The organism is Brassicibacter mesophilus, from assembly GCF_050433385.1.
In the GTDB taxonomy this organism is placed as follows: domain Bacteria; phylum Bacillota; class Clostridia; order Tissierellales; family Proteiniboraceae; genus Brassicibacter; species Brassicibacter mesophilus.
Genome location: NZ_JBNPXI010000013.1, coordinates 57,672 through 115,342 on the forward strand (window position 1 = coordinate 57,672; position 57,671 = coordinate 115,342).

General features: G+C 34.1%; 55 protein-coding genes (2 of these 55 cut by a window edge). 5 read left to right on the plus strand and 50 right to left on the minus strand.

Features of this window, described 5'->3' with window-relative positions:
- The 21 genes from HNR33_RS13760 to HNR33_RS13860 form a co-directional block, all read right to left on the minus strand.
- Positions 1-146, minus strand: the beginning of a protein-coding gene (locus tag HNR33_RS13760) for a hypothetical protein (RefSeq protein WP_429084348.1). Its footprint begins 484 nt before the window's first position; the window shows 146 of its 630 coding nt (coding positions 1-146); it begins with the start codon at positions 144-146; its stop codon lies off the left edge, out of view.
- A gap of 91 nt (positions 147-237) precedes the next feature.
- Positions 238-855 (minus strand): NUDIX hydrolase, encoded by a 618-nt coding sequence (locus tag HNR33_RS13765; RefSeq protein WP_429084350.1) that lies wholly within the window; start codon positions 853-855, stop codon positions 238-240.
- Between the two features lie 21 nt (positions 856-876).
- On the minus strand, positions 877-1,779 hold the full coding sequence (locus tag HNR33_RS13770; protein ID WP_429084352.1) for an aminoglycoside phosphotransferase family protein: 903 nt from the start codon (positions 1,777-1,779) through the stop codon (positions 877-879).
- A gap of 127 nt (positions 1,780-1,906) precedes the next feature.
- Positions 1,907-2,557, minus strand: coding sequence for an HAD family hydrolase (locus HNR33_RS13775; RefSeq protein WP_429084354.1), 651 nt, complete (start codon positions 2,555-2,557; stop codon positions 1,907-1,909).
- A 194-nt stretch (positions 2,558-2,751) separates the two neighbouring features.
- Positions 2,752-3,231, minus strand: coding sequence for an NUDIX hydrolase (locus tag HNR33_RS13780; RefSeq protein WP_429084356.1), 480 nt, complete (start codon positions 3,229-3,231; stop codon positions 2,752-2,754).
- A 61-nt stretch (positions 3,232-3,292) separates the two neighbouring features.
- Positions 3,293-4,324, minus strand: coding sequence for a DUF5700 domain-containing putative Zn-dependent protease (locus HNR33_RS13785; RefSeq protein WP_429084358.1), 1,032 nt, complete (start codon positions 4,322-4,324; stop codon positions 3,293-3,295).
- 98 nt (positions 4,325-4,422) lie between these two features.
- Entirely contained in the window at positions 4,423-4,545 is a 123-nt protein-coding gene (locus HNR33_RS13790) for a hypothetical protein (protein WP_429084360.1), read from the minus strand.
- 127 nt (positions 4,546-4,672) lie between these two features.
- Positions 4,673-5,191 carry a hypothetical protein gene (locus HNR33_RS13795; RefSeq protein WP_429084362.1) on the minus strand — a complete coding sequence of 173 codons (519 nt, stop codon included), beginning with the start codon at positions 5,189-5,191 and terminating at the stop codon, positions 4,673-4,675.
- 230 nt (positions 5,192-5,421) lie between these two features.
- Positions 5,422-6,180, minus strand: a complete 759-nt coding sequence (locus HNR33_RS13800) for a class I SAM-dependent methyltransferase (RefSeq protein WP_429084363.1) — start codon at positions 6,178-6,180, stop codon at positions 5,422-5,424.
- A 106-nt stretch (positions 6,181-6,286) separates the two neighbouring features.
- On the minus strand, positions 6,287-6,967 hold the full coding sequence (locus tag HNR33_RS13805) for an HAD family hydrolase (protein WP_429084365.1): 681 nt from the start codon (positions 6,965-6,967) through the stop codon (positions 6,287-6,289).
- Between the two features lie 244 nt (positions 6,968-7,211).
- Entirely contained in the window at positions 7,212-7,961 is a 750-nt protein-coding gene (locus HNR33_RS13810; protein WP_429084367.1) for an aminoglycoside adenylyltransferase domain-containing protein, read from the minus strand.
- 9 nt (positions 7,962-7,970) lie between these two features.
- The gene (locus HNR33_RS13815) at positions 7,971-8,744 is read right to left on the minus strand and encodes a hypothetical protein (protein ID WP_429084369.1); all 774 of its coding nucleotides are present in this window, start codon (positions 8,742-8,744) and stop codon (positions 7,971-7,973) included.
- A gap of 177 nt (positions 8,745-8,921) precedes the next feature.
- The gene (locus tag HNR33_RS13820) at positions 8,922-9,491 is read right to left on the minus strand and encodes a class I SAM-dependent methyltransferase (RefSeq protein ID WP_429084371.1); all 570 of its coding nucleotides are present in this window, start codon (positions 9,489-9,491) and stop codon (positions 8,922-8,924) included.
- Between the two features lie 91 nt (positions 9,492-9,582).
- Positions 9,583-10,152, minus strand: a complete 570-nt coding sequence (locus HNR33_RS13825) for a GNAT family N-acetyltransferase (protein ID WP_429084373.1) — start codon at positions 10,150-10,152, stop codon at positions 9,583-9,585.
- A 160-nt stretch (positions 10,153-10,312) separates the two neighbouring features.
- Positions 10,313-11,050 carry a GNAT family N-acetyltransferase gene (locus HNR33_RS13830; RefSeq protein ID WP_429084375.1) on the minus strand — a complete coding sequence of 246 codons (738 nt, stop codon included), beginning with the start codon at positions 11,048-11,050 and terminating at the stop codon, positions 10,313-10,315.
- Between the two features lie 166 nt (positions 11,051-11,216).
- Positions 11,217-11,819: a nitroreductase family protein gene (locus tag HNR33_RS13835; RefSeq protein ID WP_429084376.1), complete on the minus strand. Its 603-nt coding sequence runs from the start codon at positions 11,817-11,819 to the stop codon at positions 11,217-11,219.
- Between the two features lie 76 nt (positions 11,820-11,895).
- A complete protein-coding gene (locus HNR33_RS13840) occupies positions 11,896-12,495 on the minus strand; it encodes a non-canonical purine NTP pyrophosphatase (protein WP_429084377.1) in 600 nt (199 codons plus the stop codon).
- 242 nt (positions 12,496-12,737) lie between these two features.
- Positions 12,738-13,487 carry a class I SAM-dependent methyltransferase gene (locus HNR33_RS13845; protein ID WP_429084379.1) on the minus strand — a complete coding sequence of 250 codons (750 nt, stop codon included), beginning with the start codon at positions 13,485-13,487 and terminating at the stop codon, positions 12,738-12,740.
- A 136-nt stretch (positions 13,488-13,623) separates the two neighbouring features.
- Positions 13,624-14,160 (minus strand): 2'-5' RNA ligase family protein, encoded by a 537-nt coding sequence (locus HNR33_RS13850; protein ID WP_429084381.1) that lies wholly within the window; start codon positions 14,158-14,160, stop codon positions 13,624-13,626.
- A 225-nt stretch (positions 14,161-14,385) separates the two neighbouring features.
- The gene (locus HNR33_RS13855) at positions 14,386-14,844 is read right to left on the minus strand and encodes a bactofilin family protein (protein WP_429084383.1); all 459 of its coding nucleotides are present in this window, start codon (positions 14,842-14,844) and stop codon (positions 14,386-14,388) included.
- Positions 14,845-15,065: 221 nt separating this feature from the next.
- On the minus strand, positions 15,066-16,682 hold the full coding sequence (locus tag HNR33_RS13860; RefSeq protein WP_429084385.1) for an ABC-F family ATP-binding cassette domain-containing protein: 1,617 nt from the start codon (positions 16,680-16,682) through the stop codon (positions 15,066-15,068).
- Between the two features lie 185 nt (positions 16,683-16,867).
- On the opposite strand from HNR33_RS13860, the gene HNR33_RS13865 reads away from it, so the two are divergent.
- A complete protein-coding gene (locus tag HNR33_RS13865) occupies positions 16,868-17,983 on the plus strand; it encodes a YibE/F family protein (protein ID WP_429084386.1) in 1,116 nt (371 codons plus the stop codon).
- A 534-nt stretch (positions 17,984-18,517) separates the two neighbouring features.
- On the opposite strand, the gene HNR33_RS13870 is transcribed toward HNR33_RS13865, so the two are convergent.
- On the minus strand, positions 18,518-25,801 hold the full coding sequence (locus HNR33_RS13870) for an S-layer homology domain-containing protein (RefSeq protein ID WP_429084388.1): 7,284 nt from the start codon (positions 25,799-25,801) through the stop codon (positions 18,518-18,520).
- Positions 25,802-26,039: 238 nt separating this feature from the next.
- Between HNR33_RS13870 and HNR33_RS13875 the strand changes: the two genes are divergently transcribed.
- Complete coding sequence (locus HNR33_RS13875) at positions 26,040-26,672, plus strand: TetR/AcrR family transcriptional regulator (protein WP_429084390.1); 633 nt, start codon at positions 26,040-26,042, stop codon at positions 26,670-26,672.
- Positions 26,673-26,874: 202 nt separating this feature from the next.
- Here the strand turns inward: HNR33_RS13875 and HNR33_RS13880 are convergent, their stop codons facing one another.
- From HNR33_RS13880 to HNR33_RS13945, 14 genes are all read right to left on the minus strand, one after another.
- Positions 26,875-27,426: a hypothetical protein gene (locus HNR33_RS13880; RefSeq protein WP_429084392.1), complete on the minus strand. Its 552-nt coding sequence runs from the start codon at positions 27,424-27,426 to the stop codon at positions 26,875-26,877.
- 197 nt (positions 27,427-27,623) lie between these two features.
- Positions 27,624-28,817, minus strand: a complete 1,194-nt coding sequence (locus HNR33_RS13885; protein WP_429084394.1) for an NAD(P)/FAD-dependent oxidoreductase — start codon at positions 28,815-28,817, stop codon at positions 27,624-27,626.
- 126 nt (positions 28,818-28,943) lie between these two features.
- The gene (locus tag HNR33_RS13890) at positions 28,944-29,987 is read right to left on the minus strand and encodes an ABC transporter substrate-binding protein (RefSeq protein ID WP_429084453.1); all 1,044 of its coding nucleotides are present in this window, start codon (positions 29,985-29,987) and stop codon (positions 28,944-28,946) included.
- Entirely contained in the window at positions 29,987-30,778 is a 792-nt protein-coding gene (locus HNR33_RS13895; protein WP_429084396.1) for an ABC transporter permease, read from the minus strand. The genes HNR33_RS13890 and HNR33_RS13895 overlap by 1 nt, the downstream gene beginning before the upstream one ends.
- Complete coding sequence (locus tag HNR33_RS13900) at positions 30,772-31,605, minus strand: ABC transporter permease (protein WP_429084398.1); 834 nt, start codon at positions 31,603-31,605, stop codon at positions 30,772-30,774. The genes HNR33_RS13895 and HNR33_RS13900 overlap by 7 nt, the downstream gene beginning before the upstream one ends.
- Complete coding sequence (potA, locus tag HNR33_RS13905) at positions 31,605-32,651, minus strand: spermidine/putrescine ABC transporter ATP-binding protein (protein WP_429084400.1); 1,047 nt, start codon at positions 32,649-32,651, stop codon at positions 31,605-31,607. The genes HNR33_RS13900 and potA overlap by 1 nt, the downstream gene beginning before the upstream one ends.
- A gap of 20 nt (positions 32,652-32,671) precedes the next feature.
- Positions 32,672-33,211 (minus strand): helix-turn-helix domain-containing protein, encoded by a 540-nt coding sequence (locus HNR33_RS13910; protein WP_429084401.1) that lies wholly within the window; start codon positions 33,209-33,211, stop codon positions 32,672-32,674.
- A 220-nt stretch (positions 33,212-33,431) separates the two neighbouring features.
- Positions 33,432-34,712, minus strand: a complete 1,281-nt coding sequence (locus tag HNR33_RS13915) for a glycosyl hydrolase family 18 protein (RefSeq protein ID WP_429084402.1) — start codon at positions 34,710-34,712, stop codon at positions 33,432-33,434.
- 68 nt (positions 34,713-34,780) lie between these two features.
- Positions 34,781-35,221, minus strand: a complete 441-nt coding sequence (locus HNR33_RS13920) for a Fur family transcriptional regulator (RefSeq protein WP_429084403.1) — start codon at positions 35,219-35,221, stop codon at positions 34,781-34,783.
- The gene (locus tag HNR33_RS13925) at positions 35,214-36,041 is read right to left on the minus strand and encodes a metal ABC transporter permease (RefSeq protein ID WP_429084404.1); all 828 of its coding nucleotides are present in this window, start codon (positions 36,039-36,041) and stop codon (positions 35,214-35,216) included. The genes HNR33_RS13920 and HNR33_RS13925 overlap by 8 nt, the downstream gene beginning before the upstream one ends.
- A 43-nt stretch (positions 36,042-36,084) precedes the next feature.
- Entirely contained in the window at positions 36,085-36,834 is a 750-nt protein-coding gene (locus tag HNR33_RS13930; RefSeq protein WP_429084406.1) for a metal ABC transporter ATP-binding protein, read from the minus strand.
- Position 36,835: 1 nt separating this feature from the next.
- The gene (locus tag HNR33_RS13935; protein ID WP_429084408.1) at positions 36,836-37,792 is read right to left on the minus strand and encodes a metal ABC transporter solute-binding protein, Zn/Mn family; all 957 of its coding nucleotides are present in this window, start codon (positions 37,790-37,792) and stop codon (positions 36,836-36,838) included.
- Positions 37,793-37,999: 207 nt separating this feature from the next.
- A complete protein-coding gene (locus tag HNR33_RS13940) occupies positions 38,000-38,779 on the minus strand; it encodes a TPM domain-containing protein (RefSeq protein WP_429084410.1) in 780 nt (259 codons plus the stop codon).
- Between the two features lie 14 nt (positions 38,780-38,793).
- Positions 38,794-39,357 carry a LemA family protein gene (locus HNR33_RS13945; protein ID WP_429084412.1) on the minus strand — a complete coding sequence of 188 codons (564 nt, stop codon included), beginning with the start codon at positions 39,355-39,357 and terminating at the stop codon, positions 38,794-38,796.
- Between the two features lie 219 nt (positions 39,358-39,576).
- Here HNR33_RS13945 and HNR33_RS13950 point away from each other — a divergent pair, with 219 nt between their 5' ends.
- A complete protein-coding gene (locus HNR33_RS13950; RefSeq protein ID WP_429084414.1) occupies positions 39,577-40,443 on the plus strand; it encodes a DMT family transporter in 867 nt (288 codons plus the stop codon).
- A 72-nt stretch (positions 40,444-40,515) separates the two neighbouring features.
- Here HNR33_RS13950 and HNR33_RS13955 read toward each other — a convergent pair whose 3' ends face one another.
- The 5 genes from HNR33_RS13955 to HNR33_RS13975 all read right to left on the minus strand — a co-directional run bounded on the left by HNR33_RS13955 (position 40,516) and on the right by HNR33_RS13975 (position 46,571).
- A complete protein-coding gene (locus HNR33_RS13955; protein WP_429084416.1) occupies positions 40,516-41,862 on the minus strand; it encodes a radical SAM/SPASM domain-containing protein in 1,347 nt (448 codons plus the stop codon).
- A gap of 76 nt (positions 41,863-41,938) precedes the next feature.
- A complete protein-coding gene (locus HNR33_RS13960; RefSeq protein ID WP_429084418.1) occupies positions 41,939-42,529 on the minus strand; it encodes a TetR/AcrR family transcriptional regulator in 591 nt (196 codons plus the stop codon).
- 172 nt (positions 42,530-42,701) lie between these two features.
- Entirely contained in the window at positions 42,702-44,087 is a 1,386-nt protein-coding gene (locus tag HNR33_RS13965; RefSeq protein WP_429084420.1) for a sodium-dependent transporter, read from the minus strand.
- A gap of 151 nt (positions 44,088-44,238) precedes the next feature.
- Positions 44,239-45,408: a tRNA uracil 4-sulfurtransferase ThiI gene (gene thiI / locus HNR33_RS13970; protein ID WP_429084421.1), complete on the minus strand. Its 1,170-nt coding sequence runs from the start codon at positions 45,406-45,408 to the stop codon at positions 44,239-44,241.
- 5 nt (positions 45,409-45,413) lie between these two features.
- Positions 45,414-46,571 carry a cysteine desulfurase family protein gene (locus tag HNR33_RS13975; protein WP_429084422.1) on the minus strand — a complete coding sequence of 386 codons (1,158 nt, stop codon included), beginning with the start codon at positions 46,569-46,571 and terminating at the stop codon, positions 45,414-45,416.
- Positions 46,572-47,068: 497 nt separating this feature from the next.
- Between HNR33_RS13975 and HNR33_RS13980 the strand changes: the two genes are divergently transcribed.
- Positions 47,069-48,070 (plus strand): asparaginase, encoded by a 1,002-nt coding sequence (locus tag HNR33_RS13980; protein ID WP_429084423.1) that lies wholly within the window; start codon positions 47,069-47,071, stop codon positions 48,068-48,070.
- A gap of 32 nt (positions 48,071-48,102) precedes the next feature.
- Here HNR33_RS13980 and HNR33_RS13985 read toward each other — a convergent pair whose 3' ends face one another.
- Positions 48,103-49,464, minus strand: coding sequence for a hypothetical protein (locus HNR33_RS13985; RefSeq protein WP_429084425.1), 1,362 nt, complete (start codon positions 49,462-49,464; stop codon positions 48,103-48,105).
- A gap of 216 nt (positions 49,465-49,680) precedes the next feature.
- Between HNR33_RS13985 and HNR33_RS13990 the strand changes: the two genes are divergently transcribed.
- Positions 49,681-50,628, plus strand: coding sequence for a hypothetical protein (locus tag HNR33_RS13990; protein WP_429084427.1), 948 nt, complete (start codon positions 49,681-49,683; stop codon positions 50,626-50,628).
- 45 nt (positions 50,629-50,673) lie between these two features.
- On the opposite strand, the gene HNR33_RS13995 is transcribed toward HNR33_RS13990, so the two are convergent.
- The 8 genes from HNR33_RS13995 to HNR33_RS14030 form a co-directional block, all read right to left on the minus strand.
- Positions 50,674-51,717 (minus strand): HD-GYP domain-containing protein, encoded by a 1,044-nt coding sequence (locus tag HNR33_RS13995; protein WP_429084428.1) that lies wholly within the window; start codon positions 51,715-51,717, stop codon positions 50,674-50,676.
- 89 nt (positions 51,718-51,806) lie between these two features.
- Complete coding sequence (locus HNR33_RS14000) at positions 51,807-52,250, minus strand: nucleoside recognition domain-containing protein (RefSeq protein WP_429084455.1); 444 nt, start codon at positions 52,248-52,250, stop codon at positions 51,807-51,809.
- Positions 52,251-52,273: 23 nt separating this feature from the next.
- Positions 52,274-52,750 carry a nucleoside recognition domain-containing protein gene (locus HNR33_RS14005; protein WP_429084430.1) on the minus strand — a complete coding sequence of 159 codons (477 nt, stop codon included), beginning with the start codon at positions 52,748-52,750 and terminating at the stop codon, positions 52,274-52,276.
- Positions 52,751-52,852: 102 nt separating this feature from the next.
- The gene (locus tag HNR33_RS14010) at positions 52,853-53,833 is read right to left on the minus strand and encodes an acyl-CoA dehydratase activase (protein ID WP_429084432.1); all 981 of its coding nucleotides are present in this window, start codon (positions 53,831-53,833) and stop codon (positions 52,853-52,855) included.
- Complete coding sequence (locus tag HNR33_RS14015) at positions 53,808-54,917, minus strand: acyl-CoA dehydratase activase-related protein (RefSeq protein WP_429084434.1); 1,110 nt, start codon at positions 54,915-54,917, stop codon at positions 53,808-53,810. Before HNR33_RS14015 ends, HNR33_RS14010 begins: the two co-directional genes overlap by 26 nt.
- Positions 54,889-55,887, minus strand: a complete 999-nt coding sequence (locus HNR33_RS14020; protein ID WP_429084436.1) for an acyl-CoA dehydratase activase-related protein — start codon at positions 55,885-55,887, stop codon at positions 54,889-54,891. Before HNR33_RS14020 ends, HNR33_RS14015 begins: the two co-directional genes overlap by 29 nt.
- An 87-nt stretch (positions 55,888-55,974) precedes the next feature.
- Positions 55,975-56,994: a nucleoid-associated protein gene (locus tag HNR33_RS14025; RefSeq protein ID WP_429084438.1), complete on the minus strand. Its 1,020-nt coding sequence runs from the start codon at positions 56,992-56,994 to the stop codon at positions 55,975-55,977.
- Positions 56,995-56,996: 2 nt separating this feature from the next.
- A protein-coding gene (locus HNR33_RS14030) for a hypothetical protein (RefSeq protein ID WP_429084439.1) crosses the window boundary here: on the minus strand, positions 56,997-57,671 show its final stretch. Its footprint extends 792 nt past the window's final position; only the last 675 of its 1,467 coding nucleotides appear in the window; its start codon lies beyond the right edge, outside the window; it ends in the stop codon at positions 56,997-56,999.

The following is a 57,671-nucleotide window of genomic DNA, read 5'->3' on the forward strand; positions in this document are numbered from 1 at the left end:
TTCTTCAATTCAGCAGTTTCAAATAATGAAGTGGGCGTTACTATGAATGTCCCCTTTGCTAACCCTTCATCCTCTATTGTTTGAATAGAAGTGCTACATCCTACAAGAAGTATACACATAAAAACTAGTAGACAAATCTTCTTCATGCCATCTCCTCCTCGTAACTCTTAATATTCTACTGTCACAATTATTTTGTCCTCAATGAAATATTGAGGATACGTGCTAGTTCAATATATATTAGTCAAATACAGTTTCGAACTTGTCTTCTTGCCTTGCTTGAAAGCATAATTCTATTTGTTCTTTAGAATTTCTTCCTTCAGATAATTCTGGCAGGCTTTCTATCTTAAAGAAACCACATGTACTTGTCTCTATGTTGTCTCCATACTCGCCTTGGATATAATCACACTCTACAAATATGTTATATACTGAATACGGATAATTATCTGTTCTGTGTTTTTGCCTGTCGAATATTGCTATTATTCTCTTTGGTTGTACTTCTGCACCTGCTTCTTCCATAGCTTCTTTCTTTACATTCTCATAAACTGACTTATCGATATCAGCCCATCCCCCAGGAAGTGCCCATTTATTATCTGATTTTTCTTTAACAAGCAATATCTCTCCATCTTTAAATATTGCTGCTCTGATAGCAACCTTTGGAGTTTGGTATCCTGATTCATTCCCAAACAGATCTTTAAGCTTTGAATGATCAATTTCAGTATATTTACTCATGATTTCTAAACTTATCTCTCTAATTTGTTGGAATCGCTCTATATCAAATATATCCTTTGAATATTCTAACCCTGCTTGTGAAGTTGATTGTAACTGTTTCGCCCATTTTAACCATTGTCTTTCCATCAAATTTCTCCTTTAACCTTATTACTTTAACCTGTCGAGTAATTTTCTTCCTAATGAAAAAAATCTATCATCACCAATACTTGCTCCATATGTTATATCTGCTATAGCCATTTTCACACTCACAATTTTAAGCTGAAGCTGCTTTTCTAAGCTGTCATCTAATCCATATCCTTCAAATAATGCTTTCCTCAATCTAAGTCTATCTTGAGTGTACCTTTCAATTACTACTCCAAAACTATCAACATCAATTCCCCAAAGCATATTCTCGAAATCTATAAACCCGGTAAACATACCATTTTCATCTACCATCCAGTTATTTTGCGAAAAATCCCAGTTTGTAGGGACTGACCTACTGTTTGTAAAAACATCACTTTGCTTCATACACCATTCAACTAGTTTCTTATCGCTATTATTAAGCAATTCTTTATCATATCCTGATTTTAAAATATCTTCTAAGGCTGAATTAATATAATGAACTGGGTCTGTTTTCACATTGTTTTCAAGAGGCAAGCCATCAATTCCTAGAATTCCAAAAAATGTTCCTTCAAAATTATCATGTAGCCGTCTGAGTAATTCTCCTGCTTTATAGTAAGCTGTTTCCAATATAGTTTCGTCATTAATTTGATATTCATTTATTGTTCTGCCATAGATGGGAGTAGTTATTATTCCATAAAAGTTATCATCACAAAAATAGTGTATCAGTATAGGTGCATATTCTTTAAATATATGAGTCCAGTTTTTATATGCATAAACTTCAGGACTCCAATGGCTCAGTCTGTTATATACCTTAACAAACATTCTCTCATTCTTAGCATTGATTTCTAATACTCCTGTCCTATTACTACTATTCCTATGATCTCTAATAATTTCAAATTCTCCTACAAATGAATTAATCGTATTAGCAGCTTTTTCATTAATAATCATTTTCATTCTCCTCACCTACTACTATATAAACCTCCAATAATGTAAAAAATAAACATAAACAGGGTTTAGTCTTACTGATTTTCAAGTCTCATACTACAAATCAGATTCATAAAATTGATATAGTTTATTATCTAATTTGCAGAATATCTCGTAAATTGATTTCTTTAATTGAGTCTACAACAATATCTGCATGTGATAAGTTTTGATTACCAGAGTTAATATTTCTATATCCTATACATCTCATCCCGGCATTTTTTGCAGCCAAAACTCCATTTGTAGAGTCTTCAATTACAATACATGCTTCAGCTTTAACTCCTAATTGATTAGCTGCCTCAATATAAACATCAGGTGCTGGCTTCCCCCTAGGCACTTCTTCTCCACTTACTATACACGAAAAATAGCCTAGTAAATCAAACTTCTTAAGTACCTCTTCTATAAATCTTCTTGGTGATGAGGAAGCAATTCCAACTGGTACAGAGTGTTTTTTCAGTTGAAATAGTAACTCTGTAATACCTTGTATAGGTGAGATGTCTAATTCTCTTATAATTCTAATTTTATTTTCTAATTGATAGTTAATAATTTCATCAATTGATTGGATTAAGCTGTACTCATCCTTTATTAAAGACCACATTTCAGGATTTGTCATACCAACATACTTCTCCAGCTCTTTACTTGAGATGCTAAATCCAAAATAGTCCATAGTTTTAATATCTACGTCAAAATGAATTGGCTCACTATCTATGATTACTCCATCCATATCGAATATAACTGTATTCACATTTTATTCCTCCAATTTTTATTTATCAATTAATCAATATTCATAAAACAAAATATAATTCCTTGATATTAACATCTGGCTTAAATAAGAATACTATTTTATTATGATTTCTGTAACTGCTCAGTAGCTCCTAATGCTCTAATACTATTTGTAAGATTTTTATAATCATATATGGTACGCTGTTTATAACATTCCTATATTACCTCTTGCTTTTTTAGTTCATCATATCTTGATACAAATTCTTCAACTATTGGCTTTATTGTTGAACTTAAATTTGAAGGTATGTCGGTTAATGAAAAAAACTTTGCATCTCGTCCTTCTGAAGGGTCAACAATAATTTCTCCAGAGTAGTCTTTACATAAATATGTAGCAGTTACGTTATAAACTTCATTCCCATCTGGGTACTTATAATATAACTCCTCACCTGAATAAACATTAAAAAGTCTCATTTTACCACAAACTAATCCCACTTCTTCAAATACTTCACGACTAGCGGTTTGTTCGAGACTTTCACCAAGTTCCATCGCTCCACCTGGTAACCCCCACCAATCTCTATCTATACGATGATGTAATAAAATATCATCTTTTTCATTTAACAATATAACGTTAGCTCCACACATAATTATTGGCTTTGTTCCTATGTATTTTCTTAAATCACCTATATAATCTCCCAAATCTATCCCTCCAAGTTTTTGCAAAGACATTCTTCTTATTGCATAAAAAAGAAATAAATGATTAAATCTGAAGTTCTATTCTTCCAATATTTTGTAGTGCTTTATTATATACAGATGGAAAGTTTTGTGGATTTTTCAATGTTTCATAAACTACACCTTTCCCGAAGCAATCGTGGATAACTCCCCAAATGTCATTTCCTAAAGAATATAATCTAAAATGCTTTAATTTTGGTATATCACCAGGTTTTTGTTCTTTTGTAAGTGGATTCATCCAGTACTCTTCAATATGTGTTACTAATTCCTCTGTAGTTCTTATTTCATTGTTTCTAATTCTTCTAATAGTGGCTTTAAATTGTTTCATTGTATCGTTAAAGTCACTGTTTAAATATTCCCAAGTAAAACTATCTAATCCAATATTTTTAGGTCCATCATTTATTGGTTTTGATAAAACTCCTTCGGCATTATTACAATATTTAACCGCTAACCCTTCACCTGAAAAGTATAAATAAAATAGTGATTCTAGAGTTAAAGCATTAATATCAATACTTTCATGGATTAAATTCATGCCTACATGGTGTACTTCATGAGCAATTGTCGAACAGAAATCTTCTAATGTTTTTTCTTTAATAAGCTGCAAAAAGTCAAAGTGCATTCCATTTCCATGAACATACCCAAAACTTTGACCTATTCCTATTGTGAAAATAAATTTTAATTCAGGAAGATTTAGATCATCGGGTAGTCCTTTTAAAGCATAATTAATTTGCGCCTCAAAAACATCTCTCTTAAACCATTTGTGTATCTCTTTCTCCTTGTCTAAAAATAAATCCAAATTATCTAATAAATACACATAATATTTGTGGTGAATCTTTAGATCATTATTATCAATACTCTCTTCGTTCAACTTAGGTAGATTAAGAAAATAATCAATGAACTCTTCTCTAGATACCCTATTCTTATATCGCGAAAGCTCAAACATATAGTCTTCATGATTTAACAATTCCTTAATTTCTCTTTCTTTAATATTCCCGTTTTTTAACTCAGCACATAATTTAAGCATAGTACGAATGCTTGAAAAATTGATACTAAATTGCATATAAAATCCCCCTAAATTATTATATTAAAATGGTGATTATAGACAAATTATTATATCTGGCTTATCTAAACAAATCTCATGATCACTATTTTTAGATATTACCAATTTACCTTTATTAGAAAACGTCGAAGTCCTAACAGTTTCTGTATTTTATCATGTACTTTAGCTACCCAGCTTCCTATACTAATATACACTTCATCTTCTCCCCATTTGACTAACATTAATAAAGCTCTTTTTTCAATCGTCTCACAGTTCTATAATCTATCGCATAATATCGTGAATAAGTGTTAACAACAATATAGATTATTCTCATTTTATTTAATGCATTTGCTTAATAGTATTCTTTTATCATTCTAAATCATGAGAGTATATTATATTAAAATCATTTTCATTCACAACAGATAGTTCCATCCTGATAATTTTTCCGCTAAATTGAGCAAATCTTTTTGACATTTCAGCAATAATAGCACCTAAGTCTTCTATTTCACTGTGATAAAGAGAAATATGAGGAAGCCATAACCCACTATCAGCTCTTGTCCAAGTATTGCAATAAGAATCAAACTCATGATGATATTCATTATAATATTCTAACAATTTTCCTGAAGTAGAAGGTATGCATGCTATACAGTTAGTTGTTAAAAATCCTATCGCTGAGCAATTAATTTCAAATGATTTTTTTCCTTCTGCAAATTTCTTGGTATATTGCAGAATTTTATCTATATCAGCATCAATAAAACTTGCAAATGTAATATGCCCATATATCGGATTATATTCAATATCGAATATTTCCAAAGCTTTTCTAATATCATCTAATTTTCGATTAGTCATTTCATCTAATATCCAAATAGCACATATTTTTCTGCCCATTTGAATCTCCCCTCATTATATAAATAACACCCTCTATAATAGCCTATAAATCCTATATCTAGTATAGAAAAATACTTTTTCTTGTTAAAAAATTAATTTATCTTCAAAGATTCATATTTTGTTGTTAGGATAGGTAAAGAATACGTTTTTAGTCCATAATCTTTTGCCATCAATATGAACCTTCTCATGTGCAATGGCTCACTTACTACTACCAATCTGTATTATAAATACTACCTTTTAGTAGCAACAAAGAAAATTTCTGCAAAGTCATTTACGACTTCTACTTGTGGGTCTTTCTTAATCATATTTTCCATCATTTTTACCCCACTATTAAATTCATCATCACTAATAAGTGTAAGTACAGAAATATCCCGATTATATACATAACCCATGAAATCAGCTATTTTACCTGCCTCCATTTTATATTCCATGTGTATCTTTACATCAAAATCTCTAATACTGAGTTCCTTAAAGATTAATTCCTTGTTCCAAAATCTCTTTAGATCTTCAGAATATGCAGAAGGGAAAAACTCATATATCCACCATTTCTTCATATCATGTATTGAAATATTATGCATTTTAAAAATACCATTTCTTTTCACTACTCTAGCTACCTCATCCAAGACCTTTGGTTTTTCCTGATAGTGCTGAAAAGCATAATTATTTACAATAAAATCAAAATACTCACTATCATATGGAAGGTATTCTGCTAGCCCTCTTTTTAATAAAGCCTTACTCGTCTTATCTTTTGCTTTGTCAAGCATGTCTTGAGATGCATCAAGCCCATGCCACTCAATATATTCTTCATTAAAGTATTGGATTTGTTTAGATAAATATATGCCTGTTCCACAAGATAGGTCAAGAAACTTCAATTTTTGATTATCCGACCCCTCAATAATCTTTTTAATATCAATATCAAGCTCAATATTATGTCTGAATTTATTTTTATCGTATTTCTTTGCAATCTTACTATAGTTAGTCTCCTTCATTCATATAACCTCCTAAAGAATCAGTTTCAAAAATATTACACCTTAGCAATATATGTCCTATATCTATAGGAATCGTTCCTTAGTTGCCATGTAAATTCCTGTTTCATTATGTAATTAATTCAACTGCTTCAATTAAAGATTTAATTGTATAGTCAGGTTTCTCATCATACTCCCACTTTATGCCATTACGATTTATCCAGCAACTCTTTATTCCTACTTTATTTGCTCCAACAATATCTGATGCTGAATCCCCAATATGCAATATCATTTCAGGTTTAACATGATAATGCTCTAGAACTTTAAGAAATATCCTACTTTCACGATCATTTTTGTAAGAGCCAATTCTTTCAGAAATAAATATAGTATCAAATTTAAATTTCTCTAGCAGAGGTTCAACCATAATTTCATCAGCATCACTGACTAAGCAAATTGGTACTTGTCCATTAATTAATTGAAAAAATTGAATAGTATCATCATAGAAGCTTGAATTCCCATGCTCACATAAAAATATTTCAACCGCATTATGTGGGTTAAAGTCCAGTTTTGTTTCAGATGAAATTTCTTCAAACCATGGCGTAAATATTGTCTTAAGATTTTGAAAATCACCTATTTTACTTACAGTATTGTAATATTCTCTATGGAATTTACGACTCACGAGTTTCACACATTTTTCTTTTGCTTCAGATGTATATCTATCTTTCAAAATCCTCTTCCAAATAAATGGTATTCTTGTATTTACATCTACCAATGTTTGAAACATATCTATACATATTAGCTTATATTCCATATAATCCACCTCACATTACTTAATTATTTAGCTTCTTTAAGTAAAAGTCCAATCAAAAATATTAGTCATGTATGCAATTGTATTGTACAAAACTGTGCTAACATACAAAAAGATATTTATGTATATCAATCCACTGATTAAAACTACATATAAAGACTGATATCACTGTTCATTAAGAAGAAATGTCCTTTTAGTCTTGTCTCAGCCATTGTGATTTGTCTCATTGTCATCTTCCTATATCAATTTATCTATATGTGTTTATCTCTTTCAGCATATAATCTGCATACTCAACTAGCCTATCTTTGTCATAGTTTATGTCCTTTAATTCATTCGTATATATTTTTACAGCATCCTCTATAATCTTTCTATATGGTTGAGGCACTACTTCTTTACCCCAATTTCCACCTTCAAGCTTTGAACAGATAGCTTCTTCCTTCAGATAGCATAGTACTCGACATAGGTTCAAAGTAATATATACTGGATTTTTTATTATTTCTTCCTTTGCATTTTCTATATCATACAAGATAGAGTCTATGTAATCCTCTTTAGGTACGCCGCCAAATGTCTCTTCGATTTCTTTGCCATACAAACATATGCCCCTATGCTTAACTATTGTCAGATGGGCCGCTAAATCCCGGTCTGTCATACCTCCACAAATATATTTTTCATCTGATAAATACCTATCCCTATGATAATCTGAATAGTGTAATTCAAAGGGGGTAGGATAGACGAATTTTCTTGCGTATTTTTCTAGGATAATACTCATCTCTATACCTTTCTTAGGTAAATTTTCTAAGTATATGATTGAATGAATAAGATTTTTCTTTTCATTCATATCAATAGGCTCTCTTACTACAACAAGAATATCTATGTCGCTTGTATTTGTATAACATCCCATCGCTAGTGAACCATGCAAATATATGCCAACAAGATTTTCATCTAGTTCTTTTCTGTATCTTTCAACTACAATATCTAAAATATTTATGGGCTCCATCTTATCACCTCATTCAAATAATAGCCTCATAACTGACCTTTGCTCCTCTTCCACATTTTTTCCATCTGGTGTTACATGAAATAAAACCTCATCCCTTGACCATAGTTCTCCAATAGGTTGAAGTATGAGACCTGCACACCTTTTTAGCATTTCAAATTGTATATTAACGTCATTTGAGTTATACATCTCATTAATAATATTAAATAATATTGGATTATTATTTTCAATAAATTTAAGATGTGCTTTTGGCTTTCCTATTTCAAGGTTTTCTATTCTGGCATAACATTGCAAAAACCAATCAAATGAGGAAAAGATAAAATACTTAGAATATAATTCGTTATCATGTAATCGATGGTCTAATTTATCTATAACATGTTGAAAAGTGAATCTAAAAGTATTGATCTCACAATCAGACAAATACTCTGGAACCTTCCAAGTTGTTTTTATTCTATCTATAATATTTTGGATTATATTATCTCTATCGAAAATTATTCTACAATTCAAATGAGCTAATAGAAACTCATTTGATGGAGCATCAGATAAAAAATCTTCAACAGATAAAAGCATACAGTCTATTGGTATACCTCCTATATGAAAGTGTACACCACTAAAATTATGGGATATTGGCTTATTGAATATAATAGTTAAATCATAATCACCACCAGTACTCATGTCTTTATATGTTCTGCCTCCATACTCAACTATTCCTACAATATCATCTTTCTTCTTCAAGTGTTCAATAAAACAATCAATATCCTCAAATTGGTTAGTATCCTTCAACACGTATTTACCTCCTTCTTCATGATATTATTTATATTTTACGTTTTGGTTGTATTTAAAATAAGTATGAACTATGTTAGAAGCATATAGGCTTGATACCATAAGTAAAGAATAGGTTGATTCATGATTATTGCAAGTTTCAAATTTAACGTAGAGGTACTCTAGATAGAGCATTATTGATTATTTTTGAAATATGATCTTAAATGTATGGTCATGTATTTCCTCTTTTATCACTTTAAAACCAGTCCTTAATCCCATATTAATAAAATATTGAATATCTTGCTCTTTATCCTTTCTTAAAACGCCATAACCTGTTTCTATTCGTTTATCAGGTGTACTTACTTCAAGATGTATAACAAAAATATCTTTGGTACTATTATCATATTTAGGGATGGTAGCATCCCATAGAATAAATTTGCCACATTCGTTTAATACTCTGTAAATTTCATTGAAAATCTTTTCATGTTCAGCTATGCTAATATACATTAATGTAAAAAAAGAAGTTACAGCATCAAATGAATTCTCTAAAAAAGATAATTTGCTTGCATCCATCACTATTTTTAATGGTCCATCTGGAGATTCCTCCAACTCATCTTTACTTCGGTCAATAGCGATTACTTTGTCTCCGTAGCATAACCCAATTACACCTTCACCACCGCCACCAATATCTAAGATTCTATTTACATCTAGTTCTTTTTCTATTACTATTTTTTGGTTTTTGATAACATACATTCGTTCATCCTGATTCATAATTATTCACATCCTTTTAAAAATTATTCGTCAAAATGGCCATTTACAAAACATATATGGGCTTCTGAGCCATAAAAAAGCTATAATATTTCTATAATTGTTTCGGAATATCTATTAGATCAAATTCTTCAGAAGTCATACCAAAATAAATCTCATCATAAAAACTACCGTTGGTATAAACCATCCTTCGTAACCTACCTTCTTGTTGAAACCCTAAAGATTCATGCAGTTTTAATGACCTTTCATTGAAGGAATAGACGTATGCATTAACCTTCTGGTATCTCAATTCCCGAAAATAGTATCTTAGTACAATTTTGATTGCTTCCTTTGCATACCCATTTCCCCAATAGGACTTTTCCAAGCCTATCCCATATTTAAATGTGCCAACTCTTTTATTGCATTCAAATGTATTTATATTACCTATGGAATTGCCTTTTTTATCCTCAATAATCCATCGGAACTCATCATTTCTAGGCTCCTTCTTAATAGCATTTTCTTTCCTTTCTCGCATTTTTTCTCTCGATTGCGGAAAATGAATCTCATCACAGAACCTATCTAAATCTGTATCTGCCTCAAGGCCTGCTTTAAAAAATTCGTCAATGTCTTTTAATTCTACTGCACGAAGACTTACTTTTTCACCAACCCAAAAATTACTAGTCATTTGATTTCAACCCTTCTTTCATTCATTGTTTACACACCCTTACAAATGATAATGAAAAACTTCTTGTAAATCTGTCCCTTTTCGTCAATAAAACGAACACGTTCTTCACCTTTAATCTCATTTGATGATTTAAATGTGATATTAAGTATTGACTTAACAACTAAATTGTTTTTGAAACAACAATTTCTTCAGATTTAATTTTAAACCCTAAACTCTTAGCCAAACTAATCGACGCAATGTTTTCTGAATCTACCCAATATATAGGAAGAATATTATTGCTAAAACACCATTTCACTGCTTCAGCTACAACCTGCTTTCCCAAGCCTTTGTTTCTACAATCTGACTCAGTCCATACAGCAATGTTTCCTCCACCAAAATCTATATCAGAAATTTTGCATGCTGATGTGATTTTATTACCTTCTAGTACAACAAATTTCCTGCCTTCCAAAACTTCATGCTTTTTCCTTTCCCAAATCTCCATTTTTTGAGCATTATCTATATGGCCTAAATTATCCATAAAAATTTCTTTTGTTAATCTTACAGCACATGAATTTAACGAATCTAAAATATCATTATCTTTGCTAAGGGTTAATCTGTACATTTTTCTAACATTAAAGCTTTCTATTTTATTGCTGAAAAATTTTCGAAATATATTAATGACTTCATCTACATTGTTAATAACTTGTCCTTGGAGAAACTCAAATAAATCATCGAAATATTGAGGAGCTACTGAAAAAATCAGACTTCCCTCTACATGAGTTGATATTAAGTACTGAACAAATTGTCCGTTTAATGGTTTATTTCTTTGATCAGTGTTAAATATTCTTTTCCCTTTATTTAATTCTTTTTGGTCTATACCTAAGTATTCATAGAAATAGTCTTGAAATCTGAAACTCAAATAGTCGTCCTCCCCTATTATCTTAGATTTAAGTTTTTGAATTACAATGTTAGATAATGTCCTAACTATGCCTTCTTATAAAGTAACTTTTTGTTAGCCCATTACATATAAATCCATTTCTAATATAAAACTTTTGAGCTATTTTATATAATAAATTGCTAATCTATTATTTCCATTTATCATAGAAGAACATATCATTTCTGTTCTCGTTGCTTTTTTGTATAGGAGTCTCATCTGCATACCCCATAGGAACAAGAAGCTGACATGTGATATGATCTGGTAACCCTAGTATTTTATTTATTTTTTCTATATCAATAAAGTCAACTAAACAACCACGCAAATTATGGGAAACAGCAGTGAGAATCATATGCTGAGCAGCTATGTAGACAGGTGTGCTCTGCATTAAAGTTTTACATGCCTTACGATTTTTATATTCCCTAAGAAAATTGACAATGTCTTCTCCATATCTAAGCTTATTTCCAATTACTCCGTAATCATCTTTAGTTTGCTCTCTAATGTCCCAACTAATATCACAGCAACATGCAAAAATAACAGGTGCTTTTGCAACCCACTCTGCCCATAATGTTGCATGTGAAATTTTTTCCTTTACTTTAGCATCTTTTATTACTCCAAAATAATAATTACAGGTATCTGTTTCAGGAGCAAGCTTTGCACTTTCTAAAATATCATTAATGACATTATTGCTTATATCTATATCTTTAAATTTCCTTACTGATCTTCTATTTCTCATTACCTCTAATAATTCCATAATATCCTCCTTTTTTAACAACTAGATTCTCACTTATATAACCACAGTTTATCTAGTTTAAGGTATTTTGTACTCTTTATAGTATGGTACGTTCAAAGAAATTTCTAAATCCTTCTGTAATTTCTCTTTCATTTTTGTTACTTCTCTCTAAGTCTATGAGATACTTTTTTGTTTCTATATCTAACGAAATAGAATCCATTGGAAACCCTGTTTTTCTTCTATGATGTGCTTTTGATGTTATTATAAAATGATCTGCTATATCATCTCCATCATATTCAATAACATTATTTTCATCTATAACCAAGCTTATGGCGTTCTTAAATTTAGCTTTAGGTTCTTTTCCTAACTTTTGAACAAGATTTGAGTAATATTCTATAAACTCTTCATCACTTAAATATTTATTATTTACCCTCCTAGCATGAACACCTGGCTGGTTTTCTTCTTCCAGTCCTTGTATATATAACCCTGAATCACAGGAAAAAGTAGGTATTCCAGTAGTCTTATAATACGTTGTGGCCTTTATTCTAGCATTCTCTAATGGCGTACCCCCGCTTTCATCAATATCAATATCTAAATCTATGTCATATAATCCAATAATTTCAATGTTTAACCCATGAAGCATTTCTTTCATGTGCTTAAGTTTACTAGGATTTGATGTCCCATATAATAGCCGCATTAATCTACCTCCAATCAAGTAATGACTCTATTTATTTTCTCAATATTATGAATCAGACCTTCTGAATCTACACAATTAAAATAAATAATTGAGAATATACTTTCTAGCATGTCCTGGCAAGATCTTTAAAGCTTTTAAACTATACTTCAGGTCCACAATTATAAACATACATAGTTTTCCTTACTTTTATAGCATACTTAGATTCATGCATAAAAATTAATATTAGTATTTATGAGATTTCATCAAATATCACACCTCTTATTTTTAAACCAAACTAAGGTTCCTCCTGCTGTCGTAAGCTCTAGCATCTCATTTTTTACATCATTTTTTAGTTGTTGCAGTCCTTGTATATATTCATCATCTCCAATTAAATGAAACATTGAGTATCCTTTCTTCTCAACAAGTTCAACAAATTCTTGTCCGACCTTTACTAATTTATCGTCACAGTATGCTACACTCTTAAGATATTCTAAGCCTTCATTTTGTCCAGCCAATATTATCCTTTCAATATCAGGATATCTTTCTTTATCAACTTTAGCTGTTGCTGGAAAATATTTTACGTAAAATCTTTTTTCAATTTGCTTATGAGATTGAGTTGCTATGCAAATTTTTCCATTAATTTTCAATATTCTTTTTAGCTCATTAAACATTGTTTCTATATTTGGAACATGATGTATTACATCAGTCATATATATAAAATCAAAAAAATCATTTTCAAAAGGAATTTTTTCATGATTTCCTTTTAAAATATTAATATTAGGGTTTTTTATTTTTGCCTTTTTTCTCATACCATCTGAAGGTTCAACTCCAAATATTTTAGCCCCTGTAACTCTTCGTAATTTATCTGTATAATTTCCTGTTCCACAACCAAAATCCAATATCCTAGTTCCATCACTTATTTTAACTTCATCAAGAAACAAGTTTATCAGCTTCAAATCTGCAGTTCTTACATCATCATACTTTTTAGAGATTTCATTATAATCTACCTTCACACAATAACCTCCTTTTAGACATGTACAGACAAGAATTAAAAAATGATATTTTTTCCATATAAAAAAATACACTCATAAAATCTAAGTGTTAAGTTTAAACGTAGTAATACTTATGCAAGTGCTGTACTGTATAAGGTCATTTGAAATTAAATCTATACTTTAGCTCACCCACTTGCCCATCTAGCTCATAAATAAAAGAAATATTATCTACTTCAAAGCTCCAGTTAAAATCCACAAAGGATAGTTCTTTTATTACTCTTCCAATATTTTCTTTTGTAACATCCCCATAAGCTAAGCTAATATGTGGAACCCATGATTGTGGGCTATAATATTCACTTATTTTTTCTCCAACTTGTCTTAATCTTTCCCAAACAGAGTAATGAAACTTTAATAGTTCTTTATCTTTAACCACTGGTATAAAAACAACTGGACATTTTCCAGTAAACAGCCCTACTCCTGTTGTTTTAACTCTAAATGGCTTTGTAGACATGGCAATATCATTAAATATACTTTTCAATCTATTTAAATCATAGTTTTCTCCAATTTGCCATGAAAAGTGTGGGTACGGTGTAACTTTAATTCCTGTTAATCCTATTTCTTTTTCTAATTCATTCCATATATCCTTAACCTCTTTGTAATATGGTTGAGGTAACAGTGATACTATCCCATGCATATTTACACCCCTTTCAAAATCTTACTATAATCAACTCAGTTCCTAAAAATATTACACTAACGCTCTAAGTCCTTAGATATGCATTAAATTAGTAAATTTTTTCTTGTATTTACAGTATTACTATTCTATTTTTTTATATATTTTCCTTTAATATTTTACCTATATTTCATGATGAATAGTTTAAAACAAAAAACCGAGCTTCTGCTCGGCAATTAATATATACTACTAATCAGTCTTATTAATTAAATTATTCAGTCTTATTTTAGCTTCTTTGGAAGTACTAACGTCCTTACCCCACCTTATCTTTACTCCACCAGTACCAGCTCTCCCTGTTTGTCCTTTTTCAGATGCCTTGAAAGTACCTTTTAATATTGCTCCGTCTTCCACTAATATACTTCCAAATTCTATGTCTCCAGTTATCACTGCATCTTTATCCACATATACTAAACCTGAAGATATTATATTGCCATATATTCTACCGTTTATAGCTATATCCATTCCAGTTATATTTCCTTTAACAGTGCCTATAACAGTAACTTTTCCAGTAGCATCTATATTGCCTTCTACGAATCCTAATATGTCAACATCTTTTGCCGCTATATCACCATTTATTTTAGCTTCTTTATCTATTATTGTTCTATTGCTCAAGTTCTCTTGTGTTAAATTGGTAACTTTTTTAAACAACCCATATACCCCCAAGTTTCGAATTGCATCTTATTAGTCAGTTTATATTATCCTCTTTATCAGTGTAAATTATTCTATTTAAGTATATTTTTCCTTTAACCTAATTAAATTTTGCATTAAAAAAACTGTGAAAACATTCACAGCTTTTGTCAATTATTATATTTTATTAAAACAATACTCACAGCTTAACCTGCTCAAAAATCTAATAATTAATGTTCTTTTTATCTATACATAATTTCTAGTTGTTTTTGAATATCTTCGTTCTCAATATACTCATCAAATGTCATCTGTCTATCCATTATTCCATTTGGAGTTATTTCAATAATTCGATTAGCTATTGTATGAACAAATTGATGATCTTGAGATACGAACAAAATAGTTCCTGGGAAACTAATCAGCCCATTATTTAATGCAGTAATAGATTCAAGATCTAAATGGTTAGTAGGCTCATCAAGTAGTAATACATTAGCACTGCTTAACATCATTTTAGATAACATACAGCGAACCTTCTCTCCTCCTGAAAGAACACTAGCTTTTTTAAGTGCCTCTTCCCCTGAAAATAGCATTCTTGCTAAAAAGCCTCTAATGAATATTTCTGATTTTTCCTCTGAAAATTGACGTAACCAATCAACAAGATTTAGGTCTACATCATCAAAAAACGATGAGTTGTCTTTAGGGAAATATGATTGAGAAGTAGTAATTCCCCATTTATAACTCCCATTATCTGGCTCCATCTCTCCCATTAATATCTTGAAAAGAGTAGTTTTTGCAATCTCATTATTACCTGCAAATGCTATCTTATCTCCTTTATTAACAACAAAGCTGATGTTGTCTAAAACTTTTTCACCATCAATAGTCTTACTTAAATTTTCAACGAAAAGCAAATCATTACCTGCCTCCCTCTCTGGCTTAAATCCTACGAATGGATATCTACGAGAAGATGGTTTTATATCCTCTAGCGTCAATTTGTCTAATTGCTTCTTCCTTGAAGTAGCTTGTTTTGCCTTAGATGCATTTGAGCTAAATCTTGCAATAAATGCCTGTAGCTCTTTAATTTTTTCTTCTTTCTTTTTATTCTGATCTTTAGCCATCTTAAGTGCTAACTGGCTTGATTCATACCAAAAATCATAGTTCCCAACATATAACTGAACCTTGCTAAAATCTATGTCTACCATATGAGTACACACTTTATTTAAGAAATGTCTATCATGAGATACTACGATAATGGTACTTTCAAAATCAATTAGAAAGTTTTCAAGCCATGATTTAGATTTTAGATCCAAATGGTTTGTAGGCTCATCTAATAATAGTATATCTGGATGCCCGAATAATGCTTGAGCTAAAAGAACTTTTACTTTCTCTGCTCCATTGAGCTCTTGCATTTTTTTGTGGTGTAACTCTTCAACTATACCTAAACCCATCAATAGCATTGCTGCTTCTGCTTCAGCTTCCCAACCATTTAGCTCAGAAAATTCACCTTCTAGTTCTGCAGCTTTTATTCCATCTTCATCAGTAAAGTCAGGTTTAGCATATAGTGCATCCTTCTCTTTCATTATTTGATATAGCCTTGAATGCCCCATTATAACAGTTTCTAAAACTTCAAACTCATCAAATTGAAAATGATCCTGCTTTAACACTGCAAGTCTTTCTCCAGGAGTTATATTTACTTCTCCTGTATTAGGCTCTATTTCACCAGAAAGTATTTTTAAAAATGTCGATTTGCCTGCACCATTTGCTCCTATTACCCCATAACAATTTCCTGGAGTAAATTTTATATTCACATCATCGAATAATTTTCTTCCACTATAGCTTAAACTAACATTGCTTGTACTAATCATATCTACTTACATCCTCCATTGCATTTATTGTCATTGAAACTCTCGCATATTATATCATAAAGTAACCAACTAAGCTATAGTATATTAGCTAGGTTTATTTTGTACTAATTGATAATCAATGTTATAATATTAAAGAATTTATTATTATCAAGGAATATTATACTTAAGAAATGGAGGTATATTTAGTGAGAAAAAGAATAGCAATTTTTCTTATTATAGTATTATTAAGTACTCTAATTGTGTTTGCTACTGGATTTAAACAAGAGACTGAAGACAATACTATTGACGCACGCGGGAAAGTAATTGAAGTAATATCTGATGTTGAGAACAATAATGGAGAACAAGGAAGCTTAGAACTTTCTACACAAGTGGTAAAAGTAAAAGTATTGAATGGCAAATATAAAGATGAAGAATTTGTTATTGAAAACAATATAAGTGGTAATCCAGCTTTTGATATAATAGTAAAAGAAGGTGACAAAGTTTTACTTGGTATTGAGGAAAGTCCTAATGAAGCTCCTCAAATCTATATCACTGATTATATAAGAGATACATATTTATTTATACTTTTAGCAACTTTTATTATTTTACTGATAGCAATTGGTGGAATAAAAGGAATAAAGTCTGTAGTAACACTAACGATAACTGCGACTACTATCCTTAAGCTTATGTTACCATTAATACTTAAAGGATATAACCCTATCTGGGTAGCAATATTAGCAGCAGTAATCATTACAGTTTTAACGTTTATAATAATTGCTGGATTAAATATAAAGTCGATTTCAGCAATTGTAGGTACTGTTGGCGGAGTAATATTTGCAGGTATTCTAGCTTACATAATAGGTTCTCTAGTAAAATTAACTGGATTAAGTAGTGAAGAAGCTAGTATGCTCATGTTTATTCCACAGCAAATTACTTTCGATTTTAGAGGATTACTTTTTGCTGGAATAATTATAGGTACTTTAGGGGCAGTTATGGATATTGGTATGTCAATTTCATCAGCTATGTATGAAATGAGAATGATACACCCAGAAATCAGCCCAAAAGAATTAATAAAATCTGGGCTCAATATTGGTAAAGATGTTATGGGTACTATGTCAAATACTTTGATATTAGCATATACTGGTAGCTCCATCCCATTGCTGTTACTATTTATGGCTTATGAAGCCTCAATAGTGAAAATATTAAATCTAGATTTAATAGCAACTGAAGTTGTAAGAGCTTTAGTTGGGAGCATTGGACTTATCGTCGCGATACCAATAACAGCTCTATCAACTGGATTAATTTTAAAACTTAAAAAATAACAGAGTAGAATTATTCTACTCTGTTATTTTTTTGCATGATACATTTTGTATATTTAATTATTTGGTTTATTTTTTTATATGTTTTAATATCAAAATTAATTATTTTAATAAATATATTAATTATTTTAATTTCGACATTGACTTTTTGTTTTTATATCAATATAATTAAGTTAAAGATAATAATATTTAATTTAATTAAGGTGTTTTATTAACTTTCAAAAGGAGGTTTTTAAAAATGATGTATCAGCAATATTATATTTTATATCTAGGCGAAAAGCAAAGCACATATATAAAAGATCTAGGTTTAGAAATATATAAAAAGCTTGAATATCGCTAACAACTCTACGATAAAATAAAAACTTATAAAAAAAAACAGATGCTTAAATTACTTAAATATACAGTATATAAAAAGACAAAGTCACTTAAAGGCCACGGTTTCATAGGAACAATTTAAGAAAAGCAAACTGAATACGGTCAAAAAGAAATAAGCGAGGTGCCGATGCACCTCGCTTATTTCTTTTAAATAGCCGTTCTTTACTTCTCCGGCACCCGGAGCACCTCGCTGGGGAAGATCAGAGAGAACCGGCTTTTGTTGTTCAGCCGTTCCAGCTCGCTCATGGTGCAGCCCAGCTTACGGGCAATGCGCCAGAAGCTGTCGCCTTTTTCTACGGTGTATGTGGTGTACCGCAGATTTTTCGGTATATCCGCTGTCACGCCATATTGGTCGAAGGTGTAGGTCGAGCCGTCAATGTCCTTTTTCCCGGTGACAGGCTTGCCGTTCTCATAGTACATCCATTTCCCAGAATCGTTCATCGTCCAGCCCTGTGCCGTGTCACTGGAAATCGCCAGCTCCACAAAGCGGCGCAGCACAGCGGATACCTCGGCTCTTGTGGCCGTACCCTGCGGGTCAAAGAGATTGCCATTTTTGCCGCTTATGGCTCCTGCCATCTGCATCTGCTTTACGGCCTCCTTGGCGTAGGCGCTGATTTTAGCATTATCGGCAAAGGTGTTTTCTGCATGAACCTTTGGCAGGGTATAGCCGATGGTCTTGGCGTAATTGCTCATTATGACCGCCATCTGCTCACGGGTGATGGACTGATCCGGGGCAAACTGCTTGTTGCCAACGCCGTTTACGATGCTATTCTTACTTGCCCACTCGATATAGCCCATATAGTAGGCGTCGTTCTTCACATCGGTGAAGCTGCTTTTCTTATAGACGCTCTCATCGGCATCTGCAAGCCGTCCCAAAGCAGTGACGAACATCCCCCTTGTCATGGCGGTATTCGGGCTGAAGGTGGTCTTAGAGGTACCGCTGAACAATCCACGGTTTACTACAAAAGCAATGTCATCCTTGGCCCAATGGTTGCCCACATCGGTAAAGGTGGGCGTATCCTTTTTGTAGCCAACGCCATAGACGGAGAAGTGGGAGGTAGAAAAACGAAGCACCTCGTTCACGCTGTCATAAACAGAACTGAGCAGCCACTGCACCTTGCCGTTTTTATCCGCATAGACCGCCTGTACGTTGCCGACCTGCTCGTTTATACCGAGGGGATATGGAATTGCTACCGATACACTGCCTGCACCGAAATTCTCAATCAGCTTTCCGTTTCCGTAGCTGGCTTCCAGATTAAATACCGGACGGGAGCCGATGACAGCCTTGGCATTGCCGGTGAGGTTGCCGTTATTCACGCGGGTGACGGTGATGTTCACATCCGCATTTGACTGCCTGTTGATTTCTCTCACTGTCGCCAAATCCATACTGATGGTAATATCAGGATTTTTCACCACCACAACGGTATTGACGATTTTCTTGCCAATGATATAGTCCTGTACCGTTTTCGGCAGATTGAAGGTAATGTTGTTTACGGTTTGCTTACCGGTGTTTACCCTCAGCACGAGGGTGATGCCGTTTTGCTCGCTGCCGTTTTTCTTTGCCTCAGCAAGTGCCTTTTCATAGGCATACTTCATAGATTTTTTTGTAATGGTTACCGCCGCGCTGCCATTGCTGACTTTGCCATCCACCTTGATTTCGCCCTGTGTGGGGGTGTTGGGCTTATCCGGTGCCGGTGATGTGACAATGACAGAGCTGCTGCCGCTGTCGTCAGAGGAACCCCCGCCACCGCCGCCTTTGCGACTCCAACCTGCCGTAACCGTCAGGTTGGAAGTCACATAATCAAAGGCTTTATCCCAGCCGGTGAAGTTGTAGCCGCTGCGGGTAACGGTGGGAGCCGTTGCCGAACCGCCCTCAGCGACAGTCTGCGTTAACTCACCACCACCTGTATGAGTGCCGCCGTTCAAGTTAAAGGTGATGGTATAGGTCTGCTTCGTAACGATGAGCGTGCCGCCGGTGCGCCCTGTAATTGTGTAATTGTCCGCCGCGGCGCCGCCGGTGAGATATATCTCATAGTTCCCCGGCGTATTGCTGTCAAAAGTCGGGCAGAGCAGCGTGGGGGCGGTGGTCAACGCATCCAACTCGATTTCACCAGGGGCAAGATTGCCCACTGTATAGGTCAATGCCGGTAGACTGTCTCCTTTGACGACCGTCTTATTGTCTGCGTTAAGGGTTATTTTCCGCTTTTCGATGATGAAATGGAATTCCTCCCTGCCTGCGTAGTTGGCGTTACTCTCCGGCACAGAAATGGTCAGTTTGTATGTTCCCGCATCTATGGGGGCAGTGCTGCTGTTGTAGCCTGCGCCGTCGGTGGATTCATACAACCATTCCAATTGACTCACGTGAAAGCCGTCGCTGGCGGTCACTGTGCCATCGGGTGCATAGACTGTGCCGTCATAGACTTTGTTTGTGGTCGTAATCCCACCGATGGTGACCGGTGTTTTATCCGTAACCGTCACCTTACGGCTAACGGCGAAACTACCCGGCAGGGTCAGCCATGCCGGAGGGGAGGCATAGCTGATGGCTCCGGTAAAAGTCTGCTCGTTGCCTACTATGGTTCTGTCCAGCGTCTGTCCACCATTCCAGTGGATGGTATAGGCAACGCTTTCACCCTCGACGGTAATGCTGCCGCCCGCTGGAAGGATGGTTTCACCCAATTCAGCCGCCGTAGCAGAGCTGTCGCTGTTTACGAGTACCAGCATGTCGCCGAAACTGGGGTTCGCCGCCGTAACTGGGGTAACCGTGACGGTTACGCTCTTGGTTATGCTATTTGCGTCAATGTTTTCGTTACCAGTGAGCGTTCCGAGTACCTCATATACAGCACCCTTGGGATTGTAGGCGGTGGCAGTCGACCATGTGATGGGCAGCATTGCCGTACCGCCATCGGTGATGACACTCACACTTGACGGCAGACCCGCCCAACCCAACACCGCCTGTGCGGTTGCTGCATTGCGCATTTCATAGGCGGTTTTGTTTACATTGTCCACGATCACGGTGATCTCTGTCACCTGGGCTTGTTCAATGGTGAATTTGACCGTGCCCGGAGCAAGGGAAAGCACGTAGTTGCCGCCCGCACTTAAGCTTCCGAGGGCAATGGCGTAGGTTCCTACATTTTGGTTCACCCCACGGCTGAGTTTGCCTTCGAAGGCTCCAGGAACCAAACCGCCGTCATTGTCAAAGGTCAACACCGGGTCGATTGCGCCGTATTTCTTGCTTTGTCCTGAGTGAGGTGTGATGATAACCGATTTTTTGTCTATAGTGTAGGTAAGATTTTTTGTGCCGGCAAAGCTGCCCATACCGGTAAGGGTCAGCGTCACCTCTCCGACATTGGTGCCTGCACTGGCACCGCCGCCGTCCGTACTGGTGACTGCCACGGTATAATCCGTATCCTTGACCAGCGTTTCACCGTCAAAGGTAACAGTCAGGGTCGGGCGTTGCTCACTGCCGTTATAGGTAAAGCTGCTTTCATCCGGCGTAACACTGGCATATTGTATATCCCGCGCCGTCAGGTACAACCCGCCCTCGCCGCTCTGTCCGGCAATCCCTGTCAAGATCGGCAGCTTATCGTCCTCGAATGTCCAAATGCTGCTGTCCCATGCAGCGGTATCCCAGTTGTCCGCCGTCGTCCAGAAGCTGTCGCCGAACAGGGTCTGCGAGGTTACATCCATGCCATCCTTTGCGCCAGAGCCTTTGTTTTCCCATGTGCCAGGAATACAGCTGAAGGCATAGTTGTTCGAGAGGGCGTCGAAGTCGGCACCTCCCACCACGCGCCCGAAATTGTATGTACCTTCACTGACGGAAGGGTTCAGTGCCACACAATTTTTAACTGAGCTATATAGCTTGACGGCTCCCACTACACCGCCAGTCAGGACATTGCTATTTCTTCCCGTTACGCTGCAGATGCTATAGCAGTTTTGTACTGTACCGTCGTCAATAGCGTCGCCGACCATTATGGTACCCGCCACACCACCAACCTCGGATAAACCACCGACACGGCCAATGCTATAGCAGTTTTGCACTGTGCCGTTATAAATACACCCCGCCACCCCTCCGACTCTTTGAGCACCAGATATGCTGCCGGAAACAAAGCTGTTTTCTACTGTCGCACCCCATACATATCCTGCCACGCCACCGACACAATTTTTGCCAATGACATTGGCGTTTACCACGCCAATATTCTTCACGATACCGACGCTGCTCACCAAGCCGAACAGTCCTTGGTAATCGGCATTACGGTTGATGGTCAGGTTACTTATCTTGTGACCGTCTCCATCAAAGGTGCCCCAAAACAAGGTATCCATTCCAATGGGGTTCCAGCCATCGCCATCGGCATAGCCAGAAAGATCAAGGTCGTTTATTAATTTATAATATTTGCTATTGTATGCGTTGCGAGTGGCTTCATCATCGCTATTCACCAGCTCCGCCAGCTTGGAAAGGTCGGCGGCAGTTTGAATGAGATAGGGGTTTTCTTCCGTACCCGCACCGGCAAAGGGACTTGCGCCCACCGGAATCAGATGATCGGGCATAGGAACTGCCATACCAAAGCCGGGGAGCTTGCCCGCAGCGTAGCTCCATGCCGTGTCACCGGCAAACAGGGCTTCGAAGAAGCCCTCCGCACTGATTTCGGCAATGGTTTTGGAAAGGCCATCCACGCGATTCGCTCCCTCATCAATGGTTTTGCTGCTGCCATCTTCCATCACCGTCATACCGCTGAACGCAATATTATCGGACAACGCAGTATCATCCCCAGACACACGCCAAACAAAGTTTGTACCACTGACAGAGGAATTCAGCGCCGCGCAGTTTTGTAACGCACCACCATCAACACTGCCTGCTATACCACCAGCAAAGTTGACACCTGTGACATTACCTGTACTATAGCAGTTTTCAACCGTGCCGGTAACAGTGCCAACCGCCCCACCGACAAAACTGCCGCTACTTATGACCTTAATGGTGCTGTAGCAATTTTCCATCGTGCCGGCAACAGTGCCAGCCAAGCCGCCGACAAAAAGTCCGTTCCCTGTGACACTGCCGGTACTATAGCAGTTTTCCACCAAGCCGCTGCTGGCCATATAACCTACCACACCGCCAACATAACTATATCCAGTAATGCTGGTATTTACCACTCCAAGTTCTTTTACCGTGCTTCCACCGCTAATACAGCCAAACAGTCCCTGATAATCAGCGCCGCTACGGTCGATGGTCAGGTTGCCTACCTTATGTCCCCCACCATCGAAGATGCCTTTAAAGCTATTGGAGTCATCGCCAATAGGTATCCAACCCTCGCCGCCTGCATGATCCGAGAGGTCAAGATCGTTCATCAGTTTATAATATTTGTCGTTATAAGTCGTATCCCCCACGTTCACCAGTGACGCCAATTGGGCAAGGTCGCCAGCGGTCTTAATCTGATAAGGATTTTCGCTTATGCCCGCACCCCGGAAGTTTGTATCGCTGCCGTCCACAATATGAGAAGGCATAGGGGCCGCCGTACCAAAGCCGGGGAGTTTGCCCTCTGCGTATGTCCATACCGCCGCAGTTTCAAACAGAGTTTCAAAGAATCCGGCCGCCTTGATTTCAGAAGCAGTCGCGCTTGTGCCATCATCATAATTGCTGCCATCGCTTGTGCAGTCCATCCCTGCCAAAGCGATATTCCCCGAAAGTATGCTGTCCTCAGCATACCCAGCCACACGCCCCACATCATTCGTGGCAGCGACAGTGGGGTTCAGCGCCGCACAGCCTTGTACGATGCCGCCATCAACAGTGCCCACCATGCCGCCGGCATCATTTCCGCCGCTGATGGCACAGGTGCTGTAGCAGTTTTGCACCGTGCCACCATAAACCTCGCCAGCCACACCACCAACCGAATAGTTGGTGCCGGAGATACTGCCGGTGCTGTAGCAATTTTCTACTATGCCGCCGACAGATCCTGCCACGCCGCCGACAGAGTCCTCGCCACTAACAGTACCGGTTACATAACAGCCTTGCACCATGCCGCCGATATCAACAGCTCCCACCACGCCGCCGATATACATTTTACCGGTAATGTCTGCATTCATAATGCCAAGGTTTTTTACCACGCTACCGCTACTGATCGCACCAAACAATCCTTGTTCGAAGCCGTTAGAGCGTTTGATAGTCAGCCCGGTAATGCTATAGTTGTTGCCGTCAAACGTTCCTGTGAAATACCTGCTTTCTCCAGTATCCTCATCATATGTGCCGATGGGCGTCCAGCCCTCTTCGCCGGAATAGGCCGAGAGGTCGATGTCATTTTGCAACTCCAGTGTAACCCGTGCATCCGCATCGTTGAACAGGAATCGCTCCAGCCCATTTTCGTGGGCATTCACCAGTGCAGCAATCTCAGCAAGCTGTGCCGCTGTGGTGATTTCCAATGGGCTGTCTGTTGTACCTCCGCCCGCCATGCGCGCCACCATCCTGCCGACTGTCTGTGGAATATACACTGTCATGCGGGGAAGCTCCACGCCGTCCGCAACTCCGTAGCCCTGGCCCAAAACAGCAGTGAACACATATAGCCCCCGTTGGGGAGATTCCCCATCATAATCGTGGTCGGCCTCCCATGTCACCGGGATTTGAGCAGCCTTGCCCGCCACAGTACCATCCACCGTTTCCGGGAATTGCGGTGTGGTGGTATTCTGCCAGCGAAGGTCGTCCGGAAATGCATCAAAGGCCGTCACCTGGCCGGTGCCTGCCATTGCAGCCACCGTCACGATAATTCGGGGGGCATCCATGCCGCTTGCGAGGGTAATCCCCTCCGATAATTCAGGTGTGAATATGTATTTGCCTGCTGTTTCATCATCGTATTCCGGTGATGAAGTCCAGGCGACAGGCAGGGGAACGGTAATTTCATCCGTGCTGTCCACGGTTTTCTTCATTGGCTCGGCTTCGAAGCGTTCCTCATCTTCTTGCGCATCGGAGGGAGAGGCGATTTCAGATTCCTCACCAGTTTCAATATCATCCATTTCATCAATGCCAATCACTGACCCGCTTACCGTATCAGAGCTGTCCGGTTCCGAGTTCGTTTCGTCAGAATCCAATGCCGCATTGCCCTTTGTAAAGGTGGTTTTTGCCGTACTCGTCATTCCCTCCGGACTGTATACTGAGTCCTCCACTGTATCGGCACCCTGCGATTCCAAATCAGTTTCACCGGAATCCAGCATTGTTTCTTCCCCTAAAACCGCAAGCTTTATGGTTGCCAGCAAGGTTTCCGGCAATGCCAAGTCAGCTTCTGTTGTACCAAGGGGCACTCTCTGCGTCGCTATGTCCGCATCCAATTTCTCAAAAGCAATAATCTCGCCGTCAAGCGGAAGTACATCTGTTTCAGCTAACACTGAAACGGGCATCATCCCCGCAACCATGATGGCAGACAACAGCATTGCTGTTATCTTATGAATTATTTTGTTTCTGCCCATTTTGTTTCCTCCTTATCCTAAAAATTTCACCCAATGTATTTGTTCCACCAAACGCTTTGCCGAGTTAAATTCAAAAATTTTATCAAGTATAGTTAGTGATTTTACCCAACTGCTTGAATTAGAAATCAGCAAGTGCTATACTAAATCTATAGATAGAAACCGATTTAGTGAACCGGGTTAGTAATTTATTTCATTATATTATACTTTACGAAAATATTCAATATAAGGAGCCAAAAGAATGAGAAAGAAAAAGCCTGATAAAAGAAAGCTGCAAGGAGCTGAAACCCAAAGAAAGCTCTATGAAATTGCGAAAAAATTATTTTCGGAACACGATTTTGACACCGTAGGGGTAGAGGATATTACCGATGAGGCCGGCATTACCAAGGGGGCATTCTATGTGCATTTTAGGTCCAAGGATGCATTGATCGCCCTTCTGATTGCGGATTATGTTGCTCGCCTTGATACGGACTACAAGACCTTTTTAGAGACACTCCCGCAGGATATGCCTGCTTCCCAGATGCTCCTTGCCTTAACTGAAAAAATAGCCGATCTACTGATCAGCAGCATCGGCTATGGAAATATGAAAAAAGTATATCAAATGCTGCTGGCAGGCACGGTTGATGCCCAAGCAGTTAAGAGCTACAACAGGGAGCTTTATACATTGTTACACAGCGTATTGGACAAGGGAATCCGCAGCGGAGAATTCAAGTCCACTTTGTCGCCGGATGTCCTGTCCCGGCATTTTGTGATGGCAATCCGAGGTGTCAGCTACGAGTGGTGCATCCAGTATCCTGACTTTGACTTAAAGGAACAGGTTGTGGCCCATTGTAGATTGATGATTGAGGGGATCGTGAAGCATACGACGGAATAACATGCTTAATATAATCTATAAACATAAACCGATGGCAGAAACATAGTGATTTTCAATCTATCAAATGACACATAAGGATAATAGGTGCTTTCCGATGCAAATCTTCTGAAATTCATCATCAATAAAGCAACAAATACCATCCAAGGGATCAGGGACAGCAAAGAAAATACCAGACCCAGCATTCCTGCCGACGCAGGGATAATCATAAAGAATCCGGAAGCAAAGCCCCACCAGCCAACGGACTTTTTAAACTTAGCGCTTTTGATATGGCATAGGAAAACAATAGCAGACATAGTGTGTTCAACACATAGTAGACGTTGAAAGCTGTACCTGTATAACCAGCCATTAAAGCTTCGCCTGCCGCTAAATATATAGTTTGCTGTTCAGGCAGCGCTTGATGACTTAATGTCAGCATTTCAAAGGCGGGATTGGATGAATAGTAACATGTGACGCCAATTAAGCCAAATGTTAATGCTATGAGCACAAGCACAAGCTTTTCCCGGCATAAGCGTATAAAGAGAGCCAAGTAAAGGATGACAATGATTGTGTTGTTAAACAGGTACAGAAAATCTAAACTCAACAGTCCGAAAAACGGATTTTGCTGGTAAAGTTCAAAAAAACCCTGAACAGTATCCGGCGGCGGCACCATCACATAAATAACAATTTGCAATGGAATAAGCATGAGCATGGTGAGAGCTGAAAATTGGACAACGGTATAAAGCGGCCCAAGATTGTTCCTATATTCCTGATTCATGATATATCCCCCTTCGGTTATCCTGTCCTGACCTTCAATGATACACTGGGATACACTGGCTGTCATCTCAGAGGAAGGGTTCTTCCGGGAAAGGGAGATGACTCTGGAAGGAAAGACCTTTAAAATTCGTTCTTTTTTCACCACTGTCTAGAAAATGTCCCTATGACACCGTGGAGAAAAAGCGACTTTGTCTTTTCTTACAGTTTTTCAATTATTTCCTTAAATCCTAAACCATTATTTATATGTTCAGAAATATCAAGATTGTTATTAACTGCTTTCTTTACCTTTATCATTGGTGATGTATCACCTAGTAGTACTGCACCTGTTAACTTTCCTTCAGTTATGAATAACTTATGATGTACATTATTTTCTTTATACTCTATAGTGTTAGAAAAATCCTTAACATTTCCAACAGAGAATAATGAAATATCACCAATTGACAAAGTAGTAAATGGTTCTGGAAGTTTGTATTCTTTATTTCCTTCAGTCATATTTTCTCCAGCTGTTTTCCCTTGATCATTGGCTATTCCCCATAAACCAATTACATTTCCATCAACCTCTGCTACATCCCCAGCTGCATATATATCTTCTATATTTGTCCTCATATGTTTATCTACTTTAATACCCTTATCATATTTTATATCGCTATCTATTACTAAATCTAGGTTCGGTCTCACTCCCGCAGATATTAGTACTGCGTCAGATTTAATTGTTCTTCCATCTTTAAACTTAAGTCCGTCAACTCTTGTCTCGCCTAATATCTCTTCAGCAGCTGCATCAAAGTATAAGTTTAGTCCATGCTTTCTAAGCTTCTCACTTACTTCCTCTGCTAATTCTTTGTCTAGTTGCCTAGGCAATAAATAAGGGGCAAACTCTACTATATTTACTTTCTTTCCAAGTTCCTTGATTGCCCATGCGGCCTCTAATCCTAAAAGACCGCCACCTACGACTGTGATATCTTCACATAGAGAAAAGTACTTCTTAATGTGCCTTAGGTCTTTTAATGTTCTTAACGCAAATACTCCAGCCTTGAATTTTCCTGCTATTGGAGGTATAAACGGTCTGCTACCATTTGCTATTAAAAGTTTATCATAATTAATTATTTTGCCATCATCAAGCTTTATTGACCTACTGTCTACATCAATTTTTTCTACTATCTTGCCTAGTAAAACTTCTATATTCATTTTTTCATACCAATCAGCTTTATTTATGTATAGTTCTTTATCCTCAAAATCTTTACTTATATAATGTGAAAGCTTAACTCTATAATATGTCAAATACTCTTCTGAAGAAACTAATGTAATACTACCGTCTTTGTCCCTATTTCTGATTTCTTTTGCTGCAGATAATCCTGCTATTCCATTTCCTATAATAACGTAATTTGTTTTCATAATATACCTCCCTAGCTCTATTGTAAAATTAATATCTAATATCATACATTGTCCATTTAATTAATACCCCTTTGATAATTTTTTAATCATCCTTTATTAAACAAAAAAACCACAGAACTCTGTGGTTTAATTAGCTTTTATTTCAGTCCATATTTTATCATACTCTTTTATGAAATCACCAGGATCTAAAAATATTTCACTTCCTTTTAACTTTTCATCACTAGGATACGCTGCATTATTGTTAATAATTTCTTCATCAAGCATTTTCATAGTTTCTGTGTTAGTAGTAGAATATCCAATATACTCTGTATTCTTGAGAGATATTTCTGGTCTTGTCATAAAATCAATAAACATCTCTGCTTCCTTTTTATGTTTACTTGTATTTGGAATAACTATGTTGTCAAACCAATAGTTACTGCCTTCCTTAGGAACTACATACCTTAGATTTTCATTTTCTTCCATCATATATATAGCATCACCAGACCAAACTACTGCTAAAGCAGCCTCTTCCCCTATCATCATGTCTTTAACTTCATCTCCAACATATGCTAGCACTAAAGGTTTCTGTTTAATAAGCTCTTCTTTTGCTTTGTCAAGTTCATCAATACTTCTAGAGTTTAAAGAATATCCAAGTTTTTTTAATGCTACAGCAATAGAGTCTCTCTGGCTATCTAGCATTAGAATTTGACCTTCGTATTTTTCATCCCAAAGAATATCCCAACTATCGACTGTGTCCTTAACCATGTTAGCATTATATAATATTCCAACTGTACCCCACATATATGGAACTGAATATTCATTGTTTGGATCAAAATCTAAATTTTTAAATCTATCTCCAATGTATTTATAGTTAGGAATATTATTCATATCAATCTTAAGTAACATATCTTCCTTAATCATTTTCTCAATCATATAATCAGATGGAAAGGCAACGTCATAGTTTGTACCGCCTGATTTAATCTTTACATACATGTCCTCGTTAGTTGCAAATGTTTCATAGTTTACTTTAATATTGAACTCTTTTTCAAACTCATCAATAACTGTTTCATCAATATAATCTCCCCAGTTATAAACATTAAGAACAGTTTGGCCTTCTCCTCCACACCCTGTACTTACTAATCCAATTGCTAAAACTAGTACTGCTATTATTACAATTTTAGTGTTTTTTATCAAGCTACATCATCCTTTCCTTTAATCTCTTTCTCTGATCTTTTATTTATTATTAATAATAAGATTAGAACACTTAAAAACATCAATGTTGAAAGTGCATTAATCTTAGGATTTATTCCTCTTCTAGCCATAGAGTATACGGTAATAGAAAGATTCGACACTCCTGATCCCGTCGTAAAAAAGCTAATAACAAAATCATCAATTGACAATGTAAATGCCATAAGAGTACCTGTTATTATCCCAGGCATGATCTCTGGAAGTATAACCTTTCTAAATGCATAAAATGGAGTAGCACCTAAATCCATTGCTGCCTCAGCCAAATGTTTATTTAGCTGTCTAAGTTTTGGCAATACCGATAAGACAACATATGGAATACTAAAGGTTATATGAGCTAATAACATAGATAAAAATCCTAGCTTAAGGTCTATAAAAACGAATAGAGACATCAAAGCCACACCTGTCACAATATCTGGATTTAATACAGGTAAATAGTTTATATTCATAATAATCTTCTTCTTTATTGATCCCATGTTATGTATTGATATAGCTGCTAATGTTCCTATTACAGTGGCAACAGTAGATGACATTAAAGCTATAGTTATTGTATAATAAAGAGATTTTAATATTTGCCTGTCCTTAAACAGCTCTATATACCATTTTAACGTAAAGCCATCCCAGTTACCTCTTGATTTTGAATTATTAAAAGAAAATATTATTAGAACAATGATAGGGGCATATAGAAAAACAAAAATCAAAAAAGCATATATTCGTTTTATTGTTTTTTCTACCATAACTTACCCCCTTCTTTGTCCTTATCATATTTAGCAGTAAAGGCCATGGCGATCAAAATAAATAGCATCATTATAATAGAAATAGCGGAACCAAAATGCCAATCATATACTGTTAAAAACTGTTGTTCTACAAGATTACCTATAAGCATATATTGTCCTCCACCAAGTAATCTTGAAATAATAAACGTACTTACAGCTGGCATAAACACCATAGTAATACCAGACACTACACCTGGTAAACTCAGAGGAAATATAATCTTATTTAAAACTGTAATCCTATTTGAGCCTAAGTCCTCTGCAGCTTCTATAATGTTTTTATCTATTTTACTAAGCACAGAGTATATAGGAAGTACCATGAAAGGTAAAAAGTTATAAACCATACCTAATATAACTGCACCATTATTATATAAAAGATTTAGAGCTGGGACCCCAAAAACGCCTAGAATCTTATTAATGAACCCATTTTTACCTAGTAATGCCATCCAAGCATAAGTTCTCAATAAGAAGTTCATCCACATTGGAACAACAAAAAGTAGTACTAACATATTTCTTCTTTTTATATCTGTTCTAGCTAAGATCATAGCCATCGGGTATCCAAGAATTAGGCATATAATAGTGGAAATCAATGCCAGCCATATAGACCTTGATAATACTTTAAGGTATACTGGGTCAATAAATCTTTTAAAATTGTCTAGTGTAAGCTTTAGCTCGAATAAATTCTGAACATTCCCCTCAGTTAAGCTGAATAATAAAACCAACAAAAGAGGTACTAAAATAAAAACTATCATCCAAAATAGATAAGGAAAGGATATAAAATTTTTTTTCATCATGACTTCACCTTTCTCATAATATGAATACTTTCAGGCGAAATGTTCATCCCGATTTCAGAATCAACTGATTCCATAATTGTACTATGTATTTTCCAATCTCTATCCTTTTCCTTAACTATCATTTCATAATGTACTCCTTTAAATGTAACTGAAGTAACTACGCCCTTTAACATTCCTTTTTCTTTTTCAACTATTTTAATATCCTCTGGTCTTACAACAACATCAACTTTTTCACTAGTCTCAAAGCCCTCATCTACACATTTGAACTTAGTTTGCGCAAACTCAACAAGAAAATCGTCATGCATAACACCATCAATAATATTACTTTCACCAATAAAGTTAGCAACAAAAGCATTTTTTGGTTCATTATAAATATCTTCGGGTTTGCCAATTTGTTGTATTACCCCTTTATCCATTACTATTACTGTATCAGACATTGTTAGTGCTTCTTCCTGGTCATGAGTTACGTATATAAAAGTTATTCCCACACGTTTTTGCATGTTTTTTAGCTCAATTTGCATTTCTTTTCTTAGTTTTAAGTCTAAAGCTCCTAAAGGCTCGTCTAATAAAAGCACCTTCGGTTCATTTACAAGTGCCCTGGCAATTGCAATTCTTTGTTGCTGACCTCCACTAAGGGAATCTACATATCTGCTTTCGAATCCACTTAAGTTAACTAATTTTAAAATATTACTAACTCTTTGCTTTATTTCTTTTCTGCCTATTTTTTTTATCTTTAATCCAAATGCAATATTGTCAAACACATTCATATGTGGAAACAAAGCATACTTCTGAAAAACTGTATTGATTTGCCTTTTAAAGGGAGGTACATCATTTATTTTTCTCCCTTCAAATAATATATCTCCAGTAGTAGGTTGTTCAAATCCACCTATAATTCTTAATGTAGTTGTTTTCCCACATCCACTTGGCCCTAGCAATGTTAAAAATTCATTTTTCCTAATATAAAGATTAACATCTCTTAAAACCTCTGTATCATCATATTTCTTAGATATATTTCTCAAATCAATAATTATATTGTTCTCCATAATAATCCCCCCCAGTTCAATTAAAAACTTGGTGGTGTACTCACCCACAAAACTTTTGCTTTAGTTTTTCCTATATTTTCAATAAAATGATTTGCATTTGCTTTAAAATAAAAGCTTTCGCCCTTTTTAGCCTTATATTTTTGATTACCTATATGTACGAAAATACTACCAGATATCACATACCCAAATTCTTCGCCTTCATGAGGATAATCTTCCTTTGAGCTTCCATCTACATCAAGCTCTAAAAGAATAGGCTCCATGAGGTTTTTCTGAGCATTAGGAATAAGCCAGTTAAGCTCATACTTATACTCATCATTTTCAGTAACAAAAACGTCATCTTTAGTAAACACTATTTTTTCCTGTTCTATTTCATTAAAGAAATCTCTTAAATTTGTCCCAAGACTTTCTAAAATATCAACTAATGTAGCAATAGATGGGGATGTTAAGTCTCTTTCAACTTGAGAAATGAAACCTTTAGTAAGCTCACATCTATTTGCCAACTCTTCTTGAGTTAAAGAATTTTTAACTCTTAACCGTCTAATCTTTTCACCAATTTTCACAATTATCCCCCTAACTATGTTAACCCGTTCTTTTATTAAACTTTATGTTTATAATTACTAAACCATTCTATTCGACTAATATATTATAATCAAAATAAAATAAAAAAGTCAATAATAAATTTAGTAAGCAAAAAAAAGAAAAATGCACTCTGTTCGTGCATTTTAAGCTGATAAAAATTAATCTCAAGGAATATTAAATTTTCCATATTGATTATTACCACTATAATAGCTTTCTAACATCATACATAGACTGTAACACTAACCAATTCTGAGGAAAATACCTCCCTATAGTCCAGTAACTAACTCCACCAAGGTTGTAATCTTGTACTAACATTAATTTAGCCATTATACTTCTAGCATCTTCAAACCAAACGACATGTTGTTTACCATCTCTATCATAATAATAGAAATAAGGAGCTTGTGCTTTTGGATCATATTGTATTATAGCTCCTACTCTTGCAGCAAGGTCAACAGCTCCTGTATTAGAAATTGTTTGAGCTCTAGTACCTCTTACATATGGCAGTGTCCAATCATATCCATAGTTAGGAATACCCATTAATATTTTCTTTGGTGGAATTGCAGTTACTGCATAGTTCAATACTTTTCTTACCTCATTTATAGGTGCCACAGCCATTGGAGGTCCGAAAGTATATCCCCATTCATATGTCATAAGAATTACATGATCCGCATATCTACCATGAGCAGGATAGTCATGTGCCTCATAAAGTACCCCTCTTTGCTCAGCAGATATTTTAGGCGCTAGCGCTGTAGTCAATATATATCCTGAGTTATGAAGAGTTGTAGAAATTCTTCTTAGGAAGTTATTATATGCTTCTCTATCCTCTGGATAAACATACTCAAAATCAATATCTAGTCCATAATACCCTTTCGCTTTTAAGACTTCCAAAATATTATCTATCAATTTATTCTGCACATCTTGATTTGTAAGTACAGCTCTTGCTATATCACTACTAAATCCTTTACCAGGATCAATATTAGTAATTACCATCATAGGTGCTACATTGGCCTCTTTAGCTGTACTTATTAATGCTTCATCATTTATCGTAGTTAAACTTCCATCTTGTTTCACCTGATAGCTGAAAATACTTAAATAAGTCAAGTACGGCAGAGTTTTCTTCAAAACTGTGGAATCAATATTAGGAAAAGCATAGCCGTTTACTTCTATTGTTCCATCTTTTCTTATTTGGGAAGGAATGGTTATCACTTGACCTGAATATATAGTTCCTGGATCAGTTATTTGTGGGTTTACCCTTAGTATCTCAGATACTGGAACATTGTATCTTCTAGAAATCTGGTATAAAGATTCACCAGCAGTTACAGTATGATTTATAGTTTCTTTTGCTATTACAATGGCTTGCCCAATAACCAATCTATCAATATTCCGAATTTCATTATCAATTGCAATTTGTGTTGGAGACATATTATATATTCTAGAGATTGAGTATAAGCTTTCACCTGGTTTTACTACATGAATAAACATGCTAATCCCACCTTTTTATCTTTTCAATTTAATATATGATATAAGGTAAGAAATAGATACAAATGACGTCATTTACATCTCTCATTTAAACACTTTTTACAAAAACCATATATTTCGAATTTATGAGAATCTGGCATAAAGTCATTTCTGTCAAATACTTCTTTATCAATTTTTTCAAAAGGACAATCGTTTATAGTCTTAACCTTTCCACAAGCCTTACATATAAGTTGATGACCATGTTTGTCTCCAATTACTAGTTGGTAAGCACTTTTACCATTTTCCAAATTATTTTTCTTAATAATTCCGATTTTAGTTAACATCTCAATGTTTCTATATACGGTTGAGAAATTAATTTCTTTATTTACCTTAATTAACTTTTCATATATGTCTGATGCATCTAACAAATATTCATTATTATCCATAAGAACTCTAATTATCTCTTTTCTATGATTAGTAATCTTATACCCATTGCTTTTTATTGTATCGTATATTGTAAATAATTTATTCATACTTACAACCCCTAAACTCATTATTTCGTGATTTTTTGTCGAAAGCAACTAGCAGATTTTTTATAGTAATTACTATTAATAAAATGAATAAGGATGTAATTACTATAGTTCCTCCAGGTGCAATATCAAGATAGAACGAAGATACTAATCCAATAATTACTGAAACTAATCCAAATAGATTAGCGTATAATAAAGCCTGCTTAAAACTTTTGGAAACCTGCAAGCTAGTAGCTACAGGTATTGTCATCAAGGATGAGACTAATAAGATACCAACAATCCTCATTGATATTGTTATGGATAAAGCAACTAACACTGAAAAATAAAGATTTATTTTCTTTACTGATACTCCACTTAGTTTTGCACTTTCTTCATCAAATGTTATATAAAATAAAGCTCTATACAAAAATATTATTGAACCAATTATAATAAAACCCAATAGTATAACTGCATACAAATCTTCTATGGTTACTAAAGAAATACTGCCAAATAGATAACTCATAATACCACTTGTTTTTCCTCTGCCTACACTAATTAGTACACTTGCGATTCCAATTCCAGCAGCAAGGATAATAGCCAAAGATAATTCAGCATATTTTTCATACTCTCTCCTCAATCTTTCTATTATAAGAGATGCTCCAACTGACATAAATATAGCTGTATAAACAGGATAAATATTAGTTACCATACCAAGTGCAACACCAGCTAAGGCTACATGAGACAATGTGTCTCCGACCATTGAAAATCTTCTTAGTACAAGAAAAAGACCAACAGTAGAACAAATTAGCGATACAATTATACCAATAACTAATGCTCTTTGCATAAAAGAATATGACAATATTTCCATTATTTGAACCTCTCCTAATCTAGTGTCTATGAGTAATAATAGTCTTGTCTACACCAAAAATCTTGCTATCATTAGCATCATGTATAAAGCTTTTTGGATTGTGAATATAGACTTTACCTTCGCTTATACACACAAGCTTATTAACTTTATTTGTTATAACTCCGATATCATGAGAAACCATTGCTAATGTTATTCCTAGCTCTGTGTTAAGTTTATCCATCAAAATGTAAAAATCATCCTGAGACTTGCTGTCAATTCCTACTAAAGGTTCATCCATAAAAATTATCTCAGGGTCATTTATAAGAAGTCTAGCAATAAATACTCTTTGTTGCTGTCCTCCAGATAAATTACCTATTAAGCGGTGTTTATAGTCTTGCATATTTACAGCTAATAATGCATTATCAATTTTCTCACGAATGCTAGGTGTTATTCTTTTCAAAAATCCCATCTTGGAATACATTCCAACTCCAACAACTTCTTCCACAGTTGCAGGAAAAGTAAGGTTAAAATTCCTAACCTGTTGTGAAAGATATCCAACCCTGCTCCATTCATTAAAGTTATTAATATCTGTTCCAAACATTTCAATTTTACCTCTATCTGGCTTCAGTAGACCTAGAATAAGCTTGAGTAAAGTGCTTTTTGCTGAACCATTAGACCCTACAATTCCCACATATTCTCCCTTGCTGATTTGAATATTAACATCATCTAGCACCTTATTTTTACCATAGCTAAAATCCATGTTTTTAATATTAACAATTATTTCTGGCATGCTACTGCACCAATTCCTTTTTTATATTCTCTAAATTTTGCTCCATAAGTGTAAAATAGTTTTCACCTTTTTTCTGCTGCTCTTCCGTTAATCCTGCTATAGGATTTAAGACGAGTACTTTTAAGTCTGCTTCCTTTGCCAGCATTTCAGCAGTTTTAGGACTTGCTAATACTTCAAGAAAAATATATTTGAAATCTTTACCAACAGCTAAATCAATCAAGTTAGCAAGTGTCTTCGGTGTAGGCTCTTCGTGTGGAGTAACTCCTGAAACTGATATCTGCTTAAATTCATACCTACTAGATAAATAGTTAAACGCTTCATGAGAAACTAATATTGTATCTCTTTTTTTATTTTTTAGTTCTTTTGTGTATTTATTATCTAGCTCTCTAAGTTTATTAGAAAAGTCTTTATAGTTATTTTCATAGAAATCCTTGTTAACATTATCCACAGAAGAAAGCTGTTCTTTAATGACGTATCCTATTTTGTCCATGTTTAATGGGTTTAACCATAAATGCGGATCATAGTTTCCATGAACGTGATTTTCTTCGTCCCTATGAAGTGAGTCATGGTGCTCGTCTTCATCTATCCTTAGAAGATCAACTTGCTCACTAGCATTTATTATTGCTATGTTTTTTGTCCTAAGCGTTTTTGCTAGCTTATCTCCCCATGGTTCCATATCAGCACCATTATATATAAATAGATCAGCATTCTCAATTCTTGCAGTCTCTCTAATAGTCGGTTCATAGTCATGAGGCTCAACTCCATTAGGAATTACGGAATACAAATCAACTTTATCTCGCCCGATTTCTTGTACAGCAAAATATAGAGGATAAAAACTTGCATAAACTTGAATCTTGGATGACTTACCCTCAAAATTATTTTTCAAAGGTCTATTAATGCTGCATCCACTTGAAAAAGTAATGACTGCTATTATTAGATAGATTAGTATTTTCTTCATAAACTTAACCTCCTTTTTCATAGATGCAAATTATTTGCATTTGCATCTATTTTATAAATTTACCCAAAATAAAACAAACTTAACATGTTATATTTATGGGCTGTTTTAACCTCTCACAGCTTATTATTCTTTTTTAATATTTGTTACCATATAATTACTTAACTATACACAAAAATAAAAAACGTAGATAAATAAATATCTACGTTTTTACCATCCTCCTCCAGCTCCACCACCGCCTGAAGAGCCTCCACCACCGCTATTACCGCGGTCATTTCCTCCTCCGCCGCGGAAGCCTCCTCTCATGGCTATTCGAAGAAGCATCATTGTAAAAAAACCTCTAAAAAATATCTGGTCAAGGATCAAAAACAGCACAATACCAATAACTATTAGTATGTTTTTAATGTTTCTAAAAATACCTATATCTTTTTTGTCCGCCCTGCTATCTTCATAAATTGGTGCTCCATTAGTACTATAATCTATGTCATACTCATTAGCTACAGCTGAAAGTATACTGTTAAATCCATTTAGAACCCCATTCTCAAAATCTCCATCTTTAAAATATGGAAATATCTCCTTATCTCTTATCTCACCTACTTTACCATCAGGTAAAGCTCCTTCTAATCCATATCCTACTTCTATCCACAACCTTTTTTCATTTGGGGCAACTAATATTAGTACTCCATTATTTTTGTCTTTATTTCCTACGCCCCATTCTCTAAAAAGTGCAACTGCAAATTCTTGCTCAGTTCTGTTCTGTAGTGAATTTACAACTGCTACAACTATTTGAGAGCCTGTTTTATCATAAAGCTGTTCATTAACCTGGATAATATAATTTGCTGTACTTTTGCCTATAACACCGACTTCATCATACACATAAAAATATTTATTTGGTTTAGGTAATTGAAAGTCATCTGCAATTACCGCACTACTAACAAGTGTTAGTAGTGCCAGTACAATTAAAATAGTTTTCAGCCTATTCAATTTCATTTAATCCACCCTACTTAAAAATTGACTTCTGGAACATCTTTATCTTGCTCACTTATTTCAAAGTATTCTTTTTTGTCAAATCCAAACATTCCAGCAAAAATGTTACTTGGGAATTTTCTTACTTTATTATTATAAACCTTAGCTGACTCATTATAATCCATTCTAGCTACTGCTATTCTATTTTCTGTACCTGCTAGCTCATCCTGTAATCTAATAAAGTTTTCGTTTGACTTTAATTCAGGATACCTTTCTACAACCACATTTAGTCTTTCAAGAGCAGTTGAAAGCTGAGCATTCGCTTGAGCATATTCTTGTGGACCTTTAGCAGTTTCTAGTCTACTTCTTGCTTCAGTTACTCCTATTAATACTTCTTTCTCTTGTGAAGCGAATCCTTTAACAGTATTTACTAAATTAGGAATTAAGTCAGCTCTTCTTTTAAGCTGATTTTCAACCTGTGCCCATTTAGCATTTGTTTCTTCATCAAGCTGAACTAAACTGTTATAGCTCCCTGCAAATATGAATACTATAACCAATACTACAGCTAATACTATAAACAAAGTCATTAAACCTTTTTTCATTATAACATTCTCCTTTACTTTAAATATCATGCTATTTTGAGTCAACTTTAGGGTATATTTAATATATTACTATAAATGAGTACTTTTTTCCATTACTCTATATTTATATTTCAAATATTTTATTATTATTAAACTGTTTTTAATTTTATTTTATATATGACTTTATAATAATTCTATTTTGAAGTAAAATACTATTGTGTGTTTAGAAAGGAGTAGACTATGGAAAATAGATCAAAAGGAATTTTATTAATTATATCTGCATCACTTTTTTTTGCACTAATGTCCGCAACTGTTAAATCACTACATGGCATAAGTGTTGTTGAAAAAATGTTTTTTAGAAATGCTGTAGGGCTTATAGTAGCTAGCTTAGTAATAATAAAGAAAAAACAATCTTTTATTGGCAACAATAAAGGCTCACTATTTCTAAGAAGCTTTTTCGGACTTTTAGGTGTAGCATGCAACTACTATGCAATATCTAAATTGCCACTTGCTGAAGCAGAAATCCTAAACAAAATGTCTCCATTTTTTGTTATTATTCTATCTGCAATATTTTTAAGTGAGAAAATAAGGAAAAATCAATTTGTAACTATAATTTTAGCATTCGCAGGTGCATTATTAGTAATCAAACCAGGATTTAATTTCTCTTTGATACCTGCACTAATAGGTCTAACTTCAGCATTTTTCGCTGGTTCGGCATATACAACAATAAGACACTTAAGACACACTGATTCTCCTGATGTTATAGTTTTCTATTTTACTTTATTTTCTACACTTGTAACAGTACCAATTATGCTTGCTAGTAATTTTACAATTCCTAGTGCTATTCAGTTAATTTCATTAATTGGTATCGGAGTATTTGCAACCACTGCCCAATTTTTATTAACATATGCTTACAGATATGCCCCAGCAGGCGAACTATCAATATATACATATGTTAATATAGTTTTTTCAATAATAATTGGATTCATCATATGGAATGAAGTTCCTGACCTTTTAAGCTTTCTTGGTGGTACTTTAATAATAATTGCTGGATATATCAACTATCGTTTTAGAGTAAGTACAAGTACTCTTAACAATAACAAATAGCTCTTAACAGGAATAATGTATAACATAGTGAACTGCTCCCTGCCAAATAGGCAGCGGGCAGTTCACTTTATGTTATCTGTTATTTTTTTCATTCCATAACCTATCAGCTGTCACGCTCCACTCATTAGAAACATCAATACATTTCTCTGTTAGCTCTTCCACAGATTCCTTGTCAATTGGCTGTGTTGAATAAGCATTTGAGCTATACACCATTTGCTTTAGCTTCTCTGGATTGTCTAATAGTGGACATGGTCTTAAATGGTTATGATTAAAAGGCTGATTAGTTGCATATTGCTTAAATAATGGAGATTGAAGCGCACTTAATAAATCTGTCTCTTTTATATTTACGTTAGAGTAATGGATAAATGCACATGGCTCTACATCCCCACTAGCATTAATATGAAAATAATTTTTCCCTCCAGCAATACAACCCTCTACATATTCTCCATCATTCCAAAAATCTAGTACAAAAATTGGTCTGCTTTTTCTAATCTCTCTAACTCTATGATACATATATTCTCTTTGCTCAGGTGTTGACAATAATTCCATTACAGCATCTTTCCCCAGTGGCATATATGTAAAATACCATCCAAACAAGCATCCTTTTTCAAGCATAAATTCAATATATTCATCAGAACCTATAACTTCAGTGTTCTTACTATGATAGCAAGTAGAGAAACCATAACCAATACCATATTTCTTTAGTATATCCATTGCCGCCATGACTTTTCTAAATGTCCCTTTCCCGCGTCTCATATCTGTTTCTTCTTCAAAACCTTCTACACTAATAGCTAAAGCAAAATTTCCAACCTCTTGAAGCTCCTTTGCAAACTTTTCATCTACTAATGTTGCATTAGTGAATGCAAGAAACATGCAATCATCATGTTCTCTTGCTAAAGCTATTAGATCGTCCTTTCTTACAAGAGGTTCTCCACCAGAGTAGATGTACATATAAATTCCTAATTGCTTACCTTCAGTTATAATTCTATCTAGTTCTTCATTTGTTAATGAGTCTGACTTATTATACTCTGCTGCCCAACATCCTGTGCATTTTAAGTTACACGCTGCAGTAGGATCCATCAAAATAGCCCAAGGGATATTACAGTCGTGCTTCTTCTCTAGTTTGTTTGCATCAGGAATACCTAAAATAGTAGCGTTTAAAAAGAAATTAGTCATGAATTTTCTTCTTACATTTGGATGTAACTCTGTAAGTATTTTAGTTATAAAATCTTTCCAGTTGTTATTTTCTTCCTTCCATAATAGTTTTACATTTTGAAGTATTTGTTTATGGTTTTCTTCAACAACTACTTTATCTGCCCAATTTAACAATTTGGGAAAATTGTCTATTGGATTCTTTTCTAAATAGTTTATTCCTTCTTTTAATAACACTGTGCTAATTAACTGTTTAGCTGATTTCATTATTATCCCCCTTTTCAATATTTAAATTGACATTTTAGTTTTTATAGACATTCGTGTCCATAAAAACTAAAAAAAATTATATCCTTAATCCTTCAACTAAAATCTCAATAGAAGATATACACTGTTTAGCATCTAAATCAGAAAATAAGAATTGTTGTAGTACAAGAGATTCAACTAATGCATATAGTGTATTAGCCATAGCTTCATTATTTACTTTTTTTATTTCGCCTCTCTTCTCACTTTCACTCAATAAATATTCGAACATTCTTCTTAGTTCAAGTGCATTAAAGCGAATTTCATTTGCTATTTTGGCATTTTCCATTTTTAGCACAAGCCATAGCTCTAACATAATAATAATTTGCTTATTATTACTTGATTCACGTATTAGATCATTAATTATTTTTTTTATCTTATCAAAAAAAGATATCTCTCTTTCATTAACAACTTCCTCTAAATATGACTTGAATTCAAGTGAAGTATGATTTATTACAAAGCTAAATATTTCATCTTTGTTTTCAAAATACTGATAAAGTGTAGTTCGACCCATACCACATTTTTTTGCTATATCTGAAAGTTTAGTTTTATGATATCCATTTTTTATAAACACATTAACAGCATTTTCAGCAATCTCATGCTTTTTCTCATCATAATTTACTATTTTGGGCACTTAATATCTCCTTCCCTTTTTTCGACATCTACGTTGATTTTATTTTATCATATTCGACACTAATGTCAATATAATAAATTATTTTTTACTTTTGTGTAAAATTATTAATATAATGTATGCTTGCATGTCCTAGTTTATTCCTCAAACAAGAAATGAGCCTTAAGGCTCATTTCTATATCTTTATGATTCCAGTTGCATATAAAAATATAATTAGAATTCCAATTGGCGCGATGTATTTTGTAATAAAGGTATATACATTTGCCATCCTAAAAGTAATTGTATTGTCATTAGTTGCTTCTTTAACAGCTTTATTAGCACCCCATATCCATCCAACAAATATTGAGATTAGTAACCCTCCTAAAGGTAAAAGTATATTTGATGCAGTAAAGTCAAATAAATCGAAATACGTTTTACCCAAAATCTTCATATCACTCATTACTCCAAATGATAATGCACTTGGCATACCTATAATGAATACTACTATTGATAATAGTACAGTACTTTTCTTTCTACTAATATTAAATTCCTCAGTAAAAAAGGCAACTATTACCTCTAGCATTGAAATTGTAGATGTTAATGAAGCAATACCTACTAAAATAAAAAATAGTGCTTGAAAAATGCCTCCCAGCGGCATCTCTCTAAAAACAGCTGGTAAAGTTATAAATAATAATGATGGTCCAGAACTAGGCTCAAATCCATATGCAAAAACTGCTGGAAAGATCACTAATCCTGCCATCAAAGCAATTCCAGTATCAGCAATAGTTACCTGTATGGCAGTAGATATTAAATTCTCTTTTTTGTCTATATAGCTACCATATGTCATCATTGCTCCCAAACCTAAGCTAAGAGAAAAAAAAGCATGTCCTAAAGCTTCCAGTACTCCTTTTGCAGATAAGGATGAAAAATCTGGCTTAAGTAAAAACTCTATACCTTTATTGGCACCATTTAGTGTTAATGAACGAAACATTAATATAACTAATATTCCCAATAATATAGGCATTAGAATTTTACTGTACTTTTCCACTCCATCCTTCACTCCAGCAATAACAATTGAGGCTGTCAAAAATATAACTAAAAATTGCCACATTATTGGTTCAATAGGATTGCTTATTATTGTCCCAAAATAATCTGCTAACTGTTCTGGTGCAACCTTTATAAGAGATCCAGTAATAGTTCTAGAAATATATGAAAACACCCATCCTGCAACAACAGAATAAAAAGATAAAATAATAAATGCAGATACAACTCCCATTATCCCAGTCATATACCAGGGTTTATTAGGAGCTAGTTTCTTAAAAGTCCTCACAGCATTTGATTGTGTTTTTCTACCAAGAATAAATTCAGACAACATAATAGGAATACCTATAATCATAATACATATTAAATATACAAAAATAAACGCAGCACCACCATTTTTACCTGCTACATAAGGAAATTTCCATATGTTGCCTAAGCCTATTGCTGATCCTGCTGCTGCAGCTATAATACCAATTCGCGACCCAAATCCTTCTCTTTTCATATCTCCACCCTTTCTTTCTATTGCTTGGCATACATCCATAAAATAGTCGACTAACTTGTCACATTTGTTACTTTTTTGTAATATTTATAATTTAGCACCTAACCTCTAATATGTCAATGGCAATATAAAGAAATATCAAGGTTTTAATATGATGAGTCGCATAAAACAAAAAAACAGCTGTTAAGCTGTTTTATGGAATAATATTATGCACTTCCATTTTATCTACTGCTTCATTTATTAATTTATCAACATCTAACACGCTTTCAGACTGTTCAATTTCATCTAGCTTTGGTCTTGTTACTGGATGCTTTGGTAGAAAAACTGTACAGCAGTCCTCAAATGGTAAAATAGATGTTTCAAAAGTTTCTATATCCTTAGCTATCTCAGTTATTTCAACTTTGTCCATACCTATCAACGGTCTAAATACTGGCATTTGAACAGATGCGTTGGTTACATTCAAGCCTTTAATGGTTTGACTAGCTACTTGACCTAAGCTTTCACCTGTAATTAAGGCATCTATATTTTCTTTTTTTGCAACTGCTTCTGCAATTCTCATCATAAACCTTCTAGAAATTATAGTCATTTCATCTTCAGGACATTTTTCGTTGATTTCCTTTTGGATATTAAGTAAATTCACACTATATAGCTTTATGTTTCCACAATATCGTGACAAAATACCTGCAAGACTTTTAACTTTTTCCTCAGCTCTCTCACTTGTAAAAGGATAGCTATGATAATGTATTGCGCTTAATTCTACACCCCTTTTAGCTATTAAGAATCCTGCAACTGGGCTGTCTATTCCACCAGATAATAATAGTAAACCTTTACCATTTGTTCCAAGTGGTAAGCCTCCGTAAGCTTTTATTTTATCAGTATATACGTAGCACTTATCCCTTATGTCTATGTGTACGTAAGCATCTGGTTTATGTACATCAACTTTAACGTTCTCAACACTCTTAAGAAGTTGAGCACCGACTTCCCTAGCAAGCTCAGGGGATTTAATAGGAAATCTCTTGTCTGCTCTATTTACTTCAACTTTAAATGTCTTTATACCTTTCTGGATGACTGCTTCTTCTAGCACTCTTTTTGCACTTTCACTTATTTCATTTATGTCTTTTTCAATTCTATAGCATGGACTTATATATACTATACCAAAAACCTTTCTTAATCTATTTGTTATAGTATCAATATTCTGTTCATTTGCTTCAATAAAAATTTTCCCTAATTCCTTATATATTTTCGATTTTCCTAAATCTTTTATAGCATTTTTTATATGCCTAACTAATTTATTTTCAAAATATGACCGATTAAGTCCTTTTAATGCAATTTCACCAAAACTAACACTTACTACTCTATCCAAAATAATCACCTCATAGTTATTTTTCTAATCTCAAAAACAGATTTTTTTAATCTATCAACAACATATTCAATTTCATCACGTGAATTAGAATATGCAAAGCTAAATCTAATAGCTCCTTCTATTTCTCTATCACTTAGTCCAATAGATGCTAATACATGACTTTTTCCTTTGCTGTGTGACGAACACGCTGATGCAGTTGAAACAAATATACCTTCATCCTCAAGATAGTGAAGCAATACTTCTCCTCTAACACCTAAAAAAGATATATTTAATATGTGTGGAGCACATCTATCGTCTAAGAAGCTATTAATTATAATATCCTCAATATTTTCCATGACTTTATCTGCAAAATATTTTTTTATATCTAAAATATTTTTTTTCTCGCTTACATGGTTTTCATTAATTATCTCCACTGCTTTACCTAAGCCAACTATACCTGGTACATTTTCAGTACCTGACCTTAAGCCTTTTTCTTGATTTCCTCCGAAAATTATTGGAGCAAGCATTATGTCTTTTCTTACATATATCCCTCCTACCCCTTTAGGACCGTGTATTTTATGACTACTAAATGTAAAAACATCTATACCTAGTTTTTTAATATCCATATCAATTTTACCAAAAGCTTGTATTCCATCCACATGAAGCTTGATATCTTTGTTTCTCTTACTAATTATTTTTCTTATTTCTTCAATAGGCTGAATAGTTCCAATTTCATTGTTAACAAACATAACAGAAACAAGAATGGTCTCGTTATCTATACTCTGCCTTAGTTGTTCTAAATCAATAATTCCATGTTCATCGACATCGAGATACGTAACTCTATATCCTCTATCTTCATATTGTTTTACAGTATTTAAAACTGATGAATGTTCTATCTTTGACGTAATAATATGCTTTCCTCGTTTCGAATATTTGTTCACTAATCCTTGTATTGCCACATTATTAGATTCTGTACCGCCCGAAGAAAAAAACACCTCATCTTTTCTAACACCTAAATAGTCAGCTATAATAGTTCTAGAGCCCTCTATTCGTTTCTCAGCTTCAAGTCCCATTCTATGCAATGATGATGGGTTACCAAAATCAACTTTTAGCATATGGTTGATTTCATCTATAACCTCGTCCCTTGGCCTTGTAGTTGAACTATTATCTAAATATACTTTCATTTAATCACCTCTAGCTATCTATTTACACAAGATAATATTAAAATATTAAATTTATTACTAAAATGCCTTATATATAACCTTTTATAAGTATTATTATATAAAACAATATTTTTTATATAATATTTTAAGAATTTCAATATATTTTGCATTTCTATTATATAAGAAATTCACAAAACTTAAAAGTTAATAATGAAAACAAAAAAATTATAATTATTTTCATAAAAAGTATTGCAGATTATGTCGCATTTTGTTATAATTTGTTTGTGGTTATCCCCCTGGTAACCTCAAATAAGATCTCTATTCCCAATACCCCTTTTGAACGGTTTTACTTCGCATCCTGTGATGGGAATGCACAAAAAAAGACTCGAATGAGTCTTTTTTTGTTTTTCTTTTTTATTACTGTATTTTTTATTATTGTATTTTAATGTTTTTATAAGAACTATATGTTAAAATAAAAAAGGTAATTTGTTTTAAACTAATATAAGGAGGTCTTAAAATTGTCTAACAAGGTGGCTGTAATATTTACTGGCGGAACAATTTCAATGAAAGTAGATCCTAGATTGAATGCTGCTATACCAGCATTATCAAGTGAGGAAATAATGGCAATGGTTACAAATATTGAAAAGGTTGCCGAGATTGAAGTAATTAGCTTCGGTAAATTACCAGGCCCTCATGTAACGCCTCATAAAATGATAGAACTTTTAAGCTTAACAAAGAAAACGATTTCTAGAAATGATATTACTGGTGTAGTCATAACACATGGAACTGATACACTTGAAGAGACTGCCTATCTATTAGATTTAACTATAAAGTCCGAAAAACCTATAATAGTAGCAGGAGCAATGAGAAACTCTTCTGAGCTTGGATATGATGGTCCTAGCAATCTTTCTGCAGCAATATGTACTGCCATATCTAAAGAGGCTAGAAATAAAGGTGTGCTTGTTGTTATGAATAACGAAGTAAATGCAGCTTCAGAGGTAACAAAGACAAACACCTTATCATTAGATACTTTTAAATCTCCTGAGTTTGGTCCTCTAGGAATAGTAGATAATGACGAAGTAATTTTTTATAGAGACATAATCAACCATGACCACATAGAAACTGAAAATATTGAGCCGAAAGTAGCTCTCTTAAAATGCGCAGCCGGAATGGACTCTGATTTAATTAATTATTGCATTGATTCTGGATATAAAGGTATTGTAATTGAAGCATTAGGCAGGGGAAATATCCCTTTTGAAATGTTTGATGGAGTAAAAAAATGTATAGAGAAAAATATACCTGTTGTCATTGTCTCCAGGTGCCCTACTGGAAGGGTGTTAGATACTTATGGATATCCAGGTGGTGGAAAAAATCTAAGAAATGTAGGAACGATATTTGGTAGCAATTTACCTGGCCAAAAAGCAAGAATCAAATTAATGCTTGCCTTGAGCATAACAAGCAATGTTGAAAAAATTAAAGAAATGTTTGAAAGAGATGTTTATACTAAAAGTTATAAATAGAAGTGGCATATGCCACTTCTATTTATATACAACTACTCCCTGGAACTAAAAAATGGATTGTTACGTCGTCTTCTAAAAATATATGATTCTATCTCATCTAGACGCTTTTCAATGTCTTCGATTTTATTTGCATATTTTGCTACTTCGCTACTATAATTATTATCTTTTTCATCGTTGCTATCTTTTATATAGTTTTCGAGTTTTTTGACATGTAGCTCTAAGCTCTGCATATTTTCTTTTAAGCTGACAATCTCCTTCTCCATTTCTGCATCTCCCTTTTCTTTAATTGCTTTCTTCTTACCTCTACCACTTAGGTCTTGGCGATCAACGGTTTTTTCTTTTTTTTTAGATTTCAATGGTATCTCTACTGCATCTTCAATATTACCAAATCCAATAAAAGTAATTTCACTGCCTAAGAATCCAAATGAATGATTTAAATTGTGATTAATATTAGTATTAACATCATTTGAAATGAATTTATACCTTGTAAAGTCGTTATTCTTAGATTCCGTCCATAGATGTGGTAGACTCCAACTCAATCCGTTGTCATCAGAAAAACAGCTAACTACGTTATCGTATTCTGTCCAAATATTCCAAAGCATTCCTTGGCTATATACTAACGTTGGGTACATACAGTTTGAAGGATTAGATATCACATTTTCACATATCTTTATGCTATTATTCTCCAAAAGCTTATATTTTTCAAATTTTATTGTTAGGTTTCCATTCTTATATTCACTATAGGTTATATTTATATAACCATCTTTAGTAAGCAATAAATCAATATACAGTTTTGTTGTCTGCTTTGATGTAATCTGGATAGATTCAGTCCATGTACTATTATTTATATTAAATACTTTTATAAACACTTCTTCAAAATTTCCAATTAGATTATAGTAGCCTAATATAATTTCATCGCCTCTAGTAATTATTTGAAATGAGTTTAATATTTCTTTTTTCGATATTTCTTCCACCTCATGTGTAACCCAATTATCATCCTGTAAATAATGGTGATATATTTTAAGTCTATTTGGGTCTTCGTTTGATGAAACACAGTAAATTATATGGAGTTTACTATTAGTACGAATAATGTTCAGATTGTATAATCGGGAATTAAAGGATTCCGCAATTATGCTCTCGTCCCATGTATCATTATCATAAAGTAATAATATAATACTTCCATCTTCTTTCTGACAAACCAAGTATATTGTATCATTCTCATCAATTGTTACATCATATTCGTCAATACTATCTTCTACCACTATCTTGTTATTTACTTGACCAGATGTCTTGGTATAGGTTAACAACTTGATACCATGTTCACTCCAGTTAAAAACATAGATATTACCGATGCTATCATTGACTAAACAATTGTTTTGATTTATGAACCCCAATGCAACCCCCCCTATAGCTTTGTTATTAAGGAACAAATGGCTTCTATCCATCATATCATGATTATATGAAATTAAATTTTAGTCTTCATACTATTCTATTTTTTTTCAAGTATATATATTACTGTTTTTTATATCAGTGTAACAAAAGCTTTTTATTATGAATATATTAAAAGTGGGAAGAGTTATTCCTAATCTATAAAAAGGGAGGATTAATAAATGGGCTGTGGTAATAAACAAGGACCAATAAGTGTTGGTTTACCTGATAAATGCTGTAATGCTACAACAGGATGCGATTTTGACGGTACTTTAAGAAAAGTTAAAGCTGAGCCTATATATGTTCAGAAAGTATATGATGCTGCACTATTTAACCTACAAGGAATAAGAACTGTAACCAATCAACCTTTTACTCCTGCACTAGGAAGAGGTGCTAGAATTATTAGAGTGTTAGCAATAAGATGTAAAAAATTCTTTAATCCGCAAAATATAAATGATCCAGCTAATTTAGTTGCTATACCAGAAACTACTCTTTCAGGCGCAGAGTTCGTAGAAAATGAATGTGGTAAGCCTGTAAAAGTTATTGGACCTGATGGGTTAGCTAGTGAAAGAATCATATATGCAGATACACAGGATTGCGATGAATTATGTAAAGGTACTCCAATATTTGGTACTCAGAACATAAAGATTACAGGTAATGTCATAGTAGAAATAGATGTTGTATTTACTGATGATTGTGAAAAAGAATGTGAGGTTACTTTATCAGCTAATATACCTGTTGCAACACCAGAAAATCCATTACTTTTGACAAACTTCTTCGAGCTATGTCTTCCATCAGTATTTGATGGTGCTTTCTTACCAAGATTCGCAGAATTCTGTAACCTTGACTGTGAACCAAGATTAGCAACTAATAGTATTATGAGAGACATAATCATTAATCCAGTAACAGGAGCAGTTAAAATAAATCTATTAATTGCTCTTTGCGTAACCTGCGAAAAGAAAATTGTAGTACCAGTACAACTTTGTGTTCTGTCAACAGGATTTCCAGTTCTTTCTGCAGAAATATCACCAATTTGTAGTTCATTCCCTACACTTTTCCCTAAGCAAATTGATGAGAAGAAGCCACGTTGTTGCAGTGCAGAAAGCCTAGATGAAGTAGAAATAGAGTAACCCTAACAAAGAGCAGAATCAAATCATTAGATTTGATTCTGCTTTTTAATTGATAACATCTATTATATTTATATCTTTTTCAGTCAATAAATCTATATACTTATCATCTACTTTAACTACTGGCCTAGTTGGAATCTGATTATAAACATATATGATTTCTCCAATTTCACCAGTAGAAAGCTTTACAATGTTCCCAACATAAAACTTTGAAATATTCTTCAAAAATGTAGTAGACACTCTTCCGTCAAGTATTCCAAAACTGTTGCTAGCAATATGCTCTGCTACTAAAAATGGTGAATCCTTTCCTTTGTATACTCTATTAGATGTCATAGCATCAAATACATCACAAACAGCTATAATTTTTGCATACTCATGAATTTTATCAGACTTAACCCCTAGTGGGTACCCGCTCCCATCTTCTCTTTCATGGTGCTGTAATGCTGCTAAAGATATATTTTTACTTATTCCTATAGTTTCCTTTAGAATATTATATCCATAAATAGTATGCCTCTTTACTAGCTCAAATTCTTTGTCATTTAATTTATTTGGTTTATTTATAATATTATCAGATATTTTCATCTTTCCTATATCATGAAATAATCCTGCAAGAGAGATTTGCTTTAACTCCACGTCAGTATATCCTAACCATTTTCCTACCATGGTAGCTAACAGACTCACATTTATTGAATGCTTAAATGTATAATCATTACTATCTTTTAGTTGTCGTATTCTAGCCAATATATTGTTAATTTTGGTAATTTCATCTATCATATCATCTACTACATCACTAATCTCTGTAACTATAATCTTCTTACCAAGCTTAACGTTATTGAGCACATTTTTTGTACTATCAATAAGTTCACCATATTTTTGATAAAAGCAATCATCTTCAACTACAAAATAAGTCTTCTCGTCATTTTTTTTCTCAAACACATCTACATATCTTATCCCCTGATTTATTAGATTAGCTATGTTTCTTCTATTTAGTACAGTTCCACTTGCGAGCAAAATTATACCTGTATCCATATTTTCAACGTTTTTATTAAGTACCATCCCTGTTTTTACTTCATCGATACTTATAAGTGGCAATATAATCTCCCCTTTTTAATATGACTAATCAATATGACTAAATATATAATTCGATAAGTAATAAAAAAATCCTTCATTTCGAAGGATTTTTAGAGATTTTTGATAATTTTGTCGATATGTCTGCCAGCAAACGCAGTTAGTAATATTGCTATTACAAGTCGTGTACCTAATAATAACCATCCATTTGCACCAATTGCGGCAAATATCAGTGTATCTTCTATTACAGAGTGGCATGCAACAAGAAAGATGACTACTAAATATAAATCTCTTTTTGAAAGCTCCCCCTCTTTTGCAGTATTAATTATAACTCCTGCTCCATAAGCAAGTCCTAGAATTAATCCAATTACTAAAGGAAACGTAGATTTTTTTGAAATACCAAAGAACTTTGCCATTGGCTCCATAAAGTTTGATATCATGTCTAATACTTTTAAATCCTTTAGGAACTGCATCATTATCATGAGAGGTATAACTATTTTAGCAATATTAAATACAGCGCTTAAACTCCCAATGGTGCCTTCCTTCATCATATTCACAATATCCAATGGATTCATCTCCTCTATAACAAAATATTAAGTACTATTCCAGAGGCTATAGCTAAAGCAAATCTAATTCCTAAAACAATTTTAACACTTATTCCAGTTTTCTTAGCAACAGCTGTCTCCATAAATAAGCTATGTGAAAATGAAAGCATAACAGCTATTATTGTGATTTGCTTTGATGTTAAAGTAAGTCCAGCTATTGCTCCTACCGCGGCGAACAAATTAACTGTATTACCTAGCACCAATACTATTGCTGCCTCTCCAGGTAACCCGACAAATCTCATTATTGGTTCAAATATCTTAGCAATGAATTCTAAAATATGTGTATATTTAAGAAGTGTTACAAAAAAATAAACAGGAACAATTATCTTAGTTAATAGCCATGTCGTCTTAAGTCCACTTATAAGCCCATTTTTAAAGGTTTGTCTGAAATCCCATTTGGGAGAATTTTTTATAGTATCTACATGTTCATTGTCGAGGCAACTATCTCTCATAAAGTCATCCTTTCTAGTTTAATTAGTCATATTATAGCACATATATTTTTGATAGTCACCAATATGATTTGCATTAAAAAACGGATACTTTTAGTATCCGCTCTATGCCAAATTTTGGTCGTGTAGCTTTAGGCTATTAGTCCATTTCCCACATTTATCCCCATATCTTGCTATCAAACTGCTTTCAGAAGATATCTCGATAACTTCGCACATATTAGAGCAATCACTACACTCAAATCCCTTAACTGTATAATCAATATCAGATATATCAATACCTCTAAAGGCAGTGTATCCTTTCTGCTTAACTTCATTTCTTGCAAGAATAGCTGCTCCTATAGCTCCCATAACATCATAATTATCTGGTACAATGACTTCTAGGTTTAATGCTTTTTCAAATGCTTTTTTAATTCCTACATTTGCAGCTACTCCACCTTGAAATATTACTTTACCTTGAATATCTCTACCTTTGCCTACATTGCTTAAGTAGTTCCTAACTAAGGCTTCGCATAATCCACTAATTATATCTTCTTGATTGTGTCCAAGCTGTTGTTTATGTATCATGTCTGATTCAGCAAATACAGCACATCTGCCCGCTATCCTAACTGGGTTCTGAGACTTCAATGCCATATTCCCAAATTCTTGTATCTCAATTCCAAGTCTAGCTGCTTGTCTGTCAAGAAAAGAACCTGTTCCTGCTGCACATACAGTATTCATAGCAAAATCAGTCACTATACCATCTCTTATTATTATTATTTTTGAATCTTGTCCTCCTATCTCAAGTATTGTTCTTACGCCGTCTATATAATTAATTGCAGCAATCGCATGGGATGTAATCTCATTCTTTACTATATCAGCTCCTAATATTATACTAGCTAGGTGTCTACCACTGCCTGTTGTTCCTACCCCTTTTATTGCAAATTGACTAATTTGATTCTTCATTTCTTTTAATCCTTTTTGTAAAACTTCTATAGGTTTCCCTTGTGTTCTTAAATAAGTTTTATATCTTACTTTATTATCTTCATCTACTAATACGATGTTTGTACTTACCGAACCAACATCAACCCCTAAGTAACATGCTTTCAATTTTGTTGTCCTCCCTTCGCTTCTTTAGCAAATCAACAAATGCTTCCAACCTAGTTAAATATCCTGCCTCTCCAGTCATTTCATCAACAACTAATGTTAATATAGGTATATTAAAGTCTTTTTGAATAGTAGGTAATATACTTTCAGCCACAATTTCAGGCATACAGGTGAGTGGAAGTATTTGAATTACTCCATCATAATTTTCTTTTGCATACAGAATAGCACTGCCTATAGTCTCTCTTCCATGTCCGCCAACTAGCGTGCCTAAATATGGCTTTGCTGCCTTAGCTTTCATTTTTTCTTCTTTCATTCCAAAAGGAGCTGAAAAAATATGATGTTTAGACCATTTACTTGGAGTAAGTGCTTTATCTACCTCAACACCAAAGTGCCCTAGCTTTTTTTCAATTTCTAAATTTACAAAAGGTTCGATAATTGTATAAATCTCCCCAATAATCCCTATTCTAATAGGATTCCTGTCATGATCTACATCGATGCTATTAATTTTATCAACTGTGTTTTTTATTAGTTCTAAAATACCGTCAACACCATGTACATATTCAATATTTTTATAAAATTCATCCATTATTATATCTATTTTATAGCTGTCATATGCAATAGCCCTTCTTTTGTTTGACAAATCTACTAGTTCATCAGCCATTTCAAGGACCCTCTGAGCTCTCTTACCACTCCTAACTATCTTATACAAACTCTTGGTATTTGTAGCTTTCATAATTCTTTTTACTAGTTCCAAAGGCCTTCCATCAGGAGGATCAAATACAATAATGTCTGCATTATAGCCTAGATCATCCAATATAGATTTTTCCATTACTGAATAATACCCAAATCTACATGGTCCGCAGCTTCCCGTTATAATTATCGTATCTGCTCCTTTTTCAATACTTTCAATATAATTACCTATATTTATTTTAAGTGGTAAACATATAGTTTCAGGAGAATATTTTGTACCTATTTCAAGTGTTCTTTTACTGCATCTAGGAGGTAGAATAACTTCATTCCCTAAATCCTCAAGCAAAGCCTTAGCAGCAATATATGTATTACCCATGTGTGGAAATGTAATTTTCATTTCTAGCCCTCCATTTAATCATATCAATAAAAGCTTCGAGCCTAGTATTTATTCCTGCTTCACCTGTGTGCTCATCTATTGTCATTAAAGTAAATGGAACTTTGAGAGCATTAGCTTTTCTTTGTACGATATCTATTAATATTGAGTCAAGTCCACATCCAAAAGAGGACACATAAATAACACCATTTACCTTTTGTGTCTCCATTACGTAAAATGCAGATCCTACTATTTTCCTTCCAAAACTCCAAAACATCCTTTTCGGCAGCTGTGATGAAAAGTAATTGATTTTTTGAGTGTCTATCATCTCTGATGTTATAACATTTATACCTTTATTTTTAAGCTTACTTAAAAGATTCATACTTATATGCTCATCATATATATTATACGGATGGCCAATGACCATAATACTTAAATCCTTTGCTTGATTTGTATTTATATCTTTTATTACTTTGTTATACATCTTTATTGCATCAATCGGTATTACTCCTTTGTTTATAAGCTTTGTATAATTTGCATAGTGTTCATACGCTCTTTTATATGCCTTTCCTATTTTAAATAGATTAGTTGTAAAGTATTTTCCGGAATCTACAACTGCATTTACTAATTTGAAATTTGAATTTTTCAAATTTATTTCTATATCAATTATTGGTGGTAAATCTGATATAGAATTTCTAACCATTTCAGGTAATCCTAAGAATTTAGGACAAATATACTCCTTTTTATATATACTTATAATTTTAGGTATAAAAAGGTAGTCGACTTTATCCTTTAGTTCATTAACATGGCCATGAAAGACCTTAACTGGTAAACAAGCTTCATCAACACAAGACATGACACCTTGATTTAATATGTTTTTATTTGTCTTAGATGATAATACAACTTCTACATCTAGTTCGTTTAGGAATTCTTTCCACAGCGGATAATAATCATAAAAAAGTAATCCTTGTGGAATCCCCACTTTGAATGACATGCTATCCCTCCTATCTCACCTATATATTATTGTCAGGTTTTCTCAATAATATAACCACAAATAGAAAAACGACCAAATTTGGTCGTTTTATCTGTCAACAATCTTATTAATATTTTTAATGAGTATTGATATAGTACCATCTGGATTATTAATAAACTCTAACACATCTTTGTTGTTACAATAGTCAATAGGTAATTTTATCTCAATACCAGTATCTGTTTTAATTCTCTGTTTTGTAAATGCTTTTTCTCCTAATTCTTTCTTTAGTTCAATCTTCTTATCATCAAAACCAGCTTTCTGTATGTGCTGTACATAAGTATTTTTCATTTCAGGATTGCCTTTGAAAACATCCTGCGCAACCTGCTCTACATCAATTACTCCACTTTCTTCTATACTATCCTTAACTGCTTTTTTTATATCTCCTAGCTTAGCTACATCGCTATCAAAGTATTCTTTATTAAATTTTTGATTAGCTTTATTAAATGCTCTTACCTTCTCCTTATCAGAAATCTTACATCTACATTCTAAAAACATATTTGAAAAATAGTACTGCTTTTCACCATTAATTTCAACTTTTTTTTCGACTACAATCATACTAAAGTCATCAAGATTTATAAATGCGCATTCATCTAATCTACTACTGTCATTTGGAAGAGCTGTTCTTTGCTTTAAAATTGTATTTACTCTTGTAGAATCATCATATTCAACATAATGAATGAACGATGTTCTGTAGTTAAACTTAAGTATTCCTAAGTAAGGTGCTTCATTTAGTTCAAATAATACACATATCAAATCAGCAGATGACACTTCAGGATTTGATAGTACGATGTCATAAAGCCTGTTTGCTACTTCATTAGATACATTGACAAATTCAGTATCAGTAGCATTTATTTTTTCACATAGTTGTTTCAATGCACTTCCTTCTTCATTAAAGCAAGCTTTTTTTAAAGAGCTGTCTTCAAGTGCTTTAGATATATGTTTCTGAAGAAATTCTATTATTTCAGATTTATCTAATGGATGCTCTTTTTCTGAAAGTATAGGCATTTGTGCATCTTTATCTAGTATGTGTAGTATCACTTTATTGATTCTTAAACTTATTTCACTCATTCTTATCCTCTACTCCTGTTAGCTCTATAGCTTTGCATTATTTCATTTATCTTATTGATTAAAGCAAATTGCTCTGATTTATCTGAAGTCATTTCAATGCTATTAGATAAATAATTAAAGAACTCGTCAGGATTTTCGAATGGGAAATCAGTTAATGATAGTAATCTTCTCATTCTAGCTTTTCTTTTAACATTATCCATATCCTTAATATTTCTGTCTAAAAACTGAATTAGATTATTTATTGCTTGATCAAGGTAATCATTTTCTACAGAATTATTCTGTTCAATTATTGAAAATTCTTCTTTTTCTAATGCGTAATCATTCAAATAAGCTAAAGCATATTGAGTAGTCATTAACTTGCTTTTCGTAGACTCATTTATATCCATTTTTCTCTTGAAGCTCTCTATGCTTAACTCTTGAAGCTTAATATTTTTATCATTAAAATCAATCTCTACATCTTTTGTAAATTTATTAAGTAATTCAAGTACATTTTTCTTATTTTGATGGTTGTTGTTTTGGTTATAATTTTCCCAAGCAGTTATTGCATCTTGAACTTTCTGCTGCATATTATCATCTAGCATACTGTCTTTTAAAAGGTTAACAACAATTATTTTATTCACTATGATACCATAATCCATTATAATATTTGCTATTCTACCCATTTCAAGTATTGTATC

Coding starts and splice junctions, on each gene's coding strand:
- HNR33_RS13765 (WP_429084350.1), bottom strand. CDS start 855: ATGGAAAGACAATGGTTAAAATGGGCGAAACAGTTACAATCAACTTCA.
- HNR33_RS13770 (WP_429084352.1), bottom strand. CDS start 1,779: ATGATTATTAATGAAAAAGCTGCTAATACGATTAATTCATTTGTAGGA.
- HNR33_RS13785 (WP_429084358.1), bottom strand. CDS start 4,324: ATGCAATTTAGTATCAATTTTTCAAGCATTCGTACTATGCTTAAATTA.
- HNR33_RS13790 (WP_429084360.1), bottom strand. CDS start 4,545: ATGTTAGTCAAATGGGGAGAAGATGAAGTGTATATTAGTATAGGAAGC.
- HNR33_RS13795 (WP_429084362.1), bottom strand. CDS start 5,191: ATGGGCAGAAAAATATGTGCTATTTGGATATTAGATGAAATGACTAAT.
- HNR33_RS13800 (WP_429084363.1), bottom strand. CDS start 6,180: ATGAAGGAGACTAACTATAGTAAGATTGCAAAGAAATACGATAAAAAT.
- HNR33_RS13805 (WP_429084365.1), bottom strand. CDS start 6,967: ATGGAATATAAGCTAATATGTATAGATATGTTTCAAACATTGGTAGAT.
- HNR33_RS13810 (WP_429084367.1), bottom strand. CDS start 7,961: ATGGAGCCCATAAATATTTTAGATATTGTAGTTGAAAGATACAGAAAA.
- HNR33_RS13820 (WP_429084371.1), bottom strand. CDS start 9,491: ATGAATCAGGATGAACGAATGTATGTTATCAAAAACCAAAAAATAGTA.
- HNR33_RS13825 (WP_429084373.1), bottom strand. CDS start 10,152: ATGACTAGTAATTTTTGGGTTGGTGAAAAAGTAAGTCTTCGTGCAGTA.
- HNR33_RS13835 (WP_429084376.1), bottom strand. CDS start 11,819: ATGGAATTATTAGAGGTAATGAGAAATAGAAGATCAGTAAGGAAATTT.
- HNR33_RS13840 (WP_429084377.1), bottom strand. CDS start 12,495: ATGCGGCTATTATATGGGACATCAAATCCTAGTAAACTTAAGCACATG.
- HNR33_RS13850 (WP_429084381.1), bottom strand. CDS start 14,160: ATGCATGGGATAGTATCACTGTTACCTCAACCATATTACAAAGAGGTT.
- HNR33_RS13860 (WP_429084385.1), bottom strand. CDS start 16,682: ATGATTAGTACAAGCAATGTTAGTTTAAGCTATAGTGGAAGAAAATTA.
- HNR33_RS13870 (WP_429084388.1), bottom strand. CDS start 25,801: ATGGGCAGAAACAAAATAATTCATAAGATAACAGCAATGCTGTTGTCT.
- HNR33_RS13875 (WP_429084390.1), top strand. CDS start 26,040: ATGAGAAAGAAAAAGCCTGATAAAAGAAAGCTGCAAGGAGCTGAAACC.
- HNR33_RS13880 (WP_429084392.1), bottom strand. CDS start 27,426: ATGAATCAGGAATATAGGAACAATCTTGGGCCGCTTTATACCGTTGTC.
- HNR33_RS13885 (WP_429084394.1), bottom strand. CDS start 28,817: ATGAAAACAAATTACGTTATTATAGGAAATGGAATAGCAGGATTATCT.
- HNR33_RS13895 (WP_429084396.1), bottom strand. CDS start 30,778: ATGGTAGAAAAAACAATAAAACGAATATATGCTTTTTTGATTTTTGTT.
- HNR33_RS13900 (WP_429084398.1), bottom strand. CDS start 31,605: ATGAAAAAAAATTTTATATCCTTTCCTTATCTATTTTGGATGATAGTT.
- potA (WP_429084400.1), bottom strand. CDS start 32,651: ATGGAGAACAATATAATTATTGATTTGAGAAATATATCTAAGAAATAT.
- HNR33_RS13915 (WP_429084402.1), bottom strand. CDS start 34,712: ATGTTTATTCATGTAGTAAAACCAGGTGAAAGCTTATACTCAATCTCT.
- HNR33_RS13920 (WP_429084403.1), bottom strand. CDS start 35,221: ATGAATAAATTATTTACAATATACGATACAATAAAAAGCAATGGGTAT.
- HNR33_RS13925 (WP_429084404.1), bottom strand. CDS start 36,041: ATGCAAAGAGCATTAGTTATTGGTATAATTGTATCGCTAATTTGTTCT.
- HNR33_RS13930 (WP_429084406.1), bottom strand. CDS start 36,834: ATGCCAGAAATAATTGTTAATATTAAAAACATGGATTTTAGCTATGGT.
- HNR33_RS13935 (WP_429084408.1), bottom strand. CDS start 37,792: ATGAAGAAAATACTAATCTATCTAATAATAGCAGTCATTACTTTTTCA.
- HNR33_RS13940 (WP_429084410.1), bottom strand. CDS start 38,779: ATGAAATTGAATAGGCTGAAAACTATTTTAATTGTACTGGCACTACTA.
- HNR33_RS13945 (WP_429084412.1), bottom strand. CDS start 39,357: ATGAAAAAAGGTTTAATGACTTTGTTTATAGTATTAGCTGTAGTATTG.
- HNR33_RS13950 (WP_429084414.1), top strand. CDS start 39,577: ATGGAAAATAGATCAAAAGGAATTTTATTAATTATATCTGCATCACTT.
- HNR33_RS13955 (WP_429084416.1), bottom strand. CDS start 41,862: ATGAAATCAGCTAAACAGTTAATTAGCACAGTGTTATTAAAAGAAGGA.
- HNR33_RS13965 (WP_429084420.1), bottom strand. CDS start 44,087: ATGGATGTATGCCAAGCAATAGAAAGAAAGGGTGGAGATATGAAAAGA.
- HNR33_RS13975 (WP_429084422.1), bottom strand. CDS start 46,571: ATGAAAGTATATTTAGATAATAGTTCAACTACAAGGCCAAGGGACGAG.
- HNR33_RS13990 (WP_429084427.1), top strand. CDS start 49,681: ATGGGCTGTGGTAATAAACAAGGACCAATAAGTGTTGGTTTACCTGAT.
- HNR33_RS14005 (WP_429084430.1), bottom strand. CDS start 52,750: ATGAGAGATAGTTGCCTCGACAATGAACATGTAGATACTATAAAAAAT.
- HNR33_RS14015 (WP_429084434.1), bottom strand. CDS start 54,917: ATGAAAATTACATTTCCACACATGGGTAATACATATATTGCTGCTAAG.
- HNR33_RS14020 (WP_429084436.1), bottom strand. CDS start 55,887: ATGTCATTCAAAGTGGGGATTCCACAAGGATTACTTTTTTATGATTAT.
- HNR33_RS14025 (WP_429084438.1), bottom strand. CDS start 56,994: ATGAGTGAAATAAGTTTAAGAATCAATAAAGTGATACTACACATACTA.